Below are 57,671 nucleotides of genomic sequence, written 5' to 3' on the forward strand. Positions count from 1 at the left end.
AGCCACGTTCATTTCACGTTCAGGGTGACGCAATACTTCATAGTCATTGCGTGGGATACCTAGTGTATCCGCTGCCAAGTCTAAAGTTTGCAGCATATTTTCATAAGGGTTGTAATTTGCCATAATACCACCTCGTTTTGAATATAAAAAGAATATGTATACCCTAATAGTATCACAACTATTCCCATATGACTATAGGCTTTCAAAAAAATCCTACTTAATTTATAGGTAAATTAAAATTTTAAAAATATTTTGTAAACATGTCTAAGTAAGATAGGAGTGCTCTCGTAGCAGGCTTGCAGATAGTAAAATAGCTGATTCCATCATCAATCAGATAGAATCAGCTGTTCTTTCGTATTGAAAAATTGTCGACAACTCAAGTATCCTGCTATCGCAATAGCAATGGATATGGTTGAAAAAGACATAAAGATAACAATAATCTGGTATTTAATGGCCTCCATAGGGCTCATACCTGCCAAGATTAAGCCCGTCATCATCCCCGGCAAAGACACAATACCCAATGTTTTCGCACTATCGATGGTCGGTTGCAAACTAAAGATAAGAGCTGCTCGCAAGATAGCTTTACAGGCCTGCATAGGCGTAGCCCCTAAAGCTAACTTAATCTGAATCTCTTGCTGTCGGCTCTTGAAGCTCGTTGTAATTTGGCGGAAACACAACCCCACTGCCACCATAGCCCCCGACATGACCATGCCGCCTACAGGAATCATTTGATACGGTGTAAAGGATAAGACATTTGCGCTCAACAATACCGCTAAAGTAATGATGGCACCAACACCAATACTAATACCTGCAATCCACGATGCACGCCGAATTCCTACGCCACGTTTACCTCCATTGATAGCGGCACTGATCAGCATCACCAACAATACGCCACCGGTAAACAAAGGATGGTCTGCACCAAAAATAAAATGCAATACATACCCTACTACTACAAGTTGTACCACCGCTCGCAAGGCACTGTGCAATATTTCTAGTTCCAGGCGCATCCGTTGTTGGTAGGACACGATAACAGCCATGGCGATAAGCACAGTTGCCATCAATAAGGATTCATTAGATAAGGCATTAAAGCTCCCCATGTAGCACCTCACAATCTGTAATAAGGCCGTCTTTCACAGTAATACGACGTTGTCCCATACGAACACTTTGCTCAGGATTATGAGTAACTTGTAATAATGTAAGTCCTTCTTTATGCAATTGCACCAATCCTTGTTCTACCCATTCTGTATTCTCTGTATCTAATGCAGAAGTTACTTCATCTAACAAAAGTATTTCCGGAGTAAACAGCAAACTACGGATCAGGCAAATTCGTTGCATTTCACCACCCGACAACTCCGTATTCGACTTCTCTAACAACTGTAAATCCATATGAAACAAATCAAATAACTCTTTGATTCTTGCTTCGTCAACAGAACGACCTCGCATGGTAAAAGGAAATGCTAGATTGCCTCGCACGGTTTGTCCGAATAAATAAGGTTGCTGAAAACAATAGGCTACTCGTTGGCGATATTCTGTAGGGGCATATTGGTCCATCGGTTGCCCCTGAAAATAAATAGTTCCACCCGTAGGAGATACCAAGGAACTTGCCAGTTTTAATATCGTACTCTTACCACTTCCAGAAGGACCTACAATAGTGATGCTTTCACCTTGTTGAACCTCAAAAGAAATATCTTGTAAAATCTGACGGTCATGAATCGTTAAAGAGATATGTTCAAAACGTAATATTGACATAGTGCACGCTCATTATAGAAATTATAAATCAATAACTAGTTCCACCGGGCAATGGTCAGACCCAAAGATATCCGCATGAATCTTCGCCTCTTGGATTTTATCAGCAATACTATTGGACACTAAGAAATAGTCAATTCTCCATCCAACGTTTCGTTCACGAGCTTTCCCCATGTAGGACCACCAGCTGTAGGCATCTACTGCATCAGGGTATAAATAGCGGAATGTATCCGTAAAGCCTGCTGCTAACAGTTCTGTCATTTTTTCACGCTCTTCATCACTGAAACCAGCATTTTTACGGTTGGTTTTAGGGTTTTTCAAGTCGATTTCTTGATGGGCTACGTTAAGGTCACCACACAGAATCACTGGCTTTTTAGCATCCAATGCTAATAAATACTCACGGAATGCCACTTCCCATTCCATGCGGTATTCCAAACGAGCCAATTCACGTTGGCTATTCGGTGTATAGCATGTAACTAAGTAGAATTTTTCATATTCCGCCGTGATCACACGTCCTTCTTGGTCATGTTCCTCAATACCAATACCATTCACTACAGAAATTGGTTTTTCTTTTGTGAAAATAGCTGTACCGCTATAGCCTTTTTTCACCGCACTATTCCAATATTGTTCATGGTTCGGCAAGACCATTTCAATTTGCTCTGGTTGTAATTTTGTTTCTTGTAAACAGAACATATCTGCATCTAATGCATCAAATGCATCCATAAATCCTTTTGTCATGGCTGCACGCAAGCCATTCACATTCCAAGAGATTAATTTCATTGTTAGTACCTCATAGTATTTAGTAACAAAAATATATATTGATTATATCATAAATTTTCGATATGTGCTTTCCAAATATATCAGATGCCGGCGGTAAGTTTTTGTTGGAAAATAAAAGTTTCTTCCTTTTTCTATCTGTTAAATTAATAGATTTCTCTAAAGAAATACTATAAAATTTTGGTATAATGTTAAGGCTGGTTTAAGAAATACGTAAAGGTTAATTTTCGAAAAACAACCGGAAAAATTAAAAATACGGAAGATTAGACAGAAATCTCTACCATCATCCACGCGGAAATAAGATTATATGAAATAAAAGGAGTACCCAATGACAGGAAACTATTCAGCACGTGAATACCGTGATAAATTATATGATGATCTTCATGTTCGCTTAAGCGATACAGTAATTTTGATGTGCGCGATTTTTATTGCCTCTATAGGTTTAAATATGAATTCAACAGCTGTTATTATTGGAGCCATGCTGATTTCCCCTCTTATGACACCCATTGTTGGACTGGGATTCGGCTTAGCTATTTTTGATACCCGTTTAATCAAGCAATCTCTAAATGTTTTATTGACTCAAGTATTAGTCAGTTTGCTTGTGTCAGCTCTGTATTTCTGGATTTCTCCCTTATCTTATGCAAGTAGCGAGTTGATTGCACGAACCTCTCCAACCATTTGGGATGTTCTCATTGCTATTGCAGGTGGGATAGCAGGTGTAATTGGTTCAAGAAAAAAAGAAGCAAACAATATCGTGCCAGGAGTAGCCATTGCAACAGCTCTGATGCCACCTATCTGTACTGCAGGCTATGGATTAGCTAATGGAAATGTACAATTTTTATATGGGGCTCTCTATCTTTTCTTAATTAACTGTGTCTTTATCATGCTAACCAATATTGTTGGAACAAGAATTTTGATGAGAAAATCTCCCTTACGCTCATTTAAAGAGCTAAACATTAAAATGAGAATTGGGTTGATATCCTTGATTGTATTATTAATTCTTCCAGCCACCTATTCAGCAGTCACGCTGACGATAGATCAGGCACGAAAAGAAGGAATCAAACAGTTTGTAGGAAAAGAGTTCACCAATCATACGGTCATTAGTCAAGTCTACAAGTCAAGCAAAAATGAATTGGTCTTGACGATTGTTGGCAATCCGCTTTCAGAAGAACAATTAGAAACGCTCCGCCAAAAGCAAGCCTCTTACGGTATTCAATCTGTTCATTTAAAAGTTAATCAAGTTAATCAAATTCATAATTCGACAAATTCGACAAAATTGGATAGTGAGACGACCAAAGAATTTTATGAAAATATTAATAAGTATATCGATCAAAAACTCTCTGAAAAAAATTCACAAAAAGATATTGTAAAAGAAAATGAAGAAGACAAGGATTAAGGGTATTGAACGTATCTCAAAAAAAGCAACGGATTTTCCGTTGCTTTTTTTGCATAGTTGCGATAGTCTTGCGAAACCAGAATCGCCCAATATACCAGTTACAAATGCCATTTTTACACGAATGAGAGATGACAACATGAATAACAGTCAACTCAATATCATGCTTTAATTTTAAAAAATTTCATCAGACTTTTAAACGACTACAAATCTATTTATTGTAAATGAATTTTATCTTTCCAATTCGCAATTTGCGTCATTTCTTCTGTAAGCACTTCTTTACCAATACGAATTTGACGTACTACGCACTCTGGTGCTGTACCACTGTAGTTACTACGTCCCGCTACGCAAGCTTCGATGGTAATGGCATCCAAGATATCCGCTTCAAAGTGATGCGAAATAGCTTTAAAATCTTCTACTGAAAGATCCAACAACACACATTCTTTTTCAATGCAATGTTGTACCCCTGCCCCTACGATAGCATGAGCCTCCCGAAATGGTACGCCTTTTTTCGCCAAATAGTCCGCCATATCCGTAGCGTTGGAGAAATCATCGTCCAACACTGCTTTTGTATGGTCTCCATTGACTTTCATATGACGTAACATGTCAGCTGTAATAGAGATAGCGAAATGCAATGTATCAATTGTGTCGAAAACGCCTTCTTTATCTTCTTGCATATCCTTGTTATACGTCATTGGCAGGCCTTTCATGGTTGTAAGAAGTCCCATCAAATGACCGTAGATACGACCTGTTTTACCACGTACGAGTTCGCATACGTCTGGGTTTTTCTTCTGTGGCATAATGCTAGAACCAGTGCAATGGGCATCGTCCAATTCGATGAACCCAAATTCTGTGCTAGACCATAGGATTAATTCTTCGCTTAACCGACTTAAATGCATCATCACTTTTGCCCCAAAGCTGAGGAATTCTAGCACATAATCACGATCGCTGACAGCATCCATACTATTTTCATAAATGGCATCGAAATATAACAATTCCTTCGTCATGTTTTGATCGATAGGATAGGTCGTACCTGCCAAAGCCCCTGCCCCTAATGGCATCACGTTGGCATGTTTAAAGATTAACGGCAAATTATCGAAGTCACGGCTTATCATGGAGAAATATGCCATCATGTGGTGGCTAAATAATACCGGTTGCGCCCGTTGTAAATGGGTATATCCAGGGATAATCACCTCTTTGTATTTCTCTGCTATTTCTAAGAAGGCTTGTTGTAAGTTCACAAGCTCTTCCCCCATGTGCACTACGGCCTTACGGATATACATGTGTAAGTCCACCGCCACTTGGTCATTACGGCTACGACCTGTATGGAGACGTCCGCCTGCCTCACCAATGGCATCGGTTAAGCGTTTTTCTATATTCATATGGATGTCTTCTAATGCCACAGAAAACTCGAAATCTCCTGCATCAATTTGCTGTTCAATAGCCTGTAAGCCTGCTACGATAGCATCCTTATCTTCCTTAGCAATGATCTGTTGCTCTGCTAACATTGTGGCATGGGCAATACTGCCTGCCACATCTTCTTTATACATGCGGGAGTCAAAGGAAATAGAGGACGTGAAGTCCTCTACTGCCTTATCCGTCCCTTTGGTAAAGCGTCCGCCCCAAAGTTTCGCCATTATTTTAAACCTGCTTTCTCTTTCATTAATGCATTGATTGTTAAAGGCAATCCGAATAAGTTGATGAACCCTTCTGCATCAGCTTGGTTATATACATCATCTTCTTCAAATGTTACAAATTCTTGGTTGTACAAGGAGTATGGAGACGTAGATCCTGCGCTGATAATATTACCTTTGTACAATTTCAATGTCACTTGACCTGTTACTGTTTGTTGTGTGCTGTCCACGAAGGCTTGTAAAGCACTCATCAATGGAGCAAACCACATGCCGTCATATACAAGTTCTGCGTATTTGTTAGCCACTAATTCTTTATAATGGTATGTAGCTCTGTCTAGGCAAAGGTATTCCAACTCTCTGTGTGCATACATGATGATCGCTCCACCAGGATTTTCATAAACACCACGGGATTTCATGCCTACTAACCGGTTTTCTACGATATCTACAATACCGATACCATTAGCTGCGCCAATTTCATTTAGAGTTTGTAAGATGGTAAGTGGAGACATGGCTTGACCATTCACCGCTACTGGAACACCTTCTTTGAAGTCGATGGTCACCATAGTTGGTACATCTGGAGCTTCTTCTGGAGATTTGCTAACTAAATATACATCATTTTTAGGTGCATTCTTAGGATCTTCTAAATCGCCACCTTCGTGGGATAAATGCCATACGTTTTGGTCCATAGAGTACGGATGTTTTTTAGTAGCCACCACCGGAATATCATGTTTCGCTGCATATTCCATGCAATCTTCCCGGGATTTCAATTCCCATTCCCGCCATGGAGCAATGATTTTTGTATTTGGTGAAAGTGCTTTGATAGTCAATTCAAAACGAACTTGGTCATTTCCTTTACCTGTGGCACCATGAGCGATGGCATCAGCACCTTCTTGTGCGGCAATTTCTACTAATTTTTTAGCAATCAATGGTCTTGCAAAGGAAGTGCCTAATAAGTATTTACCTTCATACACAGCGCCTGCTTTGACCACTGGCCAAATGTAGTCGGACACAAATTCTTCTTGCGCATCGATGATGTACGCTTTTGTAGCACCAGATTTGATGGCTTTTTTCTCTACTGCATCATAATCTTCTGGTTGACCTAAGTTCACACATACAGCGATAACTTCTGCGCCATAGTTTTCTTTTAGCCAAGGAATGATAACAGATGTGTCTAAACCACCAGAATACGCTAAAACGACTTTGTTAATGTTGCTCATAATGGACCTCTTTCTTTGTGTAATTCACTGCTGCGCAGTACCTGTTTCTATCTTATGAACGTATTATACTCCTTTGTGTATAATAATGCAAGTATATTTTATAAAAATTCTTTTATATACATTTTTATTCTATTAGCATTATATAACACCTTTGCAAAGTCTCTTATATTCTATAGTATAGATAGTCCTCATCATCCCTATTGTTGATAACCTATATATATGATATGATGAAGCCATGAAAACACTCATAAAACTGATTGTATGTATTGCACTACTAGCTGGAGGCCTCTATTGGTTCGCAGGCTATGCGCCGGATGGAAATGAACCTTCTGGAAAACATGTGCCACATACAGTAAAAGAACAATCTATCGAACAGGTGGAAGACCAACTGTCGAGGACAGATCGTATTAAACGTCTCTTCAACTTTACCCAAGCTGTGGAGGAGGCCATGGAGAAACGGGTGCCTAAAGAGCATCGCGTCCGCAGTGAGGATATCAATCCAATTGTTAAAAAAGCTTTAGTTGCAACGGAAGACAAACGCTTTTACGATCATGGAGCCGTCGACTTTTTTAGTATTGGTCGCGCCTTATATACAAATACAATAGCTGGCGAAACCGTAGAGGGTGGTAGCACGATTACACAACAGTTAGTAAAAAACCTCTTCCTCTCCTCAAAACGAATTATGTCTCGCAAAGTAGAAGAAGTATTTCTGGCGTATCTAATGGAACATTATTACAGCAAGGACGAAATTTTGACTATGTACTTGAACACCATTTATTATGGCAATGATCATTACGGTATCAAGTCAGCCTCAGAGGCTTATTTCAAAACAGAGCCAAAAGACTTAAATTTGAGTCAAGCTGCCGTTATTGCCGGTATTCCACAAGCGCCGTCTTACTTTAATCCAGTGAGCAATTTCGATGCCACTAAGCAGCGACAACGCACCGTATTAACACTGATGGCACAACAGGGTATCATTGCCTACCAAGACATTGATAAGGCCTACTATAAACGATTAGATGTACCTAGCCATTAAGATATACACTGCCTACCACACAGTATCAACATACCATCTAGTGTGTATTACAATACCATATACAAAAAGCAGAGATGAGGTGAATCGCAATCCACCTTATCTCTGCTTTTCTATGTATATATTTTTGTGACAATCACAAAACTTCTGAGCAAACTATCTTCCTAAGTTACCTACAGGCACATGGATGACACCACTAGACATAGGAGCAATCGTTCCTTGTTGATAGATCAATACGATATCATGGTTTTCACGAGCAAAGAATCCATCCGGTTTACCTGCCACTGCATCTGCATAGATTGCCTTCTTACCTTCTGTTGGCAACGCTTTCAGTCCTTTTTCAATCGTTTCTTTCGAAAGTCCACCAAAATCATTCAATGTCAACGTGCGTCCTGTTGTAGTATTGAATGTAAATCCTTTTTCTACATTTGTTCCATGAGAGGCATTGTCTTCTACCGTATAGGAGTTAATAGTAACAGCAAAAATTCCATTTCCATCTGCTTTTACATCATAGTTAACGTACAGATTTTGCTGCTCCCCTTCTTTTGCTTTTTCGTTCACTTTGTGAAGATCTTTACGCAACTTTTCCACATAATCCACCAATGTTTTATTGATGGCTTTTGTCACATAAGGACTCACAGACTGTACTTTAGGGTACGTAATATCTAAATGATTTTCCTTAATCATCTCAGGGCGAACTGTTACTTGCAAACGATCAGTGAAAGCTTTCGCTGCAGGTGCTACGATTTGCTTAGTGCCTTTGCGAGCTTTTACCGTTTCCTCTCGAACCAATCGATTCGCCTCTGGAGATGCCGTAACCGAAATTCGTTCACCCACTGCCAATGGCATTTCTTTCACTACTGTCACATCTGCTGCTTGCAACGCCGCTGGAATCAATAGACTGGTCAATATGGCTCCTAATATTTTTTTATTCATCACTATCTCTCCTTATAATCTGCTAAATATACGTATTTTATACCTCTATATATACCACATTCTACATGAACCTACCATGAATACTTTCATTATACCCATAGAAATCACTCATGTATACACAATTTAGCACTTTACTTATTGAAAGTCCTTGAGAATACTGATACAATGATTAAGATAGTAGTGTATTTTAAGGAGGTATAACTATGAAGCATGATTTTATGAGTCATGATATTAGCTTACCGGAATTAACAGTCAGAGGTATGCTATTAGGTGCGATCATTACATTGATCTTCACTGCATCTAACGTATACTTGGGTCTGAAAGTAGGTTTGACTTTTTCATCCTCCATTCCGGCTGCCGTAATATCTATGGCAATCTTACGCTTCTTCAAGGATTCTAATGTACTTGAAAACAACATGGTACAAACGCAAGCATCTGCTGCGGGTACCTTATCTGCAGTCATTTTCGTATTGCCAGGTCTTCTAATGATCGGCTATTGGCAAAACTTTGACTTAATGGAAACATTGTTATTATCCGCATGTGGTGGTTGTCTTGGGGTATTATTCACAATTCCATTACGCCGCGCTATGGTTATGAACAGCGACTTACCATATCCAGAAGGTCGTGCTGCTGCAGAAATCTTGAAAGTAGGCTCTACAGTTCCTGGTGAAACAGCAAAACAATCCGGCGGTATGAAAGAAATCGTATCTGGCGGCGCTTTAGCTGGTATCATCAGCTTTATTACTCAAGGCTTACGTGTCTTCGGCGAATCTAAATCTTTCTGGTTCCCTGTAGGCGCTGGTGCTACACAACTTCCATTCGGCTTCTCCTCTGCTCTATTGGGCGCAGGTTTCCTAATTGGTATTGCTAGTGGTATCGCTATCTTAATCGGTATGATCATTTCATGGGCTGGTTTCGTACCATACTTGACAAATCATCTACCAAATCCAGATGGTCTAGATGCCATCAAATTCTCTAGCACAGTGTGGAAAACAAAAGTCCGCTTCATCGGCGCTGGTACTATCGGCGTAGCTGCGATTTGGACATTATTAACATTGTTAAAACCAATTGCTGAAGGTATTAAATTATCTATCAAATCCATGACGGCAAGTTCTGAATATCGTGATACACACCGTATGGATACAGATATGAAACCATCTACTATCGCTGTTGTATTTGCTTTAATTATTATTGGCCTAATCATTTGCTTCTACTCTTTCGTATCCGCTATTCCAATGTCTGCAACTCTTGCTTGGACATTAGTGGTAGCAGGTATCATAGTAGCATTGTTAATTGGCTTCTTCGTAGCAGCTGCTTGTGGCTACATGGCAGGCTTGATTGGTACTTCTGCAAGTCCAATCTCTGGTATCGGTATCATCGGTATCATCGTATCCTCCCTTGTAGTTCTTGGTATTGCTTCTGCTAACGACTTATTAGCTACTCCAGAAGGCGTTAAATTCTCCACAGCTCTTGCCATCTTCATGACATCTGTGGTAGTATCTATCGCTGCTATTTCCAACGATAACTTACAAGACTTGAAAACTGGTCAATTAGTAGGTGCTACACCTTGGAAACAACAGGTAGCTCTATTAATCGGTTCCTTAGCAGGTGCCGTAGCCATCGCTCCAGTACTTGACTTGTTATACCATGCATATGGTTTCACAGGCGCTATGCCTCGTGAAGGAATGGATCCTGCCCAAGCATTATCTGCTCCACAAGCTACATTAATGCGTCAAATCGCAGAAGGTATCTTCAATGCAAACATGGATTGGACTTACATCTTCTACGGTATCATCGTAGGTATTGTGGCTATCGTTGTAAACTTGATTTTAAAATCTACAACAAAATCCTTAACATTGCCTCCATTGGCAATTGGTATGGGTATCTACTTACCTCCAACCTTGGAAATGCCACTTGTAATGGGCGCTATCATCGGTTACTTTGTAAACCGTTACATCTCAGAACGTGCAAAACAACGTGCTGGTGCTTACGCTGATGCAGACGTAGAGCAATCCAACCGTCGTGGCGTACTATTCGCTTCTGGCTTAATTGTTGGTGAAAGTATCATCGGTGTTATCATCGCTGGTGTCATCGCCTTCTCCGTAAGTACAGGTGGCAGCGAAGCTCCTCTTGCACTTGCTTTCACAGGCGATAAATCCTATGGTGATATCGCTGAATGGTTAGGCTTCGCAGCCTACATCTTCACGGCTCTTTGCTTAATCCGTATCGTTATCGCTACGAAATTCAACAAAGCTGAAGCTGAAGCTATCGAACAAATGAATAAATAACACACTACACATATCACAAAAGAGGCTGTAACTACAAAGTTACAGCCTCTTTTTTATGTTAAATACGGTTTTAAAATACTTGGAGATCTAGTAAATACTCCGCAAGAGCTGATTTATCTATCGACTCTTGTAAACAATATTAACTCCTACCATAACGATAGAGCCATACCAATCCATAGATACAACCTATGACAGTGGCAATCATGCCCCCAATGGATACATCCCATACAAAGGATAAGGCCACTCCAATCGTAGTAGCAATCGTAGCTACACAGGCACTAACGAGAATCATGGCTTTCACAGAGCGCACGAGCATAAATGCTGTGGCTGGTGGCCCTACCATGCAGCCAGTTACCAAGATGGCCCCCACAGTTTGGAATGAGGCGACAGTGGTCAAAGATGTTAACGTCATAAGACCATAGGACATCGCCATAGGCATGGCTTGGTATACTTTGGCACACACAGGATCAAAAGTCATGAGGATTAATTCTTTTTTGAATAAGCCGATCCAAATTATATTGATCGCACACACGAGGATGCCAATCCATAATAACATAGGCCCTACATCATAGCCACCTAGCGTAAACCGTTGGAATGTAGCAAAGGCTAAATCACCTAAAATCGCCGTATCTACATCGAGGTGTACATGTTTACCAAATAAAGTGACTAACACAATGGCCAATGCAAATAGGAAGGGGAACACGATACCGATGGCCGCATCTGGCCGAATATAACGACGTCGTTGCATCCATTCCACCGCATATACCGTACCGACTCCCATCGCTGTAGCACCAATAATCAACCAAGGAGAGTTCAAATCTTTTGTTACCAAAAAGGCTAGGACGATTCCTAAAAAGACTGTATGTGTAATGGCATCTACCATCATAGATAATCGGCGCAATACCAAGAATGTACCAATTAAGCTACAGCTAATACCTGTGACCGTAGCAATGGCCCAAATTTCTAAGATATGACTCATCGCATCCACCCCCTCACGAGGCGTTGCCCATTGGCCAGTACTAAGCTGAGCATAATCATCCCAGTCATAACGATAATAATCATAGGTCCTGTTGGCAAATTACCCCACAAGGCACTAATCCATGTACCTATGAAAGCTACCATACTCCCACTGATGGCACCTATGATAACTAAGGTACGAAGAGAATGTGTCCACTGACGACCAATCATAGTCGGTCCTATGAGTAAGGAACTGATGAGGATAACCCCTACTGTTCGTATCCCAATCACAATGGTTACAATCAATGCAACTCGATAGAAAAAGCGAACTTTCCGTACGGGGATACCCATCAATTGTGCTTCCACAGGGTCGAATACAGTAAGGCTCAATTCTTTCCAAAGGAGTATAACTCCACCCACAATACAGGTGCCACAAATCGCCATAAGCCAAATGTCACTTTGCATCATGGTCACAGCCTGCCCAAAGATAAATGTATTCAGTCCAGCTTGACCTGCATTTTCCATAGATTGCACTCGTGTCAAGAGGACTGTACCAAATCCGAAAAAAGCTGCTAATATAGTAGCTAAGGCTGCATCGAAACGAACGCCTTTTTGGGACGTGCGATACATGATATATTCTGCTACACAGGCTGCTATAATAGCCCCTAATAGTAGCATAGCAGTATCTTTTACCCCAGTGAGTAGAAAGGCTCCTACCACCCCAGGCAGGGTAGAATGAGCCAATCCATCACCTAATAAACTTTCTTGTCTCAGCACCGCAAAGGTTCCGATGACACCACACACAAGGCCTAGCATCACCGTTCCCAAAGCGACGATCTGAAACGTATATTGTTGTAATAATTCCATAAGCCCTCCTAGTAAGAAAATGTCTCGTCTAAGAGGTCTGAACCTACCACTTCTTGCACCGTTCCCATGCCAACGAGCTTGCGATTCACACAGAGAACATGGTCAAAATAGGCTTCTAAGGTTTGCAAATTATGATGTACAATGAGCAAGGTTTTTCCTGCTCCTTGCATGTCCTTCATAATCTTCACTAGCACAGCTTCTGTTGTTTTATCGATGCCTTTAAACGGCTCGTCTAAGATATATACATCTTGATTTTCTACCAGAGCCCTTGCGAGGAACACGCGTTGCTGCTGTCCTCCAGACAGTTGGGAGATTGATCGTTCTGCATAATCTAGCATACCCACTGTTTCTAGCGCTTTGGTTGCTTCATCTCGTTCCTTTTTCCCAGGACGTCTAAACCAACCCAACCTACGGTAAGTGCCCATCAAGACCACTTCAAAAACAGTGATAGGGTAATCCCAATCCACCGTTGATGTTTGTGGTACATAGGAAATGTGGTTGTATATACTAGTATTGTTGGAGCTTACATAAGCGGACTTACGGCCGCTTTGCACCTCTAGTTGAATCTGTCCAGTCACAACGGGAATGAGACCTAGCACAGCTTTTACCAAGGTGGATTTACCAGCTCCATTAGGACCAACTATGGCCGTCATCGTTCCTTTTTCAATCTGAAAGGATACATCTTCTAGCACTACATGTTCATCATATGCAGCTGAAAGATTCTCTACTTTCAGAATACACTTGTTTTCATTCATCATTTAAGAGCGCCTACAATCGTATCAATATTAGCTTTTACCATGCCAATATATGTGCCGCCCGGTGTGTCAGGAGAACCCAAGGAATCAGAATATAATTCACCACCGATAGCTACATCCCAGCCTTTTGCTTTACATGCTTCTTGTACCGCTTCAATTGTTTTATGAGGTACAGAGGATTCTACGAAGATAGCTTTGATTTTATGATCCACGATGAATTGCACCAAGTCATTCATATCTTTCGTACCAGCTTCTGTAGCGGTGCTTACACCTTGTAAGCCTTTCACTTCAAATCCATAGGCACGAGCAAAGTAGTGGAATGCATCATGAGCTGTTACCAATACACGAGATTGTTCAGGAATTTCTTTCGTTCTATCCTTGATGTATTGATCCGCTTCCTCTAATTCTTTCATGTACGCTTCGTAATTAGCTACATAATCTTTTTCATGAGCAGGGTCTTTTTCTACTAACGTATCTTTTACTACTTTTGCAGCTAGTTTCCAGTTTTGTACATCGAACCAAATATGAGGGTCTCTCGCATCCGGACCTTCTTCTTCAAAAGCTAATAATGTAGATGGATCCATATCTTTAGATACTTCTACTACTGTTTTATTTGCTTTTTTTAATTCTTGGAATACTTGGCCCATTTTACCTTCTAAATGAATGCCGTTCAAGAAAATAATATCACCTTTTTGTAAAGTAGATACATCGCCAGCACTAGCTTGATATAAATGTGGGTCTACCCCAGCACCCATTAAGCCTTGTACCTGTACATGATTACCACCGATTTTTTGTACTAAATCTGTAATCATCGTTGTTGTCGTTACCACTTGTAACGGTTTTCCTTCTTGCACTGTATCCGCTTGTTTACCACAGCCTGCAATCGCCAAAATACATACGGCGAATACAATACATAAACGCCAAAGTTTAAATTCTTTCATGGTCTTTCCTCCTTTACTACATATTTGGAATGTCCCGTCCATCCCTACATTAAAAATTCCATGAGTCTTGCTTATCTATACTATATCACAATTGATAGTATTTCTCAATATATTTTTTTTAATATGTATTTCAAAGAATGAAAGTATTAGCTATTACCTTCATTATCATTTACACTTATGATAATGGATGTCAGTATTTATAAGATCGTAAACACTGTCACTTCTCTAGCACAGTTCAATCGCACTGGAAACCAATGTCCTGACCCACGGCTTACATAAGCAAATAGCCCCTGTTCTTCGTAAAGTCCTTTCCAATACGGCTTATACACGGGAACCAGGTTCATCCCCCATAGATTAATTTGTCCTCCGTGGGTATGTCCAGATAATATTAATGGGATATGTCTACGGAATGCTTCCGGAATAAAGTTCGGATGGTGCGCCAACAAGATAGGATAGCCATGCTCTGGGATGCCTTTCATTGCTTCATCTAAGGCACGAACATTTTCTCCTTGTACATCATCTTTAAAATGATAGTCCATGCCTACCAAGTACACAGGACGAGGTCCATCTAATATCTGCTGATGGCTGTTGCGATACATGTGCATCTTAGTTTGGCTCAACCGCTTCCACACATGTTCTACATCCACACGGTATTCATGGTTACCTAAAATATAATCGATGCCATCAGGGAAATCTTTCACACGGTCATCTAAATACTCTGCCACCTCATCAAGGTATCCCAGATCATCGATTAAATCTCCGGTGATGACCAAACGATTTGGCTGTTCACTGGCAACGGCATCTATCATTTCTTTCAACTTGTCCATGCCAATGAATGGCCCTATGTGAATATCGCTGAGTTGTCCAATTTTGTATCCTTTCAGTACCTCTGGTCTATCTTTCAATGAAAGTTGTAATTTGCGCAATTGCAGTTCATTATTCCCTTGAAAGGCAGCCACTGATCCTGTAACACCCACCACAGCCGGTACCACTACTGCCGTGCGTTTGAAGAAGTTCCTCCGTGATACATCTAGAGAATCATCATGACTACGAGACTTATTTGCTAAGTACATGAGCCCATAAAAGATACCGAATACGGACAATATTCCAAAGGTAGCTACTAAGGCTACTACGAGTCCATTCAATTCTGTCAGAATAGGGCGCCCTATGGCAAGGCCTATTCCATCATGAACAGTATACAGGAATCGTTGCAATAGAATCGTCCCTATACCAATACCAAGACCTACCAAGAGCCCTCGCTTAAGGCCGTTGTGTTGCTTTGTCTGTCTAAAAAGGGCAATCAAATATCCAGTAACAGCCCCTAGCACAGCCATGCCGAATACTAAAATGCCTGCTAATATATATATTCTCATCTATATCACTCCTCGGTATAGATTAACAAAGATCAATGAACTTGCCATGAGGACCCGCCCAAGGTAACACATGAAAGGCCTCTTTACGGCAGAGAATCCAATCTTCCTTCAAAGGGATAATCTGACCTTGTGCTACCGCTTGTTGCACCGCTTCATCACCTTCCAAGACGATCGGATTCGACGAATCTATTGCTACCTCTGTAGCTTCCCCTCGGTATCCTTTCATAGTCCATTTGCGATGGCTAAAGATATGAGTCACTTCCTTTACCATAGGTCGATCCATGACGACCGTAACCCCAATAGATTTTAATAACTCAATTAGTTCTGCTTTACGGCTCTCTGCTGTGCCACCTTCCACACTTGGAAACTCCCACATATTTTGCAGTAATCCCTCTTTGGGTCTTCGATGCAATAGGTAGTACCCATCTACTGTAGAAATAATTCCTACGTATAATTGGACAGATTGTACCTTTGTTTTCTTAATCCGTATCGGTAATTGTTGCTCTGTCCCTGCTGCTTTTGCTGCACAATCCTGCACTAATGGGCAAGACTCACAACGAGGTGTTTTGGGAATACAAATAGACGCTCCAAAATCCATGAGGGCTTCGTTGAAATCGCCTGGTCGATCGTAGGGCATAGTCTCTTCTACCAAGGCGGTAATCCTCTTTTTTCCTACTGTACCTAAAATATCTTCATGGATATTATATAGGCGAGCATAGACACGAAGTACATTCCCATCTACGGCCGGTTCTCGAAGGTTATAGGCAATGGAAAGCACTGCCCCTGCTGTATAAGTACCTACACCTTTTAAGGATTCCATTTCTTTCCGTGTTCGTGGCACTTGGCCCCCATAGGTTTCTACCACTTCTTTCACACCTTGGTGCAAATTGCGAGCCCTAGAATAATACCCCAGTCCTTGCCAAGCACGGACTACTGTATCTTCTTCGGCACTAGCTAAACTTTCTAAGGTTGGAAATTGCAACACCCAGTTTTCAAAATAAGGACGCATGGCCTCAATTCGTGTTTGTTGAGACATAACCTCAGACACCCAAATACGATATGGATCTTTACTTTCACGCCAAGGCAAGTCACGCTTATGTACATCGTACCAATCTAATAAATGCCGTGTCCATGCCACTTGGCCTTGCTGTTCTACTTGTTTCACTTCATACCCTCATATATCCAAGCCGTCACACGGTCCACATCGTCACTCTCTAGGATTTCTTCTACGGCCATGAACTGCATGGATTCTATCGTACTATTATCTTCTTTGAAAGTAATAACACCTTTCAACTTCTCATCGCGCCAAATCCGTGGAATCCACTCTTCATCACCGGCCCACATATGGTCAAATGGCGTCTTCTCCAAGGTAAACCAATGGGGCTCCATTTCTTCCGATTCCAGAGGAATCCCTTGAAACTGTTCCACTATATATACATAACTAATATGGCTCAACTCAGGTGAATAAGGAAATTGAAAGTCCAACAGCGCCACTGCCTGTAAGTCTTCTTGCTTCACTAGCAAAGAGACTTCCTCAAACACTTCACGCACAGCGCAAGCACGGAAACTTTCACCGTCCTCAATTTTACCACCAAATCCATTATAATAACCGGCTCCAAAGCCACGTTTTTTTCGTCCTAATAAAAATAATTCTTCCCGTTTCGGAAAACATAATGTTGTAGGTCTCATAATTCCTCCTATTCTTTTTTTATTATATCATGTTTCACACTTTCATAAACATCGTCCCCTATGATACTATAGTACTAGTGAGGTGAACCATGAAAGAACCATTAATTTTTGATATTGCTCTGGGGCAAACAAAACCCGACAGCATGCACAATCGCGACGGGCACTGCCCATTTTGCGAGCCCTCGCAATTAACCGATATATTAGATACATCTGGGCCCATCATTTGGCTCATGAATAAATACCCTGTATTAGAACGCACATGGCCTACTGTTATCATTGAAACGCCACCCCATGTGCACACAGAATATTCTAAATTACCCTTTGCAGATGCGGTCCACATTTTAGAATTTAGCCGAACCAAATGGGAACAGGTGAAAGCCGACCCTCGTTTTGCATCTGTCTTATTCTTTAAGAACTATGGCCCTATGTCTGGCGGATCTATTTATCATCCGCATAGCCAAATCATTGGTCTAGAGGACTACGACTATCGCAAAGATATTCATGTGGAACATTTTGTAGGATGGCCTATCCATGAAGAAGATGGCCTTCGAATCACCTTATCGAATCGTCCTATCAATGGATTTTTCGAGTTTAATATGTGCTTCGATCCACAATTAGATACGCCTATTTTGGCCAAATACTTACAACGTATCTTACGCTACCTATTAGAAGGCTTTTCTAAATATGCGAAGTCTTATAATTTATTTTTCTACGATATTGGCGACGGCTTTCACTATACAAAAATTGTACCACGTTATGTGACATCTCCTCTCGTCATCGGTTACGGAATACCACAAGTATGCCATGAGGAACGAGCCTTAGAAGTCATTCGTCAAATCCAACCGTATTTACACAATCCTTTGGAGGTTTAATGAAAGTTTTTGCCATTGGCGATTTACACCTATCTGGGCAACCACCAACAAAACCTATGACCATCTTTGGTCCCCACTGGGATAACCATTGGGAGCGCATCCAATCTCATTGGCGGGAACATATACAACCTGATGATCTAGTCTTTCTCGTAGGTGATATGTCCTGGGCTATGCGCCTCAAAGATGCGCAAATCGACCTAGATGCGATCTCTGCCTTGCCAGGCAATAAGTTTATGATTCGTGGCAATCACGATTATTGGTGGACGAGCCTACAAAAAATGAATACCCTTATGGAGGGACGTATTACTTTTTTACAAGGTAGAGGTCTCTACCACAATGGCATCGCCTTCGGTGGCACAAAAGGATATATCTATCCTCAAGACCCTTTCTTTAAAGAAGAAGAGGATCGTCATATTTATGAACGGGAATTAATGCGTACAAAAGCTGCCCTAGATGCTATGGAAACAGCCATTACTGAAAGTGGCGATGATCCATCTCAGGTAACACGCATACTGTTACTGCACTACCCACCAACCTTAGAAAATCATGCCAATGGGTTTACAGACCTGTTAGAACAGTACCATGTAGATCACTGCGTATTCGGTCATTTACATGACAAAACGTCCTTTCAAAAAGTACCCTCCTATTGGGGGCATACACAATTACACTTAGTCTCAGCCGATGCTGCTAATTTTATGATGAAGGAGATACCATGAGCCGTATCCATAAAGAACACTTACAAGCAGGGTACATCTTTGGTGACCCTCATAACTCAGAATACCTATACCTACCAGCCGGCGAAGTAGGATCCAGCGACCCTCGATGCATATTCGAACAAGGCCCTACCAAAGAAGACCTAACCCTAGACGAGGCATGCCGTATCATCGATCGATATACACTAAAACCATGTAAACACCCTAGCCTAGGGAAACGGTCCTTTTAAGGTACCATCTACCTATATTGGTTGTACTATGTTTTGACAAATTTATTTATGTATATACTATGACAATATCATATGTCATTCATAATAGAATACCACCTATAATAAAATAAGTAGTCTTACGCGAAAAACTATGTTATACTAGACATAATAAAAGAAGAGCCATCAACGTGTCGTAGGCGTTAGGCTCATCTCAAATACTAGAAATTTGATTTGCCTAACGTGTTAAGTACTTGCAATACTTATCTTGACGTTAGGCTTTTCACTTACATATTTAAGTAAGTTAAAAATGCTATCACTAACATTCCAAATTGTATTAGTAAACTAAAAAATTCGAATGGTGTCATAGTATCACCTCCTCCTACTACTTAGGAAGAGATGAACCCAACTCACGTTGATAGTTCTTCTATATGTATAGTATAACACATTTTTACATTTCGTTAATATAGATTAAAATAATTATCAATTCCCTAAGGAACGCAGTTACGTGTAAAACACCAGAGGCGTTCCTTTTTTAGTCTAAATAAAGCAATACTAGAAGAGCACGACATAATTGACAAACCTAAGAAATGCAGTTACTTGTAGAACACTAGTTGCGTTCCTTTTGTATCTGAATAAAGAAACCCAGAAAAGCGCGGCATACTCCTGAACAAACCTACCGTAGGATCAGTTTGAGAAGGAGTGTGCCACGCTTTTCCCTTTGCCCTTAATCTAGACAAAAACGCCACTGGCTTCATAGTGAAACCAGTGACGTTTTATCGTAAGGGTATTTTATTTGTGTTTTATTTGTGTTTATATAGTAAGGGAGTTTTAAGGAGAGTAATACTAGGATTAGTATTTGCTAGTTTTCATTTTGACATTGATAATTTCGCCAGTCAATGCATCTACTTTGACTTCAGCTTCTTTACCACTGCCATCGATCATATCTAATTCATACATTAAACGACCATTATCTTTTTCTACAGACCAATCCATCGCTTCGAAAGTACCACCCACTTTTTCTTGGGCTTTTGTTTCTGCTACTTCTGGCATGATAATATCATTTACATCAAATGCTTTAGACATTCCATGCATACCTTTCATAGCTTGACCATACATCATAGAGCCATGTTGTTTCATATGCTTACCATTGCTACCGTGTTTCATAGGTTTTACTTCTGTACCTAAAATTTCACCAGTCTCTCTGATGTGCATTTCAATTTTTTGTCCGCCTGCATAGCCTTCTACTTCATATGTTGGGTTATGTTTTCCATCATAAGAAATAGATGTAATTTGTGCATCTGGATAGATGGATTTGAAAGTCGTTACAACACCTTTATAATCTACGTCACTTAAAGGCAATACACTAGGAACTACGCTACCTACACCATTCCAAGAGCTAATCTTTGCCATTTGATCTGCTGGCATGCTTTGCATCATAGCTGTATTCGCAGCATTTGCTACACCTGCTGCCATCATAAGTCCAGCGCCAAAAGCCATTACAGTTGCACCTAAACGAAACATTTTTTTCATAGTTTCCTCCTTCACGTGTCATACTAGACCGTGCATCTTAATTTTTTACCAAGAAACAGTAGCTGTTTCTAACTTGGTTATATCTTACCTCTTCTCTATGAATACATCATGAAAAAAATATGAGCCTTCTATGAAATTATTATGAACAATATATGAAGTTTTACAGTATCATATAGATACTATATTCACTGCCCTATATCATCTAGCATCTAATAATACACCATTGTATTCTCTAAGATGCATTGGACATATAAGCTAATCAACAGAGTAATACAAAAAGAGACAACACCGAAATGTTGTCTCTTTGTCTGTTTATTGTATGCTAGATAGTAATTAGTGCTTAACCATTGTTAAGATACCTTCCAATTGTGGGAAGAAAGCTTGTCCAAAATAAGTTAAAATACCAAAAGCGATTAGATATAACAAGAAGTATTTAGATACATGAACCATAATGGAACTTGCATCAATGGAGTGACGTAACTCATCTGCTTTTTGTGCATCAATTTTGTTTTCTTCAATGAATGTATTCAAAGCAGGTCCTACAGCACCAATCGCAATGGCAATACTTTGTGGGGAGAACATTTTACCAACACCAGCAGAGCCAGAGTTAGTTGCTGCTAACCACAATGCCAATGTATCGTGACCAGGAGTTAATTGATGGGCTGCTGCTGTTTGCAATGGTCCAAACAATACGTTCGCATTTGTACCAGAACCAGTTAAGAACGCGCCTAACGCACCAATAACAGGAGCAAATGCTGGATACATAGAACCAGTTGCTGCTACTAAAGCATTCGCAATCATGCCAGTCATACCAGAGTATGTCATCAATTTAGCTGTAACAACTACAGAAATAATTGTTACATATGTCAATTTTAAAGTTTTCAAGGTATTTGTCAATACTTGTTTTTGAGTTCCAAGACCTGCTTTTTGGATGAAACCACCAATCAAAGCAGAAATGAAAATCATAATACCAGGTGTTGCAATCCATACGAATGTGTAAGGTTTTGCATTTACGCCAGCATGGATAGGTACAGATGTTTTAAATACCATCAATGCATTATATACAGGTGGTACTAATTTGGAAGTACCAATCAACAAGATAAAGATTAAAATAAATGGGGATGCTGCAATTAAGCCTTCTTTAGCAGATACTTTTTTTGCTCCCATATCAACTTTATATTCTGGGTCGTTTACAGGCATAATTTTTGCAATAGCTATAATAACAGCCATGATAACAATAGAGGAACCCATAACGGCAAGTTCTGGACCACCTGCATACATATTAATTAATAACTCAGGAATGGCTAATGCAAACCCCGCTATAATAGTTTGAATAAATACGCCCTTAATTGCTTTCACGCCACCAGCAATAATACCAACAATAAAGAGTGGAGTCACTACATTTAAAATAAATAATTGCGCTGCAATGAATGTACCTAATTCAGCTGGCTGTAAACCAGTTAAAGATGCTAATGTAGTTGTTGGAATCGCAATAGAACCAAATGTTGTTGGAACGGAGTTCGCTACCAAACAAGCCAAGATAGATTTTAAAGGATCAAATCCTACTGCCACCATCATCGCTGCTGGAATCGCAACAGCTGTACCGAAACCAGCCATACCTTCCATAAAGTTACCAAAGCCCCAAGCTAATAATAATGCTAAAATACGCATATCACTAGTTACGGAAGACAACATAATTTTAATTGTATCCATGGCTTTTGTATGAACTACCAACTGGTATGTAAAGATCGCCGCTGTAATAACCAAAAGAATTGGCCATACTGCAAGAGCTACACCTTCCATAGCTCCAGTATACATAATATATGCATTTTCTCCATAATAGAATACGGCTAAAATATATGTACCAATTGCTGCTGCCAAACATGCTTTCCATGCCGGCATTTTTAATATTGCCAATGCTACGATAAGCCATAGTATCGGCAAGACTGCTAAAAATATATCCATATTAACAATCCCTTTCTTTTTTTTGTGAATCACTTAAATTCATCTCTAGCATACACACAGAGTGATATAAACAAATAGAGAGGAAATCCACAGATTCCCTCTCTCATATGTTCTAAGATGTTGACTGTTGCCAGTCTCTAAGAAGTATTCCTTAGGGATACAAAACTACTGATTCTGCATCGATAAAGATTTTTAAATTGTCAGTACGTACACTACGGATTAGTAGTTGGATGCTACTGCTTTAGGTGGCTCATAGTCGCCGAAGTATTTTTTAGGATCCAATTTTAACAAGTGACATACGTCGAACAATTCAGCCACAGTTTTATCGATAACTGGCACGCCTTCTTTACGGCAAACTTCGATAGCTTCTGCTTCTTTTTCACCATGAGTGTAGATGCGGTCAGCGCCTTCAGCTTTAGGAGCTTCACGAAGTTCTTGTAAGAATGTGGAGAAGTGTTTTTTAACGTCTTCTGGGTTACCGAAGATAGCTGGGTTGATAGCCATGAAACCATGACAGATGTTGGAACGGCCACCAGTCATACATTTATTGGATGTGCCACCTTGAGAGAAGATAGATGCGAAGATTTCGCAAAGCATACCGTAACCATAACCTTTGTGGGAACCTAATTGTTCAGTGTTACCACCTAGAGGCATGATACCACCACCAACGTGATCGGAGATGTTACCCAATACTTCGCCAGCATTTTGAGATGCTTTACCATCTTTGTTCAATGCCCAACCGTTAGGTAATTCTTTACCTAATTTGTTGTACATTTCTAATTTACCACGAGTTACTACTGTTGTAGAAGCATCGAAGAAGAAGTTGAATGGTTCAGCTGGCATTGTAAATGCGATTGGGTTAGAACCAAGCATTGCTTTACGAGCAAATGTAGGAACCATGATAGCTTCGGAGTTTGTGCAAGAGAAGCCAATTAAACCTTCTTTTAATGCAAGGTCAGCATAGTAACCAGCGATACCATAGTGGTTAGAGTTACGAGCAGATACGATACCGATACCGGATTCTTTAGCTTTTTTAATTGCCAATTCCATAGCGAAATGACCAACTAATTGACCCATTGCATCATGGCCTTCGATAACTGCAGATACTGGAGTTTCGAAAACAACTTCTGGTTTTGCATTAATGTCGATAAGACCTTTTTCGATACCTTTGTGGTAACGAACTACACGTTGCATACCATGGGATTGGATACCGTACATGTCGGACATCATCAATACGTCTTTGATGATACTAGCTTCTTCAGGACTGAAACCAAATCCTTCGAATGCGTCTTGACAGAATGCATTAAGTTTTTCTTCTTGGATGTAAACAAAATTTCCCATCTTTAAAACCTCTTTCCCTAACCATAAAAATACTTGTGACATCTACGAATACTCCTCAACAGATTGTCACGACTCTTGATACGTAAATTATAGCACACATGTACACCACATGGAATAGAAAACCCTTAGTTATCGCTATTTTTTCCTTATCATATATGCATAGTTACACCTGATTTATGTTATATTTATCACACGTTGATATGAAAAGTAGTATTCTTAAGCCTTTAATTAATTATTACTTTTAGTTATACATTACTCATATTCTTCATCATATCCTCATGTAATTTTTCATGCACATCGAAGAATATAAATAGAAATCTAACTTTTTCGTTCTTCTGTATCGACATATTTCTATAACAATGCTTATCAAGAATGATTACATATGAAAGTTTTTTCTATTTCTTGTTCTATTTTTTTCCTTTTTTGTTATCTTTTTTTGATCCAGATTCATCACTAATAGCAGCATTCATGTTTTTTGCGATTTCAAAAGCTGCATCATAATTTGGCATCGTTACAATATTCGTACTACCAATGTCCACTGTCGTTCCATCTACACGAGCGCCACCAATCGTATTATCATGGTACAACCGTGCTAGCTTGCCGGCTACTAAATAGGCTCTCATAGTAGGTGTATATTTACCACTTTGCGTACCTTCATAGACAGATTTTCCGTTGATGAAGACAATATTTTTATCTACTTTGACATGTTTACCAGAAAACTCTTCTAAGCGCTTTAAGTTATCTAAAATACGTTGTGATGTTTTAGGATGATTGTTTGGTGCAATCACTTGTGTGATTCCATCTGTATACAATTCACCATATTTATTTTTAATAACTTCCATTGCTACTGCTGCACCGCCTACATTGAAAGAAGAATCAGCTAGCAATTCAAATCCAAACTCATCTGCTTTTTTCTCTTGGGAAACACTAAATACTTGATTCTCTAAATAGTTTTCAGCAACCCCTGCTGCCACTAATCCCATATCACCTGAGTTGTATGTAGCTGCTGATAATACTGTAGACAACACCGCACTCTTTTTAGCACCATTCACAGAATCTTTATGCTCACCATGACCAAGTTCATGACCCACTACAGCCGCTAGTGCATCATCATCTAACATATCCATAGTTCCCTTATTAATTGTCATAACACGGCCTAGTGCCATAGAAGCATTAAAATCTTCATCAGGATTTACATACACTTCATAGCCTCTTTTTACTAGTTTAGATTTAGTAAGCTCATCTACTATTCGTTTGGCACGCATTTGATAGGCATAGTTATTATAAACTCCAGTTCGATCTTTTCGTTGTTTAAGCATTGCCGCTTGCCCTGCATCCGTATTGTCTAGTTCATTTAACTGATGATGCTCAGCTATACCGCCTAGAATACTTTTACCAATAGACTCTAGCAACGCATGCGCCTCCACATTTGGCATTCCACCCGCCAAAACTCCCAAGGACAACGCACTTACACACACTAAACGTTTCCAATTCTGTTTCATAATGCACCCCACTATTATAACGATATGTGTTCTCATAGACACACTTTCAAATATAGTATACTGTATCCTCTAAGATTTTGGCTAGATTCAAGATAGAAAAAGACTATCTTTCATATAGATGTCACTTACACCCAAAAAAGATAGTCTTGTATATATCGTTATTCAGTTGTTAATTACATACCAGGGTCGTCTTCTCGATACGCTAAGTCCCTGAATCTTGTATAGGATCCTTCGAACCACAATCGGACAACACCTAATTCACCATTACGATGTTTACGAATGATAACTTGTGTTTCTACACCACTACTAGTATCTTCTGTATCTTGATAGTTTTCACGATTTAAAAATGCTACAATATCCGCATCCTGCTCCAATGAACCAGACTCACGCAAGTCACTTAACATCGGCGTTTTATCTGCACGACTTTCAACACCACGGCTCAACTGTGAAAGTGCAATAAGCGGTACATTAAATTCTCTGGCCATTATTTTCAATTGACGAGAAATAGCAGATACCTCTTGTTGGCGATTGTCAGCCAGTTTTTTACCACCATTTTCCATCAACTGAATGTAGTCTACAACCACCAAGCCTAGTTCACCATGTTCTTGAATAAGTCGACGCAACTTTTTCTTCATGAGCTGTGGAGTCAGTCCTGATGTGTCATCAATATACAAAGGCGCTTCTGACAAATCATTCAATACGGATACCACCTTGCCCCAATCTTCTTGGCTCAATTGACCATTGCGAATCCGGCCAGAATCAACGCCTGCTACCGAAGCTAATACACGGGCTACTAGCTGGCTCTTAGACATCTCCAAGGAGAAAAACGCTACATTCTTTTTAGAGCGCATGGCTACATTTTGAGCAATATTCAATGTAAATGCCGTTTTACCCATGGATGGACGGGCTGCTACCAAGATCAGATCTGACTTTTGTAAGCCGCTCGTAAGGGTATCCAAATCTCGGAATCCTGTAGAAACCCCTGTCAAAATCCCTTTATGCTGTTGTAGTTCGCTAATGCGACTCACTGTCTCATACACAACATCTTTCATGGCGGAAAAGGAAGATTCACTCCTCGTTGCACCACTGATATCTAACACTAGCTGTTCCGCTTTATTGACGATATCTTCGGTCTCTTCTTCTTCTCGATAAGCCATAGCTTCCAGAGAATTGGCTACATGAATGAGGCGACGCAATTGTGCTTTTTCACTGATAATACGCGCATGCTCTTCCACATTATATACATCTAACATATCTGCCGTTAAAGACGTGATATAAATAATGCCACCTACGGCATCCAGCTTTTGTAATCGTCGCAATTCTTCTGCTAATAAAATATGATCGGCTCTGCGATTTTTATTGACTATCGTCACTAGTGCTTCATAAATAACCCTGTGATTATCACGGTAAAAGTCCTCAGCTTTCACGAGAGAACTCACCGTATCAAAGGCATCCTCATTGAGCAGAATCGCCCCTAAGACAGCCCTCTCTGCTTCCACACTATGGGGTGGTATTCGTCCTTCCATACTTGTCTCCTATCATAGAAAAGAGGGGCCTCAGCCCCTCTTTCGATTACCCTGCTACTACTTCTACAGTAATGGTAGCTGTAATTTCTGGATGCACGCGAATCAATACTTCATGAGTACCCAATGTTTTGATTGGCTCTTTTAAGTCGATTTTCTTTTTATCTACATCAACTTTCACTTGTGCTTGTAATGCATCAGAAATGTCTTTACCTGTCACAGAGCCAAATACGCGACCACCATCACCCATTTTCACTGGAACAGTAACAGACACTTTAGACAATTGACTAGCCAATACAGTAGCTTCATCAGAGTCCACTTGTTTTTTGTGCGCTTGAGCACCTAATTTTTGTTTTGCATTATTTAAATTTTGTGGAGTTCCTTCTAGACCTACACCTTTTTTAATTAATACATTACGACCGTATGCTTCAGATACTTCTACGATTTCGCCCTTTTTACCAACTTTTTTTACATCTTCTAATAAAATTACTTTCATTCTAATTCCTCCTCAGATTCACGTTGTAATTCTGTCATATAAGAAACGGCTACATCAGTCACCCAATGGCGGGCTTCTTTCAAAGATTTATTATAAATTTGAGCTCCCGCCACAGTGCGATGACCTCCGCCACCGACAGCTTCCATAATTACTTGCACATTGACTTTCCCTTGCGACCTAGCGCTCACACCAATGCCACCATCAGGCAGTACATAGAATACAAAACTAGCTTCTATGCCTTCCAAGGTAATCAATTTATCCCCTGTCTGTGCCGCAATCACAGTGGCATTTTGTGCGTTTTCCGGTGCTTCTGTGAAAGCCATATTCGCAACCTCTTCTGCAGATGCCAACATAGCTGAGCGCATACGCATGCCTTCAAAACTATCCATAAACAAATGTCGAACCAACGATACATCGGCTCCCGATCTTCGCAAAAAAGAGGCTGCTTCAAAGGTGCGCGCTCCTGTTTGGACCACAAAATTCTTAGTGTCCACCACAATACCCGCATATAAACCGCTGGCCTCAATATTCTTGAGCGTCACATGGTCAGGGAAATATTGAATCAACTCTGTCACCAACTCACTGGTGGATGACGTAGATGGTTCTAAATATGTAAGTAATGGAGAGGCAATAAAGTCAGATCCCCGTCTATGATGATCAATGACGACACGACGTGTTGACTTTTTCAAAGCCGCTGGAGCCGCTACCATTTCAGATCGATGTACATCGGTAACAATCACAACCGTGTTATCTGTTACAAATTGCTCCGCTTCTTCACCATCAATAATTAATCCTTTAAAATCCGGATGATCTACGAGAACTTCCACCAATTTACGAACTGCCGTCGAGTTTGGACTCAACGCAATATGCACAGGTTTATGCAAGGCTCTCGCCATGGCCGCTACCCCTACAGAGGCACCAATACTATCGTAATCTTCTCGATCATGCCCCATCACAAGAACACGGTCGGAATCCAGCATAATCTCATGCAAGGCATGAGACACCACACGAGCCCGTACACGAGTATTTTTTTCATTTCCCGATGTTTTGCCACCAAAGAACTTTACATCTTCCCCGTGATACACACACACTTGGTCACCACCACGGCCCAATGCAATTTCCAAGGCAGCCTTTGCCTTTTCCCCTTGTACTTTCACAGAATCCGTAGTCAAAGCAATACCCATACTAATGGTCGGCGGAATGTGCTTCGAGGTTGTTAAGGCCCGTATCTTATCTAACAGATTAAACCTTTTTTCCATCATTTTCAGCATTTCTGCTTTACTAATACTGAAAGAATACGTATCTTCTGTAGCGTTGCGAATGAATCCATCGTGCTGATCTATTTCCGTCACAATCAATCGATTCATATCTGACCACAATTGGGTATATTCGATATCGCTGAGACCTGTCCGCAAATCTTCAATATTATCCATAGTGATAAACCCAAGAGCTGGCACCATAGCCATAGCGTTGTTCTTTTCTCTTTCAATATCTGAAATATCATCGAAATAAAAAGCCATGTAAGATTCTAGTTCATCACTATCTACGTCGGAATACCTAGACTTAGGTGCTTCCAACGTTTTATAGAGGACGCGGTAATATTTACCATCAATCTCCTCATGAAAAAATCCAGATTTCCCCCAATACTTATCAATTCGCAAGGTAGGAATAAATCCACTTAATTTCATAGTTTTATTGGAATCATTAGGCAGCCAATCTTTGAATACACTATTGCTCCAACAAATCACATTATTTTCATCAATAATGACGATACCTACTGGTAAATTTTGCAATGCAAAGGTCGATGCTTGCGTAATTCCCTTCGCCATTCTATCGAATTGCGCCTTCCGACGATGTCGCCCTCTACGAATCGTACGACCTACAAACATATAGGCCCCTACGACTACGATGAAAGCCAACATAGCTAGCTGCCAATTCAAATATAATATAATGCCTAATAACAAAATAACGATGACGGCAGCAGTAATTTCAATCGTACTGTATTCAGTTTGTATATCCATGCTACCTCCTTTGTATTACTCAGTTCGTTTTTTCCACCGTTCCTCTAGATTCATGAATACATCTATAGCCCCAAAGATAGCTGCAGATTGAGACATGAACAATAATACAATGAGAACTAACCATTGTACGAATTTAGGTGGGTTATAGGTCTTTGTAATACGCCATGCACAAGACAAACCTCTTATAAATAGCATTATACCACCTAAATACATCAAATTATAGCCTATATATTCAAGACCTGGTACATATTGTTTTACAAAATAAGAAATAAGCCCTACTAAGAATAGATGCAATGCCCAATCTGGGATACGCCATCCTTGTATGGTTGGCATCTCTGGTACTTCATAAGTGCCAATTCGTTTGACTACAATATAAGTTAATCGGTTGATAATATAAGAAATAGCAATGCCAGAACAGAATAGGCCTGCTACTAGTACTTTTTTCATAATATCGATTTGCTGTTGCAATGTTGTCATAGCCAGGCTGACTTGATCTTCACCGAGACCTTGCTGTACATAGACTTCACGCATACTTGTTTCTATTTCTTGCTCTAAGGATGTCCACATCTGTACAGGGTCCATATGTACCATCCATGCAGACACCCAGAATTGAAACGCCACAGATATCATCAACACAATGGCCGGTAACAAAAGAAGCTTTGAAATCGACCACTTTTGGCGCAATCCATATCCAATCAAGATGCCGATAACACCAAAGACTCCTCCTTCAATCAGTGCCGTTAATGGGCCTAATAAAAAGGCAATTACGATGACTGCAGCTACCACAGATAGCACACTCCATCGAAGTCCATGTCGTACGCCTACAATAGCAATTGTCATAGGCACTAAAATCGATCCAAAGAACCCTAACATAGGGACACTCAGACCAATCATAGCAAAGATAATCATCAAGGCCGTTAATAAGCCTGATTCTACAATCGATCGACTACTTGTTTGATTCATATTGATTACTCCATAGTATCTCGGCCACTGCATACTTTGCAGGTCTGCCGTTCAATCACTAAATAAATAGACATATGACTATTGTCATATGCCTATTATATCATATTCTTTATACGTCTTGAATGATTGGCAGAATCATAGGACGACGACGTGTTTTTTCATAGAAGAATTTTCCTAATGTATCACGTACTACTGTTTTAATCGTAGTCCAATCTTTAATATGATCCATTTCGCATTTCTCTACAGCTGCATCCACACGACGTTGTGCTTCGCTCAACAATTCTTCTGCATCTCGCACATACACAAAGCCACGAGATAACATATCAGGTCCTGCTACGATAGTACCAGATGCACGGTCCATTGCCATAACAACTACAACCATACCTTCTTGTGCCAATTGTTGACGATCGCGGATAACGATATTACCTACATCACCTACGCCTAATCCATCAACGAAGACTTTACCCGCTGGTACACGGCCTGCCAATCGACCTGTACGTGTAGTGAACTCGAAGATTTGACCATTATCGCCAACTAATACATTGCTAGGTTTTACGATACCCATAGATACTGCAAGTTCACCATGTTTTTTCAACATGCGATATTCACCATGAACAGGGATAAAGAATTTAGGACGTACTAGATTTAGCATAGTTTTTAAATCTTCTTGGCTACCATGTCCAGATACGTGGATGCCACGATCCTTACCATATACTACATGAGCGCCTTGGCGCAACAAGTTATCGATCGTACGCCCTACTGCCGCTTCATTACCTGGAATCGGTGTCGCAGAAATAATCACTGTATCATTAGGGGTAATCTCTACTGTGCGGTGATTGTTAGTAGACATACGAGATAAGCCAGCCATTGGCTCACCTTGGGATCCTGTTGTCAAAATCATGATTTCATCAGCGCGATAGCGATTCATTTCATCATCACCGATGATAGTACCTTCTGGCACAGTCAAGTACCCACGCTCTTGAGCGATTTCTGTCACATTTACCATGGAACGGCCTAGCACCACTACTTTACGTTTTGTAGCTACCGCTGCATCAATAGCTTGTTGTAAACGAGATACGTTAGATGCAAACGTAGCTAGGATAACGCGACCTGTAGCTTCTGCTACAGCACGCATGATCGCTGGTCCTACGGAACTTTCAGATGGTGTAAATCCAGGTTTTTCTACATTCGTAGAGTCGGACATTAGTGCCAATACACCTTTATTCCCCAATTCAGCAAATTTATGAACGTCCATCAATTTACCATCCACCGGTGTTTGGTCCACTTTGAAGTCACCTGTATGTACTACTGTACCTACTGGTGTTTCTAAGAAGATTGCACACGCATCTGGAATGGAATGGTTCGTTTGGATAAAGCCAACCTTAAAGCATCCAATTTTAAATTCGTCTCCAGCTTTTACGATTTGTAATTTTTTTGCCTTTACATGATGTTCTTTTAATTTACCTTCAATCAAGCCGCATACTAAGTTCGTAGCATATACAGGCACATTGATTTCTTTTAATAAATACGCCAAGGATCCGATATGATCTTCGTGACCATGTGTAATCACAACAGCGCGCACTTTATCTTTATTTTCGATTAAGTACGTCATATCAGGAATTACGATGTCAACGCCGAGCATATCATTCTCAGGGAATGCCAAGCCCGCATCTAACACAACGATATCATCACCATATTGGAAGATGGTCATGTTTTTACCAATCTCACCTAGACCACCTAATGGAATAATTTGTAATTTATCTTTGCGCACATGAGTACGTGGTGTCTGTTCTTGCTTTTCCACACTTGTATTCGTCCGTTGTGGTCGGCGAGGTCCACGATTCCCTTGACGACGTTCTGTCCCTTCACCTTGCACTCGTTGGCGTGGAGCTCGTTCTCTATCACCTTCTGCTTTCACAGTAACACGACGGTTTTGTCCTGTTGTGCGTCGTGTACGAGTGGTTGGACGTTGACGTTGTTGTGTGCCTTCTCCTGCTGTCGCAGTCAAAGTCGTTCTTTCTTCTTGTATATTCAAAATTTCCTCCTACGGGACTATAGTTGTACTGTCTATACATACTACCATAGTCCATGACTATATAATCCCATCCACCGATGGTTGAGCATGTATCGGCATGTAAGCACAAATAGATATCTATTCCTGTCTGTATTGGTATAGCAAAACACTGTGAGAAACTTTTCTCACTATCTATGTCACATTTTTCTACACAGCTAAACATATACCTACCATATATGCTTAGGCACTGTGAGTTCTGGTGGAACCCGGTGGGTTCATAAGCCGATCAAAATAATTACTTTAATTATACTATACTCTATCTTTTCTAATCAACTAAGGCCCTTACAATTCAGCCCCAAAAATTTGCAATTCAACGTTGCACTTTACGCATTCTAGTTTTATAATGTAAACGAAGTGAAGTTTTTCTAAGTTTACAATTAGGAGGTTATGTTATGAACAAGGTAAGTATCCACAGTATTGCTGAAATCGGTATCTTAACGGCTATGATGACAATCCTTGGAGGATTGAAAATCCCCAATATCATCCCTGGTGTAGAATTCCAGCTGTCAGCTCCACTGGCTGTCGCTATCTGTGCTGCCTTTGGATTTCGCAAGTACATCATTTGCGGCTGTTTATCTAGCGCCATCGGTTTGGTACTAGGTACGCAAAATTTACTAAATGTAGCCATTGCTATGCAATTCCGCCTCATCGTAGGTTTCATTTTATGGGTCGGTAAGAACCGCATGTGGTCGATTCTCGTTTCTGGACCCATTGCCTCTGCCATTGCTCGCATTACAATTGGCCTGTCCTTTGGAAAAATGGTCATTCCTATGCTCATCGCCGCCGTACCCGGTATGATCTTTACAGTCATCGTAAGTCCTCTCTTTGTAGGGATTTTCCGCCGCTTACCTCGACTCGCTAAGACGACAACTATGAAAGTAAAACAAGGGTAAAATCTCATGGTATATAGTATTCGTATGCGCTCTGCCCAAGGCGGCCCTCACGAGCAGGGCGGCCAGCACATTTCCGGAGCAGAGCGATTAGTCTCCTTGGAGAATCTTACTAAGGTATCCCAAGAATTTTTAGAGCGTGCCCTTCATCATAGCAAAGGTCAACCTGATTTCATCAACCTACAAATTGATGAAATTCCTGACACCTCGGTGGTGAAAGTCCCCGCTCTTTCCATCAAAACCACAGAGGCTAGTTCCATTTCTGAAGCCCATGCTATAGCGACATCCTTATTGCAGAATGCCCATATCTCCGATCAGGCCATCACTGCAGCCTTTCATCAATTACAACAAAATACGGAGACTGTCAGTGGCGCTTGGTTAGTGCAAGCAGATACGGGAGCCATCCACCCTCAGACAGTTCGTGTGTCTCGTATGGATGCAGAACGAGAAGAAGATATCCATCAACATCTGCAATCACACCACTGTTCCTCTATGCATTCTAGAGAAGCCCTCATTTTGGCTAGTAAAGTATTGGCCTCTCCTCATATTGTAGGGGAACTCTGTTGGTCCGATGATCCAGATTACACCACAGGCTATGTATCCTATGGCAATACCTATCATCGCCTCAGCCCTATGAAAGACTACGGCAGCCCTATCGGTGGTCGTGTATTTTTTATAGCTCCATACACACCATTGGAAGAGCTCATTACCTATTTAACTTCTACACCCACTTGGGTGACTACGAAAGGGTAGTTGTATGTTTCAACGTTATCAAGCTGCCTTATCACAGCGTCAAGAGGAAGCTCAGTTTCGCTCTCCTCACACCTATACACCAGTAGATGCAACCCATGTTATCTATCATGGTAGCACCTATTTAATGATGGCTTCTAACAATTATTTAGGACTCACTCATCATCCACATGTACAAGCACGAGCTAAGCATGCGGTAGACACTTATGGCACTGGCTCCGGTGGTGCGCGCCTTACCTCTGGATCCTTTCCCTTATTTGAAGAATTAGAAACTAAACTTGCTGCCTGGAAAGGAACAGAAGCAGCGCTTACTTTCACCGCTGGATTTATGGCAAATCTAGGCACTATTACAGCCCTTGCTAAACCAGGTGATATAATTTTTAGTGATCAATGGAATCACGCCAGTCTCATCGATGGATGTCGTCTCAGCGGCGCTACCGTGAAAGTCTATCCTCACAAGGATATAGCAACATTGGAAGCTATGCTCCAGGACTCTGCTGCATCCTCGATGCGCTTCATCATTACCGATGGAGTATTTAGCATGGACGGCGATCTGACCCCTCTGCCTGAGCTATTAGACCTAGCCAATCGATATGATGCGCTTCTCATCGTAGATGATGCCCATGCCACAGGTGTGATTGGTGATGGCCGTGGTACAGCACATCACTTTCACTGTGAAAGCCCTCGTATCATCACCACTGGCACCATGAGTAAGGCCTTGGGTGCCATCGGTGGCTACGTTTGTGGTACTCAAACGATGATTGACTATATCATCAATCACAGTCGTCCTTTTATCTTTGCCACTGCCTTATCACCTGCTGATATTGGCGCTAGCATTGGAGCTTTGGAAGTACTAGAGGATGACCCAAGTGTGTATGCCAATCTCCGCATCAATACGGAGTATATGCACCATGCCTTACGTTCCTTAGGCATCCCTGGCTCCTCAGATACACCTATCTTCCCCATTATTATAGGATCCAACGAAGACACGCTCAGCGCTAGTCGAATCTGCAAAGAACACCGTATCATACTCAGTGCCATCCGTCCACCAACCGTCCCAGTCAACACAGGACGATTACGCTTAACCGTAACCGCTTCGCATACACAACAAGACTTACAAACAGTGATTGAAATACTACAAAAACTACCAACAGTAACAAAACTATAATATGGGCGATTCTAAATCACTATGTTACGTTTTGGCAATAGAGTAACCACTAAAACAAAAAAGAGGAACGTTAATCAGAAATATTAACGTTTCTCTTTTTACATTCAATTAAAATGCAACCTAGCAACGACTCATTTCCTCATCACTTGTTTCCTTCACCAATTGATGCTATTGTAATCTATGCAAAATTCTCAAACAACTGTAGTTCTCAATAACTTATTTCCAAAAAATCCGCATTACTTACTAAAAACATTAGCGCAGATCTGTTTTTAGAAGTGATGCGGATTTTTCCTCTGTTTTTCAAAGTAATGCGAATTTATATCTACAATGTTTCGCAAAACTCTTTAAATTGTTGCTTATATAAACCTGCCCCTCCATTAGCGGGGTGGCGCAACGTAGCTTGTACCTTCACACCATAGTCTTGCAAGGTTTGGCTCGATTTTTGTCCCACCCCAAGAATCTGGGCATCCGGAAATAACTTCATCAACTCTGATGTATATGCCCATCCTTGATCTAATTCTTCGTTGGTAGGCGTTCGATTCGTCAATCCATCATCCCCCTTATAAGGATGAAACGGAAAAATATTCCACAAGACGACTTCATAAGGATCCATGTTTGCATCTAACATAGCATTCCAGACCACAGAATCAGTAGGTTCATTAAAACCTTTCTCTCGTTGCGTTTGCTTTGTTATGAATACACTACTTCCATTGCTCGTTCGCGTCGGTTCTACTCCTGAAAACACCATAGTTGAAGACACTGTTGGATGAAATCCTAAGAGCATTCTTTCACAGGTCATAGCAATCCCCGTAAAGCGCCCGCCTTGATAGCCTACTGCTTCCGCTATAATCAGCATTTTAGCTTTTCCAATGCGTTCTTCCAAATAGGCCGATAATTGACGGCGCCGAATCAAACTCGATCGCTTATGTATATCATATCGCTCATCATAGTCTTTCCAAGGATTGAATACTTGCGGCGCTGAAAAAGCTTGCAATCGTTTCATAAACCGTTCTACTGACATAGTAATTCCTTTACTTAGTTCGCAAAATAGCTACTTTATCCGTTACATCTTGTCGGTGCAACAGCACGCCTACTTCCGAGGCTTTCAACGTATTTGCATCATTCATATTCGTAATAATCAGCAAATCTTCTCCAGCTTTCACACGGCGATAGAATTCTGACCGTGGCATTTGAGGCATCACATCTTTACCTTTCCACTTATCACTACGTGATTCCTTAGACGATGCATCCTCGTCATCTCCATAGACGCGAACTGGCGTTTTATCAAGATAGTACGGAATCGATGTTGCATAATCACCATAGTAATATATAGCACCTTGATAGGATGCAATATGTTGATGATATGTCACAGAAGACCGTATTGCTAGAAATGGCACTAATGCTTCCATCAGCACAATCCCTAAAATAGCAAGGGTTCCCACACCAACAGTGATAGGAATCATAATACGTTTTCGGTACCAATAGCACCCCAATAAAAATAACGTAAAGCCTACTACTAAAGCACGTAATATCCACCAAAATCCCCACGGTGCATAGAAGGAGCCAATCCCCAAAGCCCACCAAAAGACAAAGGTCGGTCCTAATAGCCACCACCATAGGCGACGTGATGCATCGCTTCGCATCATTTTAATCAATCCCCAAGAGCCAATAAAGCTAAAGGGTATCACAGATATAAACGCATAGGTTGGATATTTTGTAGCCATCACTGTATAAAACAAAATCGTTCCCCAGCCTAAGGTCATAGCATAGATATAAAAAGATGGCTTCTTTTTCCATCCTTGATACATGCCGTATAAAATAGCCCCTGTCCAAGGTAAAGACCCACCTAAGAATATGGGCAAGTAATACCACCAATGATTCGCTTCTGGATGTTCCGATTGGGTTGCTCTCGTCACATTATGTAAACCTAAGAACCCATTGATGAAATCCATCCCATGTGCACTATACATATAGCCATACCACGGTAAGACAATGAGAATAAAGGCTACTATCCCCTGCCAAGGAAATAAAGCTTTCACCGTCGACCATGAACGGCGTGTACCTGCATATACTAAGAACAACATTCCTGGCAACACTAACCCTACAGGTCCTTTAGTGAGTACTGCTATCCCAGAAAACACATACGCTGCGGCCATGTGCCATGGATTATTTGTCATAAGCCCTCGATAGGCATAGTAAAAAATACCCACTGTGGCAAACAATAGTACCATATCTGTTACGATACCATGTGCCATCACCCAAAATATGAGGGAAGTCCCCATTATACAAGCTGCGCCTAATGCTAATAACTTACGCCCCGATATAGTCCGTATACCTTGGTATAAAAAGGCCACTGACAACGCTCCAAATAGGGCCGATGGAAACCTCGATGCAAAATCTGTAAAGCCAAATACAGAATACGAAAGCGCTAGCAACCAATAGATCATGATGGGCTTATCATACCAAAAATGACCATAAATTTGTGGTGATAACCAATTACCAGACAGTACCATTTCTTTAGCTGTCAATGCATAGTTTGATTCCACTGGGTCAGTAACTGGCAACAAGTGATTGCCTAGCACATATATACCTATAAAACATATCCATACTATATAGGTGAGTCGATGTAGTTTCATAGGTTCCTCCTATTTTTGTTTTCGTTTCTTCCATAGCTTAATACCATAGAAAACAGCCAGCACCACAAAGACTGCTATCATGACCAATAGTAGCTCATGGTTATATTCAATCACATCTTTCCAATGTTCTCCTAGCTTCATTCCCAACCAAACTAACAAAATCGTCCACGGGATAGTTCCTAAGGTTGTCCAAATAATAAATGGCGTCATTGGGTATCTTGCCACACCTGCAGGGAAAGAAATGAATGTACGTACACCTGGCAGTAATCGGCCAATAAAGACTGCTGCTCCACCGTATCGATTGAACAATTTTTCTGCAGCCCCAAACTTATCTTCATTAAATAAAATATATTTCCCATATTTCATTAATACAGGACGACCACCATATTCTCCCAGCCAATAGGACAGAATAGACCCTACAATACCAGCAATAACCCCTACGATAATAGCTGTATTTAAATCAAATACACCTTGGAATACAAGATATCCTGCAAAGCCCAAAATAATTTCACTTGGAATGGGAATATTCGCATTCTCTAATACCATTGTCACAAACATGGCAAGGTATCCATAGGTTTCCATAAAATTCAATAAATAATCCACTGTACTCTCCTTGTTTATATGGATGTTACCCCATTATTCATCATCATCTTCATCTAATAAATAATCTTTTGCCATCCATTTTTTAGTAGATGTAAACGTAATCGTTACCCATTTTTCATTTGGATCACCACCGATGGCTAAATCAATTTCATTGCGTATTTCATCAAGTTCAACAATTGTCTGTTTGGCAAAGTTTTTCGGAATCAAAATATCAATTTCAATCATCTTTACATTACCATAGGCTTGCACGCTGGATACATAGTCTTTAAATTTATATTTTTGCATGAAAGAATCCATAATGAATTGAATTCGATTATGTAGTTTTAAAGGAGCCACTCCCATAATTTGTTTGACAGATGGAATAATAATCTTCAATGCAGATGGCATCATTTGTAAGGACAAAATAATCAATACAATCGGATCGACATAGACAGCCCATTCACCATAGCCAAATCTCTCTAATCCAAATGCTACCAAGAAGCTCACTAAAATACCTGCCTCTAACATAGCATCAATCGACCAGCTAATGTTATCAAACTTCACAAGATTGGACTGTAGCTTTTTATTTTGTTGATGCACGTACAAGTAATACGCTGTATCAGCAATAGTAAATACCGTTGCATAAATAATGGCTGGCCCTACATGAACAGCACGGCCTCCCCCTAATAAATCTGTCAAACCAGACAAGAACGCATAGCTTACGATCAGTAATGTAAAACTACCCTCTGCAATCAATACTAATGGCTCAAACTGCCAATACCCAAACTGAAAGCGCTTACTTGTTTCATTGGACACGAGTCGTGACGTAATGATCATCATCACTTTGATAATTACAGCAATGAAGGATACTACCCCATCTAATAAAATAGCACTAGATCCGCTAAATACACCCATCATGGTGCCACCAATAGCAACAAATGACATCAATATAGCAGATTGAATCAATAACCTCTGCTCTACTGCATGTTTATCTTGAATCATCATATACTTTTATATCTCCTTTTTAGGCGTCTCACAAAGACGCTTCACCTATACATGGATGCAACTATAAATCCATGTACGTTCAAAACCAACTATTTTATAGCCTATAGGCATGATTTCGGGTCTACACGCTATGAAATAGTTACATACACTTATATACAAGTATATAAAAAAATGGTGTATCACACAAGTATGATACACCATTTCTAACTTTTGTATGTTTAATAGAAATCTATTAATAGCTCATTCTATACAAAGAATATCATGCTTTATATAGCATATCACTAGTCCAATAGATTAAAATACATCCTTAGATTGTTTTTCTAGATCAAATTTATCAGAGATAAATCCGTATAATGTCCAGCCAACAAATGTTACGATAGAACCGTATGTCATTGCTTCTAAACCAGATGCATATAAAGCATACAAGCTATACAAGGAACCAATGAAAGCGATAAATGTAGTACCGCTTAATTCGCCACCTGCACGTCCAGCAGATTTCAAGATAACGATGATAGCTGCCATGGACAATAAGTAAGGGATAATATTAGTTACTACCGCAAGGTTAACTAATACTTCGAATTGCTCATTCAAAGATTCAGACATTGTCATCAATGCTAGCAAGGATTGAATGATTGTAATTGTAACCATACCAACTACTGGAGCATCTTTAGATGTAATTTTACTGAATAATTTAGGGAATAAACCTTCATCAGCAGATTGTTTGAATACGTTTGCAATTGTAAACTGCCAACCAAGTAAGGAACCGAAACAAGACATAACCATCAAGCCCATAACGATTTTACCAACTGTTGGAGTGAACATTGTAGCAAATGCTAAACCGAATGGAGCAGAGCTACTTACTAACTCACTTGCTGGCACAAGACCAAACATAATATTAGTAGATAATACGTAGATAATAGCTGCCCCTAATGTACCACCAAGTACGGCAATTGGTACGTTCTTTTCAGGATTATCAACTGCATCAGAGTTAGCTGCTGCAGATTCTAAGCCTAAGAATGCCCACAATGTCATAGCAATGGAGTTAGTTGCTGCTTCACTAAATGGCAAGTTGTTTACATTCCAGTTATCCATGTATAAATGACCGGAGAAGAAATACCAACCTGCAGTGGAGATAACGAATACAGGACCGATAACGCCCCATACAGTAAAGCTAGATACACGACCAGTGATACTAGCACCACCAAAGTTAAGAACTGTTGCTAACCATAATGTAGCAATTGTCCACATGGCTGTTGTAAATGGAGATAAGTTCGCATCTAAGAATGTTGCACCATAACCTACCGCAGAAATCGCAATGGCTACGTTCGCAATTAAAAGGGATACCCCATAGGTATAGTTCGCCATGAAGTTACCAGCCTTACCGAAGGAATATTCGGAATAGCCACCCATACCGCCGCCTTTTTTGCTATACATACCTGCTTTTGCGAAGGCATAGGCAAGAGCCATAGAACCTACGGCTGTAATTAACCAAGATACAATTGACAAAGATCCTACTTGCGCCAACTTAGTTGGAAGCATGATAATACCGGATCCCATCATGTTTACAGCTGTTAAAATCGTAAGCTGTAATACACTCATTTTATTTTCGCTTGTGCTGCTCATAGGCACCTCACTCAGGAAGGCTCAGCTAGGAGCAAGCTCCTAGCTTTACCTCATTATTAATAACTATTTATCAAATTCTTTTTTCAATACATAACCGAAGGCTTTTTTAGTTCCGTCTTCTTGAGTTGTAATGTATACACCTTGGATTTCAGGAGCGAAGCCCGGTAATTTATTGATACCTTCTTCTAATGCTAAGAAATAATCTCTAGCAGTTTCAGACCATCTTTCACCTGGTTGTACACAAAGTACTCCTGGAGGGTATGGAAGAGCGCCTTCCAATGCCATACGGCCAACAGCTTCTGTCAATGGAACAAGTTCACCATGTCCACGTACGAAGTCGAAGTTTGCTTCTTGAGGAGTTTTTACATATTCAGGCAAGTATTCGTGTAAGAATAGTTTCTTTTGAAGTTCGCTTACATTGCGATCTTTGTAGAAATCATGCATTTCTTGGCATAGACGACGGATTGTATAGCCTTTGTATTTATCGATGTTATTGTAGTAAATCGATGGCAATACATCTTGCATTGGTGCGTCTTGTTCAATTAATTGTTCGAAACGAACTAATTGTGCTACCAAGTCATCCATTTTTGTTTTGGATTCTGCTGGAGTCATCAAGAATAAAATTGTGTTCAAGTCACATTTTTCTGGGATGATACCATGTTCACGTAAGTAGTTAGCCAAGATATTCGCATGGATACCAAAGTCTTCATACTCACCAGTTTCTACGTTGATACCTGGTGTAATCAATTGGAATTTACATGGATCGATGAAGTATTGACCTGCACCATAGCCTTCGAAGGAATGCCATTTTGCACCTGGCTCGAATGCGAAGTATTTAACATCTTGAGCCATTGCTGCTGTGTCACCATCTTCCCATTTTTTACCATTTACAACTGGTGGTACTAATGGACGAAGGTATTTACAGTTTTTAAGAACTGCTTTACGAGCATCGATAACTGTTTCTACGCAATCTTTCCACAATAATTTACCAGCTTCCCCTTCATGGATTTTAGCATTGATGTCAAGGGATGCAAATAGTGGATAGAATGGAGATGTAGATGCATGCATCATAAATGCGTTGTTCAAACGTTTATGGTTTACATAGCGATCTTGTCCCTTAATATGGGAGTCTTTTTTATGTACTTGAGATGTTTGAGAGAAACCAGCTTGTTGTTTATGAACAGATTGAGTTACCAAGATACCAGGATCGTTAGGACCAAGTTCTAATAACAATGGACTGCAATCTTTCATCATTGGGATAAATTGTTCATAACCAACCCATGCGGAGTCAAACAAGATGTAGTCGCAAAGGTGACCGATTTTATCTACTACTTGACGAGCATTGTAGATAGTACCATCGTATGTACCCAATTGAATAACTGCTAAACGAATAGGGCGTTCAGCTTTTGCTTTTTCAGGATCTTGTTCTGCGACTAATTTACGGATATATTCTTCATTAAAGCAATGTTCCAAGATACCGCCGATAGAACCGAATGGGTTACGAGCTGTTTCTAAATATACAGGAGTCGCACCAGCTTGTACTAATGCACCATGGGAAATAGATTTGTGGTTATTACGATCGTATAAAATGATATCCCCAGGAGCTAATAATGCATTCAATACCATTTTATTCGCAGAAGATGTACCGTTCAATACGAAGTATGTTTTGTCTGCATTATATACTTGTGCTGCATGTTGTTGTGCGTCACATGCTGGACCTTCATGAATCAACAAGTCACCTAATTTAACGTCCGCATTACATAAGTCACTACGGAATAAGTTTTCACCGTAGAAATCATAGAATGCACGACCTGCTGGATGACGAGCGAAGAATTGGCCACCTTGATGACCTGGACAGTCAAATTGAGAGTTGCCATCTTCTACATAATCAGCTAATGCACGGAAGAATGGAGGTAACATTTCTTCTTCATATTTTTTAGCTGCTGCTTCAATTTGTTTTACATATAATTCGTAGTTTACTTCGTTACCATCGATAACACGAGTAATTTTACCTACAAATTCTGGTTTTACAGTAGAGTTCGCATCTTTTTTGATTAAGAATACAGGAATGCGAAGCGCTTCAATCAATGGGTTGCTCAACACTTCTTCATGATCTGCATCTGTAATCACAATCGCTGCTACATCAGAAAAATCTGTTTGATCTAAAGTCACTGCAAAACGAGTAATGCAATCTTCAAAGTCTTGTAGCGCATCGTGAGAGAACGCAATGTTTAAATGATTCATAATAAAGCCTCCTATTGCATACTATGAATAGACATAATTATTGAAAACCATTGTCGACATGGTAGCTATAGATATATAAATATACAGTAGCTATTTCATATTCATCTTACACCTAATGCCAATTTAATTCAACCTTAATTAACTATTTTTATTATAGCAATTAGTTATATTTCATCTCATTAAATGGCTAAGATAGTATATCCTATAGAATATTATTTTCTCTATTTCATCTTAATAAACACACTCATATCAACATTTCTCATACAAATCTCTTAAATTTTATCTGTAGAAAATAAAATTTCTTTTTTTATACATTAACTTTTTATTATTGATATCTTTTCTCGTTATAGGTTGTATTTCTTGTATGTTTATTAACTAATTGTCCACTGAGAATAGATTTAATGAGTTTTTATTCCTATTTTATTAATATATTAATGATTATATAATTTTAGCATTATCACATTTTTATTCTTGCATTTTTCGCATAGCATAGGTGTATTTTTAGCATGGCAGTCTTCTATTTCCTATACAATTACAAAAAAGAGACCCTATACAGAGTCTCTTTCATTTTATAAATTATGCAAATACATTGACTAAGTCAATTGTTTGATCACGGCCAGGTCCTACAGACACGATACCGATTTTTACACCTGTCACTTCTGCGATACGTTCTACATAGCGACGTGCCGCTTCTGGCAATTCTTCATACTTGCGGATACCGGAAATATCTGTTTTCCACCCTGGGAATGTTTCGTATACTGGTTCACATTTTGCTAATACATCCAAGCTAGCAGGGAATCCTTGTACTGCTTCACCATTACGTGTATAGCCTACGCAGATTTTCACTTCATCTAATCCATCTAGAATATCAAGACGAGTAATTGCTAAATAATCTAAGCTATTTAATGCAGCACCATAAGATACAACTGCCAAATCTAACCAGCCGCAACGGCGGGAACGACCTGTTACAGTACCAAACTCATGACCAGTTTGACGAAGGTATTCACCAGTTTCATCTAATAATTCAGATGGGAACGGGCCTTCACCCACACGAGTGGAGTACGCTTTTACTACACCAAAGATATTTTTTAAGTAGTTAGGGCCTACACCAGCGCCCACAGACGCACCACCAGCCACTGGATGAGAGCTTGTTACGAATGGATAAGTACCATGATCAAGGTCAAGCATTGTTGCTTGTGCTCCTTCGAACAATACTTTTTTACCACTTTGGATAGCATCAATCACAGCAAAGTTTGTATCTTTTACAAATGGACGCAATTGTTCCGCATAACCTAAGTAATCTTTTAAGATTTCTTCAAAGTTAACTGGCTCAAAGCCATAGACTGCCGTTAACATTTTATTTTTCAATTCTACGTTGAATTTAAGTTTTTTCTCAAATACAACTGGATCCATTAAGTCGCAAATGCGGATACCGATACGATTTACTTTATCTGCATAACATGGACCAATACCATTTTTTGTAGTGCCGATTTTAGCATCGCCTTTCACAGATTCTTCCGCTTCATCTAAGCGATTATGATATGGCAAAATCACGTGTGCACGGTCAGAAATATATAAGGATTTTGCACTTTTACCTTCTTTTTCAAGGTTTGCAATCTCTTCTAACAATACTTTAGGATCCACAACGACACCAGTGCCAATGATATTCATTTTATCATCATACAAAATACCGCTAGGCAATAGGCGCAACGCGAAAGATTTGCCATCTACTACCACAGTATGACCTGCATTATTACCACCTTGGCTACGTACCACTACATCAGCGCGTTCAGATAAATAATCAACGATTTTACCTTTACCTTCGTCGCCCCATTGTGTGCCAATTACCATACTTGTTGCTACATTGGTTCCCATATGAATTGCCTCCATTACACCTTTGAACATTTCATATTGCTGATTGACCTTCTTTGTGAAAGCAACCACCATGAAAGTTCTTCTATTTATTATTTAGTACTTGTAAATAGGCGTCTTACATAAAGCTATTTACAATCTATTATAGCATATATTGAAACAATTAGGGTAGATAGATGTCTTATGACATTCTATCTACCCTCCTAATTCTATTATTATAGTCCAAATCGAGCCATAATCGTATCAACATGACGCAACAATGGTTTTGGATCAAAGCAAGCATCGATTTCTTCTGCGCTTAAGTATTTTGCTATCTCTGGATCAGATTTTAATCCTGTAGCAAAATCTTTACCTTCTAACCAACGCGCCATAGCATGACGTTGTACCCAACGGTAGGCTTCATCACGAACAGCACCTTTGTCCACTAAATGCGTTAAAATCGTTTGACTAAATACAAGACCACCTGTTAAGTTCAAGTTTTTCATCATGTTTTCTGGATATACTAACAGTTTATCCACCGTACGTGTGGCTAAATGAATCATGTAATCCAATGTAATTGTTGCATCTGGCAAAATCACACGTTCTACAGAGCTATGAGAGATATCGCGCTCATGCCATAAGGCTTGATCTTCAAATGCTGCTTGTGCATGACCACGCAAGATACGTGCCAAGCCGCAGATTCTTTCACAAGTAATTGGATTCCGTTTATGTGGCATCGCAGAGGAACCTTTTTGTTTCGGGCTGAAATATTCTTCCGCTTCACGTACTTCCGTACGTTGTAAATGACGAATTTCCAAGGCAATACAGTCCAATGTTCCACCGATAACAGCAATCATAGACAATAATTCTGCATGACGATCACGAGATACTACTTGTGTCGCTACTTTCACAGGTTCTAGACCCAATTTTTCACACACATATTGTTCTACAAATGGATCAATATTGGAATACGTTCCTACCGCACCAGACAATTTACCTACTGCTACAGATTGACGAGCTTGTTCTAAACGAGCAATATCGCGGTCAATCTCGGACATCCAGTTCACCAATTTCACACCAAATGTGATAGGCTCTCCATGAATGCCATGCGTACGACCAATCATCGGTGTATATTTGAACTCTACAGCACGACGAGCCAAGACCTCGCGGAAATTGCGTAAACCTTTTAACAATAAGTCACAAGCTTGTTTCATCATGTATCCTAAGGCAGTATCTTTTACATCTGTAGACGTCAAGCCAAGATGAATGTATTTCGCAAACTCAGGCCCTACATATTCGCCGACAGCAGTGACAAAGGAAATGATGTCATGATTCGTTTCACGTTCGATTTCACGAATGCGGTCCACTTCGAAATTTCCCTTTTCACGAATCGCTACCGCCGCTTCCTTTGGGATAATCCCCAGCTCAGCTTGCGCCTCAGATGCCAATATTTCTACTAATAACATCGTATCGAACTCATTACGTTCACTCCAAATATGTCCCATCTCTTCACGAGTGTAACGATTAATCATACTGTCACTCCTTTATCTAATCCTCATGGATTTTTTTACTATCCATTGTGAAAGTCATACCTCATAGGGTTTTCTATATTACCTTATCATTATACAAAAATCGTGGGCAACTGTCAGCTATTAGTTGACAGTTCAACAATTATAAAGTGGTTGTCAACTAATAGTTAACAACCACCCAGCAACAGAAACTACCTTCTCAATTCTCTAAATATATCAAACTAGCGTATCAGAAGAACCACTACGTCGCTTCTAAAAACTGCCCTACGTGAAAGTTTTTAGAAGCAACATGGCTGTTCTGAGCAAATACTTTACATTAGTTATCCTAATTTTTATAGTACTCAAGCGAACTATCAACCAACAGTTAACAGTTCAGTTCCGCGTATTACGCACGCCTGCCGGGATAGCTCCTACCAAGCAAATCACGCCAAATGCTACTAATGCGATGGTACTATTATACTCCATCATTTGTAGCGCCGTTTTTCCTTCTATGGTATAAGCTAAAATGACTCCTATCAACGCCATGCTAATGGTTTGTCCCAAGAGACGTACTGTCGAAATAGTAGATGACGCAAAACTGATATATGTTTTCGGTACAGAACTCATAATCAAATTATTATTCGGCGGTGCAAAACTACTAACTCCTATACCAACAATGGCTAAGCTACTCATAATAATTGGCAGACTTTCAGTGAAAGTACCATAGGCCATGCTAAGTAAACCTATCCCAATAAGCACCATCCCCCATCGAGCAAATCGGGATGGATTGTGTCGATCCGATAAGGCCCCCATCCGCGGTGCCAAGAATACCATAATGCCTGTTTGGATGCACAAGGTCAATCCCGTCATACGAGAATCAAAGCCCATTATCATTTGTAAAAACAATGACAATACAAAACCTACACCAAAGGTGGAGCTAAAGTTCATCATCGCAGCTATACTAGACATAGTAAACCCTAGATTCGACGCAAATATTCTAACGGGAATGAGCGGATCTTTGCTATTCCATTCTTTATATCCTAAGACAGATAATGCTGCCATTCCCACTACAATAGCATAAGCACTCCACCAGAAACGAACCCACTCTGTAATACCAATCATAATTGCACTAATACTGAAGACATATAATATTAAACTACTGAAAGATAGATTACTATCTGGGGCATGCACCCACTCTTGTTGCAACGAACGAAAGGCCATCCCATTTGCCACCACCCCTAATAAGGCGGTAAACACAAAAATACTGCGCCAGCCATAATAGTAATTTAAAAGTCCCCCTAAGGCCGGTCCCAAGGATAACCCTAAATACACCATTCCTCCAATCATACCAAATGCATATCCACGTCGCTCCACTGGTACGGACAATGTCAAAATAGACATAGACGTAGTATACACAATACCTAAGGCAATCCCTTGCAAAGCCCGATAAAACATTAACATTTCTACGGAGTTCACAAAACACATGCATACAGATATCACCGTAAATACGATGCTACCTATATAAAATAACTTGCGTTTCCCGTACATATCCGCTAGCTTCCCAGCAGGAATCACCGCCACCGTACAACATAGCAGAAAGGCTTCCACCACCCATGCCATATCATTCGTAGCGGCTCCAAACTCGCGCATCATATCTGGAAAAGACATCGTGAGAGAACTCGATGCAAAAGGGTTCAAAAACGCCGCTAGCATCATCGTATATAAAACAGATTTCATGTAAATATCACTCCTCGTTTCAATATACTCTCATTATAACAATACAAATGAGGTTTTGAAAGATTCTACTTTTTAGATGACAATTCTCGCTAAGCATGATATAATTCAGTTGACAACAAGTTGACTAGTTCCATGAGAACAACAAACCCCCACAGCGCCTACTGTGGGGGTTTTGCTTTTTAAAGAGAGCTACCTCTAGATCGGGCTAGTTACCTTTAAACCATCTGCCTAACCACTTGCAGAAATATTGACTGATTATTCCTGCCACAACAGAGATTAACAAGTTGACTAGTATCTCCATGAACTCACCCCCTTCCTGTCACCAGTATCGGGGAGGTAACATCTACAGTATAGCAAAAATCCACAAACTATAAAATAAACATTCCAAACAAACTATACAATCCCCCTAAAAAACACATCACTCCACAAAAACATTCGTCAAGAAAAGCCGTGTTACTTACTAAAAACTTTCACTCAGTTTTTAGAAGTGACGCGGCTTTTCGCCTTTTCAGAAGCATTGCGGTTTTTCCTCCACCTAGAGTCCCCCAATAGAAACAACATATCTCCGCCCAGAGTATTACATGCAAAAGAAAAGCCATATAACTTCGAGAAAACTTTCACGTAGGGCAGTTTTCTGAAGTTATATGGCTTTTCGACATCATTTACACTCTTACAAGAGATATGTCGTTTCTATTTAAACTCGTTGCAAAGAGCAGCAAACACGTCTGCATCTGGTTTCACCACGTCATGCACTAATGCACGAGCATGTGGACCACCGTTAGCAGCATATAATGCTTGTTCAAAGGATGGTTTTGTTGTATCTTGATAAATCAAACCTGTTACAAGACCATTCGTTTCACCTAATGTAGCAAATGCTTGCGCACGGTTTGTTGGATCGTAACCTTCTGGCAAGTTTACTAAATTATCTTTGAAGTAATCATAGCCATTTTGTTTATTGTATGTTACGCAAGGGCTGAACACATTGATGAAAGAGAATCCTTCATGTTGCATACCTTGTTTAATCAAGTCCACCAATTGAGCACGGTTTACCATGTAGCTTTGCGCTACGAAAGTAGCACCAGAAGCGATAGCTGTTTCGCAAATTGGCAATGGACTTTCAAAAGAACCATGTGGAGATGTTTTAGTTACAAATCCCACGTCAGAGCGAGGAGATGTTTGGCCTTTTGTTAAACCATATACATGGTTATCCATAACTACATAGGTAACATTGACATTACGTTTGAACGCATGGATCGTATGGCCCATACCGATCGCAAAGGCATCACCGTCACCACCACAAACCACTACATTCATATCTTCATTCGCCAATTTCACACCTTGTGCATACGGAAGTGCACGACCATGTGTAGTATGCGCACCATAGGCATAGAAGTAACCACCGATACGGCTAGAGCAACCGATACCAGAGATAACAGCCAATTTTTCAGGTGCAATATCAAGAGCTGCTACTGCATCAGCGATAGCTGCTTGAACCCCATAGTGACCACAACCTGGGCACCAGTTAGGGCGGATATCATTTCTATATTGATTTGCTGTTGCCATTATAATACCTCCTTAATTGCCGCTTTCACATAAGATGTAGTAAATGGATTACCATCGTATTTTAAGCAACTAGAAAGTTTTTCTTTGTTCGGCATGTTGATGCGGAACAAGTTAGTCAATTGACCTGTTGCATTTTGCTCGCAGATCACAACTTTTTTAGCACTGTTATAGAATGGTAGCAATTGTTCTTTCGGGAACGGTTTAATCAAACGAAGTTGTAAGTGGTTCACTTTGTGGCCTTCTGCCTCTAATTCCACCACTGCTTCTTCGATAGCACCACGGCTAGAGTTAATGCCGATCACAAGAACATCTGCTTCCTCATGTTTTGCATTGTTCAAGAATGGCTCATATACGTCTGCTACTGTAGATAATTTGCGGAAACGTTTATCTGTTTGAGCCACGTGCATAGAAGGAGCCTCTGCTGGTTTACCTTCTTCATTGTGTTCAAGTCCAGTAGACAAGAATAGACCATTTTTCATACCTGGGATAGTACGAGGGGAAATGCCGCTTTCAGTCAATTCAAAACGTTTGAAGTATTTAGGAGCTTCCAATGCTGGCAACTCTTCTTCTTTCATCAAATTACCACGTTCGATACCAACGCGATTCAAATCGAATGTTGGTACAGATTGTTTATTCAAACCTTGTTGTAAATCAGGCATGAAAATCACTGGACATTGGTATTGTTCCGCCAAGTTGAAAGCATGTTGAATTTCATAGAAACATTCTTCAATGCTTGTTGGAGCAATTACGATGTTGGAATAATCGCCATGCGCATTGTAGCAAGCTGCATCGATATCGGATGTTTCTACTTTTGTAGCCATACCTGTAGATGGACCAGAACGTTGTACATCGATGATTAGCATTGGCAATTCAGCCATAGATGCCATAGATAAAGACTCAGCCATCAAGCTCAAACCAGGGCCAGATGTACATGTAAAGCCACGAACACCAGCATACACACCACCCATAGCCATCATACAAGCAGCAATTTCATCTTCTGTTTGTACAACAGTAGCACCGATTTTATCCATTTTCTTAATCATGTATTCCATTACTTCAGAAGCTGGCGTAATCGGATACGATGCCATGAAACGGGAACCTGCAGCAATAGCGCCCAATGCTAATGCTTCGTTACCAAGCAAGAACATTTGATCTTTTGGTTCTGGTTTATCTAATGTATCTACCTCTACATCACCCAATTGTTCTTTTACAAGTTGGTAACCCAATTGGAATGCTTGTAAGTTTTTGTTAATAATGTCTTCAGATTTTTTCGCAAAACGAGCTTTTATGGCTGTTAAGAATAGTTCTGTTTCAAAGCCCAATAGAGCAACAGACATACCCAATGCCACAATGTTACGCATCAACAAGGAACCTTGTTGTAACGCTGTTTCGGAAATTGGTAATGCTAAGCATGTTACGCCAGTTCCTTCAAATGCTTCAAAATTAGGATTTACTTTGCTATCACAAATAATAAAGCCGCCTTCGCGCACTTCTTTACCATGCATATCCACAGTTTCTTGATCTAATGCCACCAAGAAATCGATATGCTCACCGACTGTCATAATTTGTTCTAATGCGATACGTAGTGCAAATGTTGTGTGACCACCTTTGATACGAGATGCAAACAAACGTTGGCTATACAAGGAATATCCTTCTTTGGCAAGAATCGTAGCTAAAATTTCGCCACAACTTTCAATACCTTCACCTTGCTGACCGCCCATTTTCCAGATAAAATCTTTACGTTTTTGCAAGAGATTCACCCTCCTTAGGATTGTAATATAGGACTACAGAAAGACTGTATTTATTCAGTGTTTTCAATACACATCAATCTCTCAAAGTTCAACTCTTATAATAGCATTTTTACCGCTTTTCATCAATCAGATTCCCTATATTTATAAAGCATATTTATCTCTCGGTCTCTATCCATTTGACAAACAAAGCCAACGCCCTCTTCATATAGTTATTATCTATACCCCAAGGTATACAAAAACCTCGGCCAAGAGAAAAAAGCCGAGGTTTCTGTATTTGAGAAAAAAGAGAGAGAACATTTGAATTAACTTCAAATGTTTTGGGGCAATGGGGGGCGCCCCATTCGGTAAAAGTAGGGTCTTTTACCTGGGAAGGTGTAAGATAAAGCCTTCCCTATTGTAAGTTAGGTAGATAAAGAGAGAGATCTTTATCTTGCAAAGGTAGTGTGAACCCTTTGCTTGAGTTATTATAGCAAAGGATTGTGTAAAAGTAAATACACAAAATGATAAATTCCTATATTTTTTATATAGGTTTTACGTATAACCAATTGAGATTTTCTTACTTTCATCTATCAAAGGCCATATCTATTCGAGATTACTCTTCTTTTTGTTTCGCCAACAATTCTGCATGGGCCTTTTTAAATACAAAAGCATTTCGCACATGCGCTCGCATGCGCTCCTCTGCCAGCTCCCCATTACGATCATGAATAGCTTCCATAATTTGTTGGTGTTCTAAATCGCAGGAGATAGTCCGCGTTTTATCCGATGTACTAATATACATATCTCGATTCACCATTTCTCGGAAGTCTGCCAAATAGTCTGCTACCCGCTCATTGCCAGAAAATTCTGCAATCATCGTATGAAAGCGACTATTGATAGCCACTCGTTCTCCTGGATCTTCCGTATGGATGCCCGCATCACACACGTCTTGCAGCTCATCGAGTTGAGCTTGCGTGCATCGTTCTGCACACAATCTAGCGCCTAAGCCTTCCATCACTTCTCGACACTGATACATAGCTACGATTTCTTCTGGAGAATATCCTTTTACAGTCACGCCCTTCCAAGGTTTAATGACTACTAGATTATCTTTTGCCAGTTTACGAAACGCTTCTCGCACCGGCGTAGCGCTCACATTTAACTGCTCTGCAATACGTACTTCACTGAGCTTCACCTTGGGTTTTAATGTCCCAGTTAAAATCGCTTGCTTCAGGGACATATATACTTGTTCACTCAACGGTAATCGTCCGATTGAATCAATACTATGCAAACGATACTCTTCTGTCTTATCCATCTGATTCCCTCCGTGTTGCTTCACCCATAATATACTACCTAGCCCTCACTAGGTATTTCAGCAACAGTTTCTTTCATTATACGTGAAAGCATTCTAAAAAATCAACGTATCTATTGATAATTCCTATGGTATAATAATATATACTATAATTAATCTCTTAAAACTATGTGTATATAGAATAGGAATCAACCATGAGTCGTTGTTTAATTATTATCAACCCCGTATCTGGTGGTGGCAGGGCTCGCCGATACGTAATGGAGCTACAGTGGCAACTCAGCTCTTTATTTGATCGAATGGAGGTAAAATTTACTCGCCACGCAGGGGATGCCACACAATTTGCCATCGAAGCCTCCAACGAAGGCGTGGATGCCATCTTTTGCATGGGGGGAGATGGCACCATCAATGAAACTGTGAATGGTATCGTTCGAGCTGGGGGGCGTGCCAAATTTGGATTTATTCCCATCGGTACTGTTAACGACATGAGTCGCGCTCTAGGTATCTCTTTACAACCACTAGAAGCCATCCACGCTTTAAAAACCAGCGTTATTCGTCGTGTCGATGTCGGCCGTTGTAACGATACGTACTTCTGCAACAATATTGCCATCGGCGTGATCCCTGAAGTCGTGGCTTCTGTAACACCAAAAGAAAAACAATTATTAGGGCCACTTGCCTATTTTGCCAAAGGCGGACAAGCTCTATTCACCACGAAAGATTACCGCTTTAGCATCACCACAGAAGAAGGCACGAAAGAGTTTATGTCTCCCTTAGTCATCGCCCTTCTCACCAATGTAGTGTCTAGCTTTGAACACTTTATGCCCACTGCCTCTGTAGACGATGGTTACATGCGTATCATCATCTTCAAAGAATATTTCATTATGAACTTATTCTTTATTTTACCGCTCATTTTAAGCGGCTCCATCTATAACTCTAAATATGTGACTATATTGAAAGTCAAACAAGCTCACATCGAAGTATGCGATACTATGGATGCTTCTACTAATATGGACGGCGATATCGGTCCAGATGCTCCGTTAGACTTAGAAGTATTACCTAAGTTTTTACAAGTGTACGTGCCTACAAAGCAACGTAAGAAACCAGCACGTTTATTCCACAACCCATTACAACTATAACTATCTTGTTATATAACAGCAAACAAAAGAGGAACATGAATCCAACATCGGGTTCATGCTCCTCTTTCTATTTGTTCACTCTACAATAAAGTGTCACTATTTATTGTTGTATATCCTCTGTGACCTGCGCCTTCATAGGTTGTAACTCCACCGTTGTATGCCCCCAGTCCACAGGGTTGATACGTTTTACGCCTAAATCGATCTGCTCTGCAATACGACGCAATGTGGAATCTCGCACTACGATATTACGGATGCCACCGCCAATCGTAGCTGTTTCTCTCACTCGTACCGCTAGCCCTACATCTTCCATGACTAGCCCTTGCAAATACACATGCTGAATCCATGTATTACCTGTGTTGGAAAATACTAGTCCTATTTGACTATTAACAATATGAAGTCCATAGGCATTCCATTGTTCTGTCACTGTCGTCCCTGTTGGATCACCTGCCGCTGCAACTACTCCTTGTTGCATCTGTTCCATCCGAACATGACTCATCACTAAATTATGTCCATCCCAATGCAATCCATCGCCACTGTACATACCTTGCATTTGTACATCTTTCATATACATCTGTTCCACTTGTGTAGCTTGTACCATATGAGCTGGAGCATTTTTCAATACCACGCGTTCTAGGACAATCTCCTTGCCATTTTGTATCTCAATCAAAGAGGAGCGAGTGGAACTACCTTTTTCATAGCTGGCTCCTCTTCGCATAGCAGCTTCTACTTCTGATCGACTCAATACACCGTATTCTTCAAGAGTATCTTGCTCTATCTTTCCCACTTCTTGATCAATATCTAACCCTCGTGGTACTGGCTCTTTCCAACCACGACCATCAATGACACCACCTCGAATCACAACTCGTTCAATAGGCCCTGTTTCATCACCTTGTAGGTTCAAAATACCAAGATACGGAGTTCCTCCTGTGACGACATAGTTTGGCTTCACAAACGCGGAGCTTTCATCCACAGCCATCAACACCGCACCTTCATCTAGGTCTAATGTCATATAACTATGTAAAAATAACGCCCCTGTTCTGTATACCCCTTTTGCTACATGTAGTACTCCGCCTGCTGGTGTATCTCGTATTGCTTTTTGTAATGCCTGCGTATTATCTGTCACACCATCGCCAACGGCACCGTACGCGGTAGCTTCTAATCTTGGTTCTTTCGGCAATGTTTTATAGGGAACCTTTGATGATGTATATACACTCTCCCCTGCCGCATTGATCGCTTTCACCTGCACCATATACACCGTATCTGGTTGCAAGCCTATTAACTGTACCCGTGGTTCTAAACTATCCCCTACATGCTCAGGTCGGATCGTATGAGTTAATGTATCATTGACATATACATCATACCCTACAATTCCCGCTACATCTGATAATCTCCATTCTATCTCCATCGTTGTACTAGTCATCCCTACTGCAGGGGCCGTTATAGAAAAATCTCCTACTTGCACCGTATATTGTGTCACCGGTGCCGTATACTTTCTATACATATTCCACGTAAGACCTAAGAGGCCTACTAACAGAATGATTCCTATCATCCATACCCAATACACTCTATTACGCTTCTGTTTCATATACCTACCTATCTCACTATGTTATTAGATCATCTATCCTCAATCATGGCATTGAATCCATCCATAACTAGCATTTATACTATTATATCCATCTATGTCCATTCTACATGATTTACATAAATGGTCAATACTCAGTCTAATGAACTCAGCTTTGTAATTTGAGAAAGCGGTATCTGTTGCCCCTGTACCTTGATGGTTCGATGCACAGGATTGATAGCATCTAATACCCCTTCTACTTGATGATAGTGTCTCCCCGTGTAATAGATAACCCTCACTCGTTGTCCCCTAACCATAGAGTACAATTGCCTATCTAACTCTTCTAATTGCTCCTCTGAAAGTTTTTTACGATTCTCTGTATATCGCGCTGTTTCTTCTAGTAATTCTTGAAACCCCTTCAATGCAGCAAAGGGCATAAATTGTTTAGCCCTCTGTAACAATGTCATCTTCGGTCGTTTATGTTGCATTATGACCTCCCACCAAAGTATTGCGAAACTGCATCGTACCTTCTTCTTGCAAGCTACTCGCTCGCAGTATCGAGTTACCACCAAATCTCTCTTTAATTTCCAGTACTGTACGCTCCACTTGATACGATTTTTCTTCCTCTTTCGAATCATCAGAAAATAAGTCTTCCTCCCAAGGAACAGCCGCCCGATTCACTAAATCATCAAAGCCCACTGATAACTGCCGAATCTCTTGATGTTGATGAACAGTTTCTTTGTACAAATCCAATACCGCCTGTGAAAGTATCTCTAAAGAACAAGTATACTTCGACAGACGTCGTGATCCACCTGTGCCTTTTACAGTTCTATCTGCATACCGTACCCCTAAAGAGATATGCTTCGTCAACGCCTCTTCTGCAATGAGCTCTAATAGCAAGGATTCTACCATTTCGCGAAGAGGGACAAAACACTCCTCATACGAATAGTTCCGCAACAAAATTTGCCCTCTAGATAAAGAATGTTTAGCTGGGCGATACGCATGAATCTCTTTCATCGTACACGTCTCACGTCCCCACGCATGGTCAATCAATAGTTCTGCATTGACACCAAACTCCTTATACCACCTATCTTCTGGCACCGTAGTAATACCATGTAAATCTACTACACCATATTTGTGTAGTCGGCGAGCAATGCCTTTGCCAATTTGCCAAATATCTGTGATGGGCTGATGATACCATATCTTTTCTTTAAATGACTCCTCATTAAGCACACCAATCCCTTGCGGTGCATGCTTTGCTAATACATCGAGGGCCACCTTCGCTAAAAATAAATTACTTCCTAACCCAACCGTGGCGTGAATATGAGTGCGATCTAATACTTTATCTTTGAATAACAGAGCCAAGTCATAATATGATTTCTTATATAAACGGCTATAGGGAGTTACATCAATAAAATATTCATCAATAGAATACACATGTATATCTTCAGGTGCCACATATTCCAACAAGACTCCATAAATAGAGGCGGATACCTCCATATATCGTCGCATCCTAGGCTTTACTGCTATATATTCGATGGTAGATGGAATCTCGAATAATCGACATCG

At 40.3% G+C, this 57,671-nt stretch carries 49 protein-coding genes (2 of these 49 cut by a window edge); 10 read left to right on the forward strand and 39 right to left on the reverse strand.

Annotation, left to right across the window (positions count from 1 at the left end; genetic code table 11):
* From EO115_RS04275 to EO115_RS04290, 4 genes are all read right to left on the reverse strand, one after another.
* Positions 1-123 carry the beginning of a Glu/Leu/Phe/Val dehydrogenase gene (locus tag EO115_RS04275; RefSeq protein ID WP_009353161.1) on the reverse strand. The gene continues 1,134 nt to the left of window position 1, outside the view, so only the first 123 of its 1,257 coding nucleotides appear in the window; the start codon lies at positions 121-123; its stop codon lies beyond the left edge, outside the window.
* Positions 124-326: 203 nt separating this feature from the next.
* Positions 327-1,097 (reverse strand): iron export ABC transporter permease subunit FetB, encoded by a 771-nt coding sequence (fetB, locus tag EO115_RS04280; RefSeq protein WP_126937747.1) that lies wholly within the window; start codon positions 1,095-1,097, stop codon positions 327-329.
* Positions 1,084-1,749, reverse strand: a complete 666-nt coding sequence (locus EO115_RS04285) for an ATP-binding cassette domain-containing protein (protein WP_126937748.1) — start codon at positions 1,747-1,749, stop codon at positions 1,084-1,086. The genes fetB and EO115_RS04285 overlap by 14 nt, the downstream gene beginning before the upstream one ends.
* Positions 1,750-1,770: 21 nt before the next feature.
* Positions 1,771-2,526, reverse strand: a complete 756-nt coding sequence (locus EO115_RS04290) for an exodeoxyribonuclease III (protein ID WP_126937749.1) — start codon at positions 2,524-2,526, stop codon at positions 1,771-1,773.
* A gap of 325 nt (positions 2,527-2,851) precedes the next feature.
* Between EO115_RS04290 and EO115_RS04295 the strand changes: the two genes are divergently transcribed.
* Positions 2,852-3,919, forward strand: a complete 1,068-nt coding sequence (locus EO115_RS04295; protein WP_126937750.1) for a DUF389 domain-containing protein — start codon at positions 2,852-2,854, stop codon at positions 3,917-3,919.
* 212 nt (positions 3,920-4,131) lie between these two features.
* Here EO115_RS04295 and argH read toward each other — a convergent pair whose 3' ends face one another.
* Together argH and EO115_RS04305 are read right to left on the reverse strand one after the other, a co-directional pair.
* Positions 4,132-5,553, reverse strand: coding sequence for an argininosuccinate lyase (argH, locus tag EO115_RS04300; RefSeq protein ID WP_126937751.1), 1,422 nt, complete (start codon positions 5,551-5,553; stop codon positions 4,132-4,134).
* Positions 5,553-6,767, reverse strand: a complete 1,215-nt coding sequence (locus tag EO115_RS04305; protein ID WP_126937752.1) for an argininosuccinate synthase — start codon at positions 6,765-6,767, stop codon at positions 5,553-5,555. Before EO115_RS04305 ends, argH begins: the two co-directional genes overlap by 1 nt.
* A 235-nt stretch (positions 6,768-7,002) precedes the next feature.
* Here EO115_RS04305 and EO115_RS04310 point away from each other — a divergent pair, with 235 nt between their 5' ends.
* Positions 7,003-7,803, forward strand: a complete 801-nt coding sequence (locus EO115_RS04310; protein ID WP_126937753.1) for a transglycosylase domain-containing protein — start codon at positions 7,003-7,005, stop codon at positions 7,801-7,803.
* Positions 7,804-7,956: 153 nt separating this feature from the next.
* Here the strand turns inward: EO115_RS04310 and EO115_RS04315 are convergent, their stop codons facing one another.
* Positions 7,957-8,736, reverse strand: a complete 780-nt coding sequence (locus tag EO115_RS04315) for a hypothetical protein (RefSeq protein WP_126937754.1) — start codon at positions 8,734-8,736, stop codon at positions 7,957-7,959.
* 203 nt (positions 8,737-8,939) lie between these two features.
* Between EO115_RS04315 and EO115_RS04320 the strand changes: the two genes are divergently transcribed.
* Positions 8,940-11,024: an OPT family oligopeptide transporter gene (locus EO115_RS04320; protein ID WP_126937755.1), complete on the forward strand. Its 2,085-nt coding sequence runs from the start codon at positions 8,940-8,942 to the stop codon at positions 11,022-11,024.
* 139 nt (positions 11,025-11,163) lie between these two features.
* On the opposite strand, the gene EO115_RS04325 is transcribed toward EO115_RS04320, so the two are convergent.
* From EO115_RS04325 to EO115_RS04355, 7 genes are all read right to left on the reverse strand, one after another.
* On the reverse strand, positions 11,164-12,003 hold the full coding sequence (locus EO115_RS04325) for a metal ABC transporter permease (RefSeq protein WP_126937756.1): 840 nt from the start codon (positions 12,001-12,003) through the stop codon (positions 11,164-11,166).
* Complete coding sequence (locus EO115_RS04330) at positions 12,000-12,848, reverse strand: metal ABC transporter permease (RefSeq protein WP_126937757.1); 849 nt, start codon at positions 12,846-12,848, stop codon at positions 12,000-12,002. The genes EO115_RS04325 and EO115_RS04330 overlap by 4 nt, the downstream gene beginning before the upstream one ends.
* 8 nt (positions 12,849-12,856) lie before the next feature.
* Complete coding sequence (locus EO115_RS04335; RefSeq protein WP_126937758.1) at positions 12,857-13,606, reverse strand: metal ABC transporter ATP-binding protein; 750 nt, start codon at positions 13,604-13,606, stop codon at positions 12,857-12,859.
* Positions 13,603-14,544: a metal ABC transporter solute-binding protein, Zn/Mn family gene (locus EO115_RS04340; protein ID WP_126937759.1), complete on the reverse strand. Its 942-nt coding sequence runs from the start codon at positions 14,542-14,544 to the stop codon at positions 13,603-13,605. Before EO115_RS04340 ends, EO115_RS04335 begins: the two co-directional genes overlap by 4 nt.
* 197 nt (positions 14,545-14,741) lie before the next feature.
* Positions 14,742-15,917 carry a metallophosphoesterase gene (locus EO115_RS04345; RefSeq protein WP_126937760.1) on the reverse strand — a complete coding sequence of 392 codons (1,176 nt, stop codon included), beginning with the start codon at positions 15,915-15,917 and terminating at the stop codon, positions 14,742-14,744.
* A 22-nt stretch (positions 15,918-15,939) separates the two neighbouring features.
* Positions 15,940-17,082, reverse strand: a complete 1,143-nt coding sequence (mutY, locus tag EO115_RS04350; protein WP_126937761.1) for an A/G-specific adenine glycosylase — start codon at positions 17,080-17,082, stop codon at positions 15,940-15,942.
* A complete protein-coding gene (locus EO115_RS04355; RefSeq protein WP_126937762.1) occupies positions 17,079-17,606 on the reverse strand; it encodes an 8-oxo-dGTP diphosphatase in 528 nt (175 codons plus the stop codon). Before EO115_RS04355 ends, mutY begins: the two co-directional genes overlap by 4 nt.
* Positions 17,607-17,695: 89 nt before the next feature.
* On the opposite strand from EO115_RS04355, the gene EO115_RS04360 reads away from it, so the two are divergent.
* Genes EO115_RS04360 through EO115_RS04370 form a run of 3 tightly spaced genes read left to right on the forward strand, consistent with a single transcriptional unit; the run spans position 17,696 to position 19,421 of the window.
* On the forward strand, positions 17,696-18,478 hold the full coding sequence (locus EO115_RS04360; protein ID WP_126937763.1) for a DUF4931 domain-containing protein: 783 nt from the start codon (positions 17,696-17,698) through the stop codon (positions 18,476-18,478).
* Positions 18,478-19,194 carry a metallophosphoesterase gene (locus EO115_RS04365; protein WP_126937764.1) on the forward strand — a complete coding sequence of 239 codons (717 nt, stop codon included), beginning with the start codon at positions 18,478-18,480 and terminating at the stop codon, positions 19,192-19,194. The genes EO115_RS04360 and EO115_RS04365 overlap by 1 nt, the downstream gene beginning before the upstream one ends.
* On the forward strand, positions 19,191-19,421 hold the full coding sequence (locus EO115_RS04370) for a hypothetical protein (protein WP_126937765.1): 231 nt from the start codon (positions 19,191-19,193) through the stop codon (positions 19,419-19,421). The genes EO115_RS04365 and EO115_RS04370 overlap by 4 nt, the downstream gene beginning before the upstream one ends.
* 263 nt (positions 19,422-19,684) lie before the next feature.
* Here the strand turns inward: EO115_RS04370 and EO115_RS08550 are convergent, their stop codons facing one another.
* From EO115_RS08550 to EO115_RS04415, 10 genes are all read right to left on the reverse strand, one after another.
* A complete protein-coding gene (locus EO115_RS08550) occupies positions 19,685-19,765 on the reverse strand; it encodes a putative holin-like toxin (protein WP_370447269.1) in 81 nt (26 codons plus the stop codon).
* Positions 19,766-20,249: 484 nt separating this feature from the next.
* Complete coding sequence (locus EO115_RS04375; RefSeq protein ID WP_126937766.1) at positions 20,250-20,930, reverse strand: PepSY domain-containing protein; 681 nt, start codon at positions 20,928-20,930, stop codon at positions 20,250-20,252.
* 333 nt (positions 20,931-21,263) lie between these two features.
* Positions 21,264-22,895, reverse strand: coding sequence for an L-lactate permease (locus tag EO115_RS04380; protein ID WP_371413187.1), 1,632 nt, complete (start codon positions 22,893-22,895; stop codon positions 21,264-21,266).
* Between the two features lie 219 nt (positions 22,896-23,114).
* Positions 23,115-24,236 carry an Ldh family oxidoreductase gene (locus EO115_RS04385; RefSeq protein WP_126937767.1) on the reverse strand — a complete coding sequence of 374 codons (1,122 nt, stop codon included), beginning with the start codon at positions 24,234-24,236 and terminating at the stop codon, positions 23,115-23,117.
* Between the two features lie 407 nt (positions 24,237-24,643).
* Complete coding sequence (locus tag EO115_RS04390; protein WP_164724049.1) at positions 24,644-25,738, reverse strand: M48 family metallopeptidase; 1,095 nt, start codon at positions 25,736-25,738, stop codon at positions 24,644-24,646.
* A 173-nt stretch (positions 25,739-25,911) separates the two neighbouring features.
* Positions 25,912-27,264, reverse strand: coding sequence for a replicative DNA helicase (dnaB, locus tag EO115_RS04395; protein ID WP_126937769.1), 1,353 nt, complete (start codon positions 27,262-27,264; stop codon positions 25,912-25,914).
* 46 nt (positions 27,265-27,310) lie between these two features.
* Positions 27,311-27,757: a 50S ribosomal protein L9 gene (rplI, locus tag EO115_RS04400; protein WP_126937770.1), complete on the reverse strand. Its 447-nt coding sequence runs from the start codon at positions 27,755-27,757 to the stop codon at positions 27,311-27,313.
* A complete protein-coding gene (locus tag EO115_RS04405; protein WP_126937771.1) occupies positions 27,754-29,778 on the reverse strand; it encodes a DHH family phosphoesterase in 2,025 nt (674 codons plus the stop codon). The genes rplI and EO115_RS04405 overlap by 4 nt, the downstream gene beginning before the upstream one ends.
* Before the next feature lie 15 nt (positions 29,779-29,793).
* Complete coding sequence (locus EO115_RS04410) at positions 29,794-30,741, reverse strand: YybS family protein (protein WP_164724050.1); 948 nt, start codon at positions 30,739-30,741, stop codon at positions 29,794-29,796.
* A gap of 109 nt (positions 30,742-30,850) precedes the next feature.
* Entirely contained in the window at positions 30,851-32,776 is a 1,926-nt protein-coding gene (locus EO115_RS04415) for a ribonuclease J (RefSeq protein ID WP_126937773.1), read from the reverse strand.
* 431 nt (positions 32,777-33,207) lie between these two features.
* Here EO115_RS04415 and EO115_RS04420 point away from each other — a divergent pair, with 431 nt between their 5' ends.
* Genes EO115_RS04420 through bioF form a run of 3 tightly spaced genes read left to right on the forward strand, consistent with a single transcriptional unit; the run spans position 33,208 to position 35,623 of the window.
* Positions 33,208-33,708 (forward strand): hypothetical protein, encoded by a 501-nt coding sequence (locus EO115_RS04420; protein ID WP_126937774.1) that lies wholly within the window; start codon positions 33,208-33,210, stop codon positions 33,706-33,708.
* 6 nt (positions 33,709-33,714) lie between these two features.
* Positions 33,715-34,458, forward strand: coding sequence for a 6-carboxyhexanoate--CoA ligase (locus EO115_RS04425; protein ID WP_126937775.1), 744 nt, complete (start codon positions 33,715-33,717; stop codon positions 34,456-34,458).
* Between the two features lie 4 nt (positions 34,459-34,462).
* Positions 34,463-35,623 (forward strand): 8-amino-7-oxononanoate synthase, encoded by a 1,161-nt coding sequence (bioF, locus tag EO115_RS04430; RefSeq protein ID WP_126937776.1) that lies wholly within the window; start codon positions 34,463-34,465, stop codon positions 35,621-35,623.
* A gap of 322 nt (positions 35,624-35,945) precedes the next feature.
* On the opposite strand, the gene EO115_RS04435 is transcribed toward bioF, so the two are convergent.
* The 12 genes from EO115_RS04435 to EO115_RS04490 form a co-directional block, all read right to left on the reverse strand.
* Positions 35,946-36,644 carry a uracil-DNA glycosylase gene (locus EO115_RS04435; RefSeq protein WP_126937777.1) on the reverse strand — a complete coding sequence of 233 codons (699 nt, stop codon included), beginning with the start codon at positions 36,642-36,644 and terminating at the stop codon, positions 35,946-35,948.
* Positions 36,645-36,654: 10 nt separating this feature from the next.
* Entirely contained in the window at positions 36,655-38,259 is a 1,605-nt protein-coding gene (locus EO115_RS04440) for a glycosyltransferase family 39 protein (protein ID WP_126937778.1), read from the reverse strand.
* A 9-nt stretch (positions 38,260-38,268) separates the two neighbouring features.
* Positions 38,269-38,862, reverse strand: coding sequence for a DedA family protein (locus EO115_RS04445; protein ID WP_126937779.1), 594 nt, complete (start codon positions 38,860-38,862; stop codon positions 38,269-38,271).
* Positions 38,863-38,895: 33 nt separating this feature from the next.
* Complete coding sequence (locus EO115_RS04450; RefSeq protein WP_126937780.1) at positions 38,896-39,846, reverse strand: cation diffusion facilitator family transporter; 951 nt, start codon at positions 39,844-39,846, stop codon at positions 38,896-38,898.
* A 294-nt stretch (positions 39,847-40,140) separates the two neighbouring features.
* Positions 40,141-41,469, reverse strand: coding sequence for a putrescine-ornithine antiporter (potE, locus tag EO115_RS04455; protein ID WP_126937781.1), 1,329 nt, complete (start codon positions 41,467-41,469; stop codon positions 40,141-40,143).
* Between the two features lie 63 nt (positions 41,470-41,532).
* Positions 41,533-43,713 carry an ornithine decarboxylase SpeF gene (gene speF, locus EO115_RS04460; protein ID WP_126937782.1) on the reverse strand — a complete coding sequence of 727 codons (2,181 nt, stop codon included), beginning with the start codon at positions 43,711-43,713 and terminating at the stop codon, positions 41,533-41,535.
* Between the two features lie 576 nt (positions 43,714-44,289).
* Positions 44,290-45,588, reverse strand: a complete 1,299-nt coding sequence (locus EO115_RS04465) for an adenylosuccinate synthase (protein ID WP_126937783.1) — start codon at positions 45,586-45,588, stop codon at positions 44,290-44,292.
* Positions 45,589-45,800: 212 nt separating this feature from the next.
* The gene (gene purB / locus EO115_RS04470; protein WP_126937784.1) at positions 45,801-47,096 is read right to left on the reverse strand and encodes an adenylosuccinate lyase; all 1,296 of its coding nucleotides are present in this window, start codon (positions 47,094-47,096) and stop codon (positions 45,801-45,803) included.
* Between the two features lie 369 nt (positions 47,097-47,465).
* Positions 47,466-48,809 carry an MFS transporter gene (locus tag EO115_RS04475; protein WP_126937785.1) on the reverse strand — a complete coding sequence of 448 codons (1,344 nt, stop codon included), beginning with the start codon at positions 48,807-48,809 and terminating at the stop codon, positions 47,466-47,468.
* A 690-nt stretch (positions 48,810-49,499) separates the two neighbouring features.
* Positions 49,500-50,372 carry a 2-oxoacid:ferredoxin oxidoreductase subunit beta gene (locus EO115_RS04480; protein WP_126937786.1) on the reverse strand — a complete coding sequence of 291 codons (873 nt, stop codon included), beginning with the start codon at positions 50,370-50,372 and terminating at the stop codon, positions 49,500-49,502.
* A complete protein-coding gene (locus EO115_RS04485) occupies positions 50,372-52,123 on the reverse strand; it encodes a 2-oxoacid:acceptor oxidoreductase subunit alpha (RefSeq protein WP_126937787.1) in 1,752 nt (583 codons plus the stop codon). The genes EO115_RS04480 and EO115_RS04485 overlap by 1 nt, the downstream gene beginning before the upstream one ends.
* A 592-nt stretch (positions 52,124-52,715) precedes the next feature.
* On the reverse strand, positions 52,716-53,411 hold the full coding sequence (locus tag EO115_RS04490; RefSeq protein ID WP_126937788.1) for a GntR family transcriptional regulator: 696 nt from the start codon (positions 53,409-53,411) through the stop codon (positions 52,716-52,718).
* Between the two features lie 191 nt (positions 53,412-53,602).
* On the opposite strand from EO115_RS04490, the gene EO115_RS04495 reads away from it, so the two are divergent.
* Positions 53,603-54,541 carry a diacylglycerol kinase family protein gene (locus tag EO115_RS04495; RefSeq protein ID WP_126937789.1) on the forward strand — a complete coding sequence of 313 codons (939 nt, stop codon included), beginning with the start codon at positions 53,603-53,605 and terminating at the stop codon, positions 54,539-54,541.
* Positions 54,542-54,641: 100 nt separating this feature from the next.
* On the opposite strand, the gene EO115_RS04500 is transcribed toward EO115_RS04495, so the two are convergent.
* From EO115_RS04500 to EO115_RS04510, 3 genes are all read right to left on the reverse strand, one after another.
* A complete protein-coding gene (locus EO115_RS04500) occupies positions 54,642-56,126 on the reverse strand; it encodes a glycosyl hydrolase family 28-related protein (RefSeq protein WP_126937790.1) in 1,485 nt (494 codons plus the stop codon).
* Between the two features lie 131 nt (positions 56,127-56,257).
* Positions 56,258-56,590, reverse strand: coding sequence for a YolD-like family protein (locus EO115_RS04505; protein WP_240628940.1), 333 nt, complete (start codon positions 56,588-56,590; stop codon positions 56,258-56,260).
* Positions 56,580-57,671: the 3' portion of a DNA repair protein gene (locus EO115_RS04510; protein WP_126937791.1), read on the reverse strand. Its footprint extends 171 nt past the window's final position; only the last 1,092 of its 1,263 coding nucleotides appear in the window; its start codon lies off the right edge, out of view; it ends in the stop codon at positions 56,580-56,582. The genes EO115_RS04505 and EO115_RS04510 overlap by 11 nt, the downstream gene beginning before the upstream one ends.

It is taken from the genome of Veillonella sp. CHU740 (genome assembly GCF_003992055.1).
GTDB lineage: Bacteria > Bacillota > Negativicutes > Veillonellales > Veillonellaceae > F0422.

What these genes read in the sequence shown, in the direction of transcription:
- EO115_RS04335 (WP_126937758.1), bottom strand. Translation starts at nt 13,606, where the DNA reads ATGATGAATGAAAACAAGTGTATTCTGAAAGTAGAGAATCTTTCAGCT.
- EO115_RS04320 (WP_126937755.1), top strand. Translation starts at nt 8,940, where the DNA reads ATGAAGCATGATTTTATGAGTCATGATATTAGCTTACCGGAATTAACA.
- EO115_RS04465 (WP_126937783.1), bottom strand. Translation starts at nt 45,588, where the DNA reads ATGGGAACCAATGTAGCAACAAGTATGGTAATTGGCACACAATGGGGC.
- EO115_RS04310 (WP_126937753.1), top strand. Translation starts at nt 7,003, where the DNA reads ATGAAAACACTCATAAAACTGATTGTATGTATTGCACTACTAGCTGGA.
- EO115_RS04385 (WP_126937767.1), bottom strand. Translation starts at nt 24,236, where the DNA reads ATGGGAAATTTTGTTTACATCCAAGAAGAAAAACTTAATGCATTCTGT.
- purB (WP_126937784.1), bottom strand. Translation starts at nt 47,096, where the DNA reads ATGATTAATCGTTACACTCGTGAAGAGATGGGACATATTTGGAGTGAA.
- EO115_RS04360 (WP_126937763.1), top strand. Translation starts at nt 17,696, where the DNA reads ATGAAAGAACCATTAATTTTTGATATTGCTCTGGGGCAAACAAAACCC.
- EO115_RS04340 (WP_126937759.1), bottom strand. Translation starts at nt 14,544, where the DNA reads ATGAAAGAATTTAAACTTTGGCGTTTATGTATTGTATTCGCCGTATGT.
- EO115_RS04500 (WP_126937790.1), bottom strand. Translation starts at nt 56,126, where the DNA reads ATGAAACAGAAGCGTAATAGAGTGTATTGGGTATGGATGATAGGAATC.
- EO115_RS04390 (WP_164724049.1), bottom strand. Translation starts at nt 25,738, where the DNA reads ATGAAACAGAATTGGAAACGTTTAGTGTGTGTAAGTGCGTTGTCCTTG.
- EO115_RS04330 (WP_126937757.1), bottom strand. Translation starts at nt 12,848, where the DNA reads ATGGAATTATTACAACAATATACGTTTCAGATCGTCGCTTTGGGAACG.
- EO115_RS04345 (WP_126937760.1), bottom strand. Translation starts at nt 15,917, where the DNA reads ATGAGAATATATATATTAGCAGGCATTTTAGTATTCGGCATGGCTGTG.
- EO115_RS04380 (WP_371413187.1), bottom strand. Translation starts at nt 22,895, where the DNA reads ATGGATATATTTTTAGCAGTCTTGCCGATACTATGGCTTATCGTAGCA.
- EO115_RS04375 (WP_126937766.1), bottom strand. Translation starts at nt 20,930, where the DNA reads ATGAAAAAAATGTTTCGTTTAGGTGCAACTGTAATGGCTTTTGGCGCT.
- argH (WP_126937751.1), bottom strand. Translation starts at nt 5,553, where the DNA reads ATGGCGAAACTTTGGGGCGGACGCTTTACCAAAGGGACGGATAAGGCA.
- EO115_RS04355 (WP_126937762.1), bottom strand. Translation starts at nt 17,606, where the DNA reads ATGAGACCTACAACATTATGTTTTCCGAAACGGGAAGAATTATTTTTA.
- EO115_RS04505 (WP_240628940.1), bottom strand. Translation starts at nt 56,590, where the DNA reads ATGCAACATAAACGACCGAAGATGACATTGTTACAGAGGGCTAAACAA.
- EO115_RS04370 (WP_126937765.1), top strand. Translation starts at nt 19,191, where the DNA reads ATGAGCCGTATCCATAAAGAACACTTACAAGCAGGGTACATCTTTGGT.
- EO115_RS04405 (WP_126937771.1), bottom strand. Translation starts at nt 29,778, where the DNA reads ATGGATATACAAACTGAATACAGTACGATTGAAATTACTGCTGCCGTC.
- bioF (WP_126937776.1), top strand. Translation starts at nt 34,463, where the DNA reads ATGTTTCAACGTTATCAAGCTGCCTTATCACAGCGTCAAGAGGAAGCT.
- dnaB (WP_126937769.1), bottom strand. Translation starts at nt 27,264, where the DNA reads ATGGAAGGACGAATACCACCCCATAGTGTGGAAGCAGAGAGGGCTGTC.
- EO115_RS04315 (WP_126937754.1), bottom strand. Translation starts at nt 8,736, where the DNA reads ATGAATAAAAAAATATTAGGAGCCATATTGACCAGTCTATTGATTCCA.
- EO115_RS04450 (WP_126937780.1), bottom strand. Translation starts at nt 39,846, where the DNA reads ATGATGATTCAAGATAAACATGCAGTAGAGCAGAGGTTATTGATTCAA.
- EO115_RS04440 (WP_126937778.1), bottom strand. Translation starts at nt 38,259, where the DNA reads ATGAAACTACATCGACTCACCTATATAGTATGGATATGTTTTATAGGT.
- EO115_RS04325 (WP_126937756.1), bottom strand. Translation starts at nt 12,003, where the DNA reads ATGAGTCATATCTTAGAAATTTGGGCCATTGCTACGGTCACAGGTATT.
- EO115_RS04475 (WP_126937785.1), bottom strand. Translation starts at nt 48,809, where the DNA reads ATGAAATCTGTTTTATATACGATGATGCTAGCGGCGTTTTTGAACCCT.
- EO115_RS04295 (WP_126937750.1), top strand. Translation starts at nt 2,852, where the DNA reads ATGACAGGAAACTATTCAGCACGTGAATACCGTGATAAATTATATGAT.
- EO115_RS04365 (WP_126937764.1), top strand. Translation starts at nt 18,478, where the DNA reads ATGAAAGTTTTTGCCATTGGCGATTTACACCTATCTGGGCAACCACCA.
- EO115_RS08550 (WP_370447269.1), bottom strand. Translation starts at nt 19,765, where the DNA reads ATGACACCATTCGAATTTTTTAGTTTACTAATACAATTTGGAATGTTA.
- EO115_RS04305 (WP_126937752.1), bottom strand. Translation starts at nt 6,767, where the DNA reads ATGAGCAACATTAACAAAGTCGTTTTAGCGTATTCTGGTGGTTTAGAC.
- EO115_RS04480 (WP_126937786.1), bottom strand. Translation starts at nt 50,372, where the DNA reads ATGGCAACAGCAAATCAATATAGAAATGATATCCGCCCTAACTGGTGC.
- EO115_RS04420 (WP_126937774.1), top strand. Translation starts at nt 33,208, where the DNA reads ATGAACAAGGTAAGTATCCACAGTATTGCTGAAATCGGTATCTTAACG.
- potE (WP_126937781.1), bottom strand. Translation starts at nt 41,469, where the DNA reads ATGAGCAGCACAAGCGAAAATAAAATGAGTGTATTACAGCTTACGATT.
- EO115_RS04425 (WP_126937775.1), top strand. Translation starts at nt 33,715, where the DNA reads ATGGTATATAGTATTCGTATGCGCTCTGCCCAAGGCGGCCCTCACGAG.
- EO115_RS04495 (WP_126937789.1), top strand. Translation starts at nt 53,603, where the DNA reads ATGAGTCGTTGTTTAATTATTATCAACCCCGTATCTGGTGGTGGCAGG.
- EO115_RS04490 (WP_126937788.1), bottom strand. Translation starts at nt 53,411, where the DNA reads ATGGATAAGACAGAAGAGTATCGTTTGCATAGTATTGATTCAATCGGA.
- EO115_RS04410 (WP_164724050.1), bottom strand. Translation starts at nt 30,741, where the DNA reads ATGAATCAAACAAGTAGTCGATCGATTGTAGAATCAGGCTTATTAACG.
- EO115_RS04435 (WP_126937777.1), bottom strand. Translation starts at nt 36,644, where the DNA reads ATGTCAGTAGAACGGTTTATGAAACGATTGCAAGCTTTTTCAGCGCCG.
- EO115_RS04285 (WP_126937748.1), bottom strand. Translation starts at nt 1,749, where the DNA reads ATGTCAATATTACGTTTTGAACATATCTCTTTAACGATTCATGACCGT.
- speF (WP_126937782.1), bottom strand. Translation starts at nt 43,713, where the DNA reads ATGAATCATTTAAACATTGCGTTCTCTCACGATGCGCTACAAGACTTT.
- EO115_RS04290 (WP_126937749.1), bottom strand. Translation starts at nt 2,526, where the DNA reads ATGAAATTAATCTCTTGGAATGTGAATGGCTTGCGTGCAGCCATGACA.
- rplI (WP_126937770.1), bottom strand. Translation starts at nt 27,757, where the DNA reads ATGAAAGTAATTTTATTAGAAGATGTAAAAAAAGTTGGTAAAAAGGGC.
- fetB (WP_126937747.1), bottom strand. Translation starts at nt 1,097, where the DNA reads ATGGGGAGCTTTAATGCCTTATCTAATGAATCCTTATTGATGGCAACT.